General features: G+C 32.9%; 37 protein-coding genes and 2 CRISPR repeat arrays. Of the genes, 36 read left to right on the top strand and 1 reads right to left on the bottom strand.

Translation table 11 applies throughout. The features are described from left to right. Position 1: 1 nt before the first annotated feature. Positions 2 to 1,092: a CRISPR direct-repeat array (repeat unit 35 nt; unit sequence TTTTAGAGCTGTGCTGTTTTGAATGGTTATAAAAC). A 217-nt stretch (positions 1,093 to 1,309) separates the two neighbouring features. From GMA11_RS06120 to nth, 36 genes are all read left to right on the top strand, one after another. Next, positions 1,310 to 1,660, top strand: coding sequence for a DUF2200 domain-containing protein (locus GMA11_RS06120; RefSeq protein ID WP_163546346.1), 351 nt, complete (start codon positions 1,310 to 1,312; stop codon positions 1,658 to 1,660). Between the two features lie 18 nt (positions 1,661 to 1,678). Further along, positions 1,679 to 2,527: an ethanolamine utilization protein EutJ gene (eutJ, locus tag GMA11_RS06115; RefSeq protein WP_163546345.1), complete on the top strand. Its 849-nt coding sequence runs from the start codon at positions 1,679 to 1,681 to the stop codon at positions 2,525 to 2,527. A 215-nt stretch (positions 2,528 to 2,742) separates the two neighbouring features. Next, complete coding sequence (locus tag GMA11_RS06110) at positions 2,743 to 3,132, top strand: GntR family transcriptional regulator (RefSeq protein WP_163546344.1); 390 nt, start codon at positions 2,743 to 2,745, stop codon at positions 3,130 to 3,132. After that, on the top strand, positions 3,116 to 3,802 hold the full coding sequence (locus GMA11_RS06105; protein WP_163546343.1) for an ATP-binding cassette domain-containing protein: 687 nt from the start codon (positions 3,116 to 3,118) through the stop codon (positions 3,800 to 3,802). Before GMA11_RS06110 ends, GMA11_RS06105 begins: the two co-directional genes overlap by 17 nt. After that, complete coding sequence (locus GMA11_RS06100) at positions 3,799 to 4,614, top strand: hypothetical protein (protein ID WP_163546342.1); 816 nt, start codon at positions 3,799 to 3,801, stop codon at positions 4,612 to 4,614. Before GMA11_RS06105 ends, GMA11_RS06100 begins: the two co-directional genes overlap by 4 nt. A 5-nt stretch (positions 4,615 to 4,619) precedes the next feature. After that, positions 4,620 to 5,681 (top strand): hypothetical protein, encoded by a 1,062-nt coding sequence (locus GMA11_RS06095; RefSeq protein WP_163546341.1) that lies wholly within the window; start codon positions 4,620 to 4,622, stop codon positions 5,679 to 5,681. 258 nt (positions 5,682 to 5,939) lie between these two features. Further along, positions 5,940 to 6,551, top strand: coding sequence for a 30S ribosomal protein S4 (rpsD, locus tag GMA11_RS06090; protein WP_163546340.1), 612 nt, complete (start codon positions 5,940 to 5,942; stop codon positions 6,549 to 6,551). Between the two features lie 204 nt (positions 6,552 to 6,755). Then, positions 6,756 to 7,186: a CRISPR direct-repeat array (repeat unit 36 nt; unit sequence GTTTTAGAGCTGTGTTGTTTTGAATGGTTATAAAAC). An 864-nt stretch (positions 7,187 to 8,050) separates the two neighbouring features. After that, positions 8,051 to 8,578, top strand: a complete 528-nt coding sequence (locus GMA11_RS06085; protein WP_163546339.1) for a 5-formyltetrahydrofolate cyclo-ligase — start codon at positions 8,051 to 8,053, stop codon at positions 8,576 to 8,578. 51 nt (positions 8,579 to 8,629) lie between these two features. Then, positions 8,630 to 9,289, top strand: a complete 660-nt coding sequence (locus GMA11_RS06080; protein WP_163546338.1) for a rhomboid family intramembrane serine protease — start codon at positions 8,630 to 8,632, stop codon at positions 9,287 to 9,289. Between the two features lie 5 nt (positions 9,290 to 9,294). After that, positions 9,295 to 10,248: an ROK family glucokinase gene (locus tag GMA11_RS06075; protein ID WP_163546337.1), complete on the top strand. Its 954-nt coding sequence runs from the start codon at positions 9,295 to 9,297 to the stop codon at positions 10,246 to 10,248. A gap of 17 nt (positions 10,249 to 10,265) precedes the next feature. Beyond that, positions 10,266 to 10,664, top strand: a complete 399-nt coding sequence (locus tag GMA11_RS06070) for a rhodanese-like domain-containing protein (RefSeq protein ID WP_163546336.1) — start codon at positions 10,266 to 10,268, stop codon at positions 10,662 to 10,664. A 52-nt stretch (positions 10,665 to 10,716) separates the two neighbouring features. Beyond that, complete coding sequence (locus tag GMA11_RS06065) at positions 10,717 to 11,175, top strand: low molecular weight protein-tyrosine-phosphatase (protein WP_163546335.1); 459 nt, start codon at positions 10,717 to 10,719, stop codon at positions 11,173 to 11,175. 76 nt (positions 11,176 to 11,251) lie between these two features. Beyond that, positions 11,252 to 12,424: a hydroxymethylglutaryl-CoA synthase gene (locus GMA11_RS06060; protein ID WP_163546334.1), complete on the top strand. Its 1,173-nt coding sequence runs from the start codon at positions 11,252 to 11,254 to the stop codon at positions 12,422 to 12,424. 46 nt (positions 12,425 to 12,470) lie between these two features. Next, positions 12,471 to 12,803: a single-stranded DNA-binding protein gene (locus tag GMA11_RS06055; protein WP_163546333.1), complete on the top strand. Its 333-nt coding sequence runs from the start codon at positions 12,471 to 12,473 to the stop codon at positions 12,801 to 12,803. A gap of 110 nt (positions 12,804 to 12,913) precedes the next feature. Continuing rightward, complete coding sequence (rnc, locus tag GMA11_RS06050) at positions 12,914 to 13,603, top strand: ribonuclease III (RefSeq protein ID WP_163546332.1); 690 nt, start codon at positions 12,914 to 12,916, stop codon at positions 13,601 to 13,603. Positions 13,604 to 13,605: 2 nt separating this feature from the next. After that, positions 13,606 to 17,172, top strand: coding sequence for a chromosome segregation protein SMC (gene smc, locus GMA11_RS06045; RefSeq protein ID WP_163546331.1), 3,567 nt, complete (start codon positions 13,606 to 13,608; stop codon positions 17,170 to 17,172). Continuing rightward, positions 17,169 to 17,690 (top strand): DUF1307 domain-containing protein, encoded by a 522-nt coding sequence (locus tag GMA11_RS06040; RefSeq protein WP_163546330.1) that lies wholly within the window; start codon positions 17,169 to 17,171, stop codon positions 17,688 to 17,690. The genes smc and GMA11_RS06040 overlap by 4 nt, the downstream gene beginning before the upstream one ends. A gap of 178 nt (positions 17,691 to 17,868) precedes the next feature. After that, positions 17,869 to 19,908 (top strand): DNA topoisomerase IV subunit B, encoded by a 2,040-nt coding sequence (gene parE / locus GMA11_RS06035; RefSeq protein ID WP_163546329.1) that lies wholly within the window; start codon positions 17,869 to 17,871, stop codon positions 19,906 to 19,908. Further along, positions 19,908 to 22,352, top strand: coding sequence for a DNA topoisomerase IV subunit A (gene parC / locus GMA11_RS06030; RefSeq protein ID WP_163546328.1), 2,445 nt, complete (start codon positions 19,908 to 19,910; stop codon positions 22,350 to 22,352). The genes parE and parC overlap by 1 nt, the downstream gene beginning before the upstream one ends. 288 nt (positions 22,353 to 22,640) lie before the next feature. Then, positions 22,641 to 23,075, top strand: a complete 435-nt coding sequence (mraZ, locus tag GMA11_RS06025) for a division/cell wall cluster transcriptional repressor MraZ (protein WP_345940879.1) — start codon at positions 22,641 to 22,643, stop codon at positions 23,073 to 23,075. A 13-nt stretch (positions 23,076 to 23,088) separates the two neighbouring features. After that, positions 23,089 to 24,033 (top strand): 16S rRNA (cytosine(1402)-N(4))-methyltransferase RsmH, encoded by a 945-nt coding sequence (rsmH, locus tag GMA11_RS06020; RefSeq protein WP_163546326.1) that lies wholly within the window; start codon positions 23,089 to 23,091, stop codon positions 24,031 to 24,033. Between the two features lie 12 nt (positions 24,034 to 24,045). After that, positions 24,046 to 24,384 carry a cell division protein FtsL gene (gene ftsL, locus GMA11_RS06015; RefSeq protein WP_163546325.1) on the top strand — a complete coding sequence of 113 codons (339 nt, stop codon included), beginning with the start codon at positions 24,046 to 24,048 and terminating at the stop codon, positions 24,382 to 24,384. Between the two features lie 53 nt (positions 24,385 to 24,437). Then, the gene (locus GMA11_RS06010) at positions 24,438 to 26,597 is read left to right on the top strand and encodes a penicillin-binding transpeptidase domain-containing protein (protein ID WP_163546324.1); all 2,160 of its coding nucleotides are present in this window, start codon (positions 24,438 to 24,440) and stop codon (positions 26,595 to 26,597) included. 14 nt (positions 26,598 to 26,611) lie between these two features. Then, positions 26,612 to 27,574: a phospho-N-acetylmuramoyl-pentapeptide-transferase gene (gene mraY, locus GMA11_RS06005; protein WP_163546323.1), complete on the top strand. Its 963-nt coding sequence runs from the start codon at positions 26,612 to 26,614 to the stop codon at positions 27,572 to 27,574. Positions 27,575 to 27,721: 147 nt separating this feature from the next. Next, positions 27,722 to 29,080: a UDP-N-acetylmuramoyl-L-alanine--D-glutamate ligase gene (murD, locus tag GMA11_RS06000; protein ID WP_163546322.1), complete on the top strand. Its 1,359-nt coding sequence runs from the start codon at positions 27,722 to 27,724 to the stop codon at positions 29,078 to 29,080. A 12-nt stretch (positions 29,081 to 29,092) separates the two neighbouring features. Further along, the gene (murG, locus tag GMA11_RS05995) at positions 29,093 to 30,190 is read left to right on the top strand and encodes an undecaprenyldiphospho-muramoylpentapeptide beta-N-acetylglucosaminyltransferase (RefSeq protein WP_163546321.1); all 1,098 of its coding nucleotides are present in this window, start codon (positions 29,093 to 29,095) and stop codon (positions 30,188 to 30,190) included. Between the two features lie 12 nt (positions 30,191 to 30,202). Next, positions 30,203 to 30,925, top strand: coding sequence for a cell division protein FtsQ/DivIB (locus GMA11_RS05990; protein ID WP_163546320.1), 723 nt, complete (start codon positions 30,203 to 30,205; stop codon positions 30,923 to 30,925). Between the two features lie 150 nt (positions 30,926 to 31,075). After that, positions 31,076 to 32,446, top strand: a complete 1,371-nt coding sequence (gene ftsA, locus GMA11_RS05985) for a cell division protein FtsA (protein WP_163546319.1) — start codon at positions 31,076 to 31,078, stop codon at positions 32,444 to 32,446. Positions 32,447 to 32,492: 46 nt separating this feature from the next. Continuing rightward, positions 32,493 to 33,755: a cell division protein FtsZ gene (ftsZ, locus tag GMA11_RS05980; RefSeq protein WP_163546318.1), complete on the top strand. Its 1,263-nt coding sequence runs from the start codon at positions 32,493 to 32,495 to the stop codon at positions 33,753 to 33,755. Next, complete coding sequence (locus GMA11_RS05975; RefSeq protein WP_163546317.1) at positions 33,755 to 34,426, top strand: YggS family pyridoxal phosphate-dependent enzyme; 672 nt, start codon at positions 33,755 to 33,757, stop codon at positions 34,424 to 34,426. The genes ftsZ and GMA11_RS05975 overlap by 1 nt, the downstream gene beginning before the upstream one ends. A 13-nt stretch (positions 34,427 to 34,439) precedes the next feature. Continuing rightward, entirely contained in the window at positions 34,440 to 34,880 is a 441-nt protein-coding gene (locus GMA11_RS05970; protein WP_163546316.1) for a cell division protein SepF, read from the top strand. A gap of 4 nt (positions 34,881 to 34,884) precedes the next feature. Continuing rightward, positions 34,885 to 35,667 (top strand): RNA-binding protein, encoded by a 783-nt coding sequence (locus GMA11_RS05965; RefSeq protein WP_163546315.1) that lies wholly within the window; start codon positions 34,885 to 34,887, stop codon positions 35,665 to 35,667. 59 nt (positions 35,668 to 35,726) lie between these two features. After that, entirely contained in the window at positions 35,727 to 36,305 is a 579-nt protein-coding gene (locus tag GMA11_RS05960) for a DivIVA domain-containing protein (RefSeq protein ID WP_163546314.1), read from the top strand. 404 nt (positions 36,306 to 36,709) lie between these two features. Then, positions 36,710 to 39,478: an isoleucine--tRNA ligase gene (ileS, locus tag GMA11_RS05955; protein ID WP_163546313.1), complete on the top strand. Its 2,769-nt coding sequence runs from the start codon at positions 36,710 to 36,712 to the stop codon at positions 39,476 to 39,478. A gap of 118 nt (positions 39,479 to 39,596) precedes the next feature. Beyond that, complete coding sequence (locus GMA11_RS05950; protein WP_163546312.1) at positions 39,597 to 40,277, top strand: DnaD domain-containing protein; 681 nt, start codon at positions 39,597 to 39,599, stop codon at positions 40,275 to 40,277. Positions 40,278 to 40,279: 2 nt separating this feature from the next. Next, entirely contained in the window at positions 40,280 to 40,915 is a 636-nt protein-coding gene (gene nth, locus GMA11_RS05945) for an endonuclease III (protein WP_163546311.1), read from the top strand. Positions 40,916 to 41,065: 150 nt separating this feature from the next. Here the strand turns inward: nth and GMA11_RS05940 are convergent. Continuing rightward, positions 41,066 to 41,469 (bottom strand): transposase (locus GMA11_RS05940; RefSeq protein WP_163546310.1); only part of this gene is annotated, 404 nt, incomplete at its 5' end.

Below are 41,469 nucleotides of genomic sequence, written 5' to 3'. Positions count from 1 at the left end.
GTTTTAGAGCTGTGCTGTTTTGAATGGTTATAAAACTCTAATTTAGCTGATTGTTTCCACATCACTGTTTTAGAGCTGTGCTGTTTTGAATGGTTATAAAACGACAAATAACAAAAAGGCTCAAAATTTATTGTTTTAGAGCTGTGCTGTTTTGAATGGTTATAAAACATTGATGATGTTGATAATTATAGAGCTGTTGTTTTAGAGCTGTGCTGTTTTGAATGGTTATAAAACAAGATGTTTCACAAGAAAAACGGAGTGAATGTTTTAGAGCTGTGCTGTTTTGAATGGTTATAAAACGTGTGTATCCTCTCCTTTTTCAGTATAGTTGTTTTAGAGCTGTGCTGTTTTGAATGGTTATAAAACTATTGGCACACACTCCATGCGTAAAACGTTGTTTTAGAGCTGTGCTGTTTTGAATGGTTATAAAACAAAAGAAAAGCGTTATATTGTCAATTTAAAGTTTTAGAGCTGTGCTGTTTTGAATGGTTATAAAACGTTTAATTCTTCTTCAACTTGTTTTTTGTAGTTTTAGAGCTGTGCTGTTTTGAATGGTTATAAAACTCTAATTTAGCTGATTGTTTCCACATCACTGTTTTAGAGCTGTGCTGTTTTGAATGGTTATAAAACGACAAATAACAAAAAGGCTCAAAATTTATTGTTTTAGAGCTGTGCTGTTTTGAATGGTTATAAAACATTGATGATGTTGATAATTATAGAGCTGTTGTTTTAGAGCTGTGCTGTTTTGAATGGTTATAAAACAAGATGTTTCACAAGAAAAACGGAGTGAATGTTTTAGAGCTGTGCTGTTTTGAATGGTTATAAAACGTGTGTATCCTCTCCTTTTTCAGTATAGTTGTTTTAGAGCTGTGCTGTTTTGAATGGTTATAAAACTATTGGCACACACTCCATGCGTAAAACGTTGTTTTAGAGCTGTGCTGTTTTGAATGGTTATAAAACAAAAGAAAAGCGTTATATTGTCAATTTAAAGTTTTAGAGCTGTGCTGTTTTGAATGGTTATAAAACTTGCTGCTCAAGATGAACATGGGGAAGAGGGTTTTAGAGCTGTGCTGTTTTGAATAGTTCAAAAAGAAAAAAAGACACACTATAAACGTTAATTCGACAGCGTTTCAAAGGCGTGTCTTTTTTTGTACACAAATGATTTTATCGATAAATATGATTTATTACAGAATCTATATTTACCAACGATATTTTTGTTGTCTATTAGATATGTTTTACTACTCCCCATGTGATTATTTTTCTTAGATATGGTACAATAAATACAGATATACATAAAGGTCGTTATAAGATGAAAAAACCAAAAATATTTGATATGTGTTTTTCTGTCATTCATGATGCCTATGTTAAAAAGGCAGTGCGTAAACAGAGGACGAAAGAGGAAGTAGATACAATTATTTGTTGGTTAACGGGTTATTCTGTCGAGAATTTGCATATGCTGAGTAGGTCTGAACACATTACGTTAGAGCAGTTTTTTAATCAAGCACCACATATCAATGAGTATGCTGATTTAATTACAGGGACAATTTGTGGTGTGAGAATTGAAGAAATTGAAGATGATATGATGAAGAAAATTCGTTGGCTAGATAAATTGATTGATGAACTTGCTAAAGGAAAAGCAATAGATAAGATTTTAAAATAATAGTATAGAGGTGGATGTATGGCGAATAATCCAAAAGCGTTGGTAGAATGTAATAAAGAAATTAAAAAGTTTGAACAAGTAATGAAAGAACCAATTAAAAAAAGAAGTTCTGTTTACTATACAGGTGTCGATTTAGGAACAGCATGTATTGTGTTAGCTGTATTAGATGAAAATCATGAACCAATAGCAGGTGCTTATGAGTATGCAAAAGTGGTAAAAGATGGTATGGTTACTGATTATGTTGGTGCCGTGCGAATTGTAAAAAAATTAAAAGCACAGTTAGAGGATGAATTAGGTGTTGAGTTACTTTATGCAGCAGCAGCAATTCCTCCTGGAACACATGCTTTAGATTCAGGTGCGATTAAAAATGTTGTACAAGCAGCAGGTTTTGAATTGACGAATTTATTAGATGAACCTACTGCAGCCAATCAAGTCATGCATATTAAAGATGGAGCTATTGTAGACGTTGGGGGAGGTACAACAGGTATTTCTATTTTACAAAACGGACAAGTTGTGAGTGTTGCAGATGAACCGACGGGTGGGACGCATTTTTCTCTTGTGCTCGCAGGAGCTTATAAAATGTCATTTGATGAGGCGGAACTTTTTAAACGTAAAAAGAAAAACCATGTTGAAGTTTTAACAGTTGTGAAACCAGTTGTTGAAAAAGTGGCATCCATTATACAAGAATATATACAAGATTATAAAGTAGATGAGATATATTTAGTAGGTGGAACATGTTGTTTAACAGGCATTGAACAAATTGTTGAACAAAGAACAGGGATTAAAACGTATGTTCCTAAAAATCCAATGTTTGTCACACCATTAGGTATTGCCAAAAGTTGTACAAATAAGCCTTTAGATATTTAAATAAATAGTGTTTATATCGAATCGTGTTGGTGGATTACTCTCCCCCAACACGATTTATGATAGAAATTATATAAACTGAGTGAATGGGTCATATATCCATTCACTTTTTTTGTTGTGTCACAAATAATTGCTTGCTTTCTAAGTGTATTAACTATACAATACACTTAACAAATGTATTAAACGATTGATACACTAAATAAAAAGGAGGTGTTGGTATGGAACCTTTTGATAAGCGTATACCGGTTTATGAGCAAGTTATTAAGCGTATGAAAAAAGATATTATTACTGGAAAATATCATGCTGGAGAAGCGATACCGTCAAGAAGGGAGTTGGCTCAGATGTATCAAATCAATCCGAATACGGTGCAACGTGCATATAAAGAAATGGAAGAAATAGGACTTATTTATACAGATAAAAATGTATTAAGTCGAGTGACAAATGATGAACACTATTTAAAAAATTTAAAATCAACTATTTTAAATGAGGCATTAGATAAATTTTTTGATGATATTGCGTTTATGGGGTTGCACGAAAACCAGCTGATAGAATATATTCATCGCTATTATGAAAAGAAAGAGGGTGCTTTAGATGCTAGAAGTGAATAATGTGTACCAATCCTATGGAAGTAAAAAGATTTTAAAAGGTATGAGTTTTACGGTGAAAAAAGGAGAAGTAACTTGCTTAATTGGTATTAACGGTTCTGGTAAATCAACAACAATGAATGCGATTATGGGGTTAATACCAATAAAAAAAGGAACGATTACCATTGATCATGAACCAATCAAACATAAAATGTATGACCATATTATCTATATTCCAGATCAGTTAGCAATGTATCCCGAGTATACATTGAAACAAGCGATTGCCTTTATGCAAGATTTTTATGACTGGAATAAGGAAAAAGAAGATAAGTTACTGACATTGTTTAAATTGAAAAAAGAAGAGAAGTTAAATCGTTTGTCAAAAGGGAATAAAGCAAAAGCCAATTTATTATTAGGCTTATGTGTCGAATCAGATTATGTGTTATTAGATGAGCCTTTTTCAGGTATTGATATTTTTACGAAAGAACAAATCTTACGTGTTTTTTCAAGTGACTTGATTGAAGATAAGGGTATTTTATTAACCACACATGAGATTGGTGATGTAGAAACACTGGTAGATAAAGTTTTACTCATGGAAGACGGAAGAATTATTCGTGAGTTTTATGCAGAAGCGATGCGAGAACAAGAAGGCAAATCCATTATAGATGTCATGAGAGAGGTGTATATATCATGAAGATGTTTTTAAATCTATTGACAGTTGAATTGAAACGATTATCAAAATATGCCTTGTTTGGTGCATTTGGTTTGATTTTACTTCAAGGTATTAGCTTGAGTTTTGTTTTAAACGCTGAATTAAACAGACAGACGTTTATTAGTAATGCTGAAAAATTCCCGTATGAAACAATTATCAGTAGCGGTACATTGTATACGTGGAGTATTATGGTGTTCTCTATTGCTTTTTTCATTCTTGTACGACAAATATGGCATTGGGATTTTCATCGTAAAGGTAATATGGCCATTCGATTATTTACCTTGCCACAACACAGATTTGTGATTTATTTAGCCAAATTAGTTGCCATTTCATCTTTAGGTATTTTGTTTATAGGACTACAACTATGTTTAGATAATCTTTGGATTATTGTTGCTAATTTCTTTATTCCAAAAGTACAACAAGTAGAGATGAATGCTTTTTTAAATATGTATGCAAATTATAAAGATAGTATTACTAGTAGTCTTTATTATATCAATCCGTGGTATATTGGACGAACCTTATTTATACCTTTTGCTTTTATTATCCATATTTTCTTTTTGGAAATACTAGCTCAATCTATTTCTTATTTACATATTTTTATAAAATATACTGTTTTAGTCGGAGTTACAGTTGGTTTAATTGCCTTGTTTATCAGTAGTAGTATATATATTTATAAAAATTTAATAGGCTCTGAGTATTCGATTTTCCTTGTTGCATTAGGAATGATTATTGTCATCATCGAGATTTTATTATCGAATTATCTTTTATGTAAAAAAGTCATGATTAGGGGGTGAAAGTTGTGAAAAAATACAGTATCATTATTGTAGTTGTGATTTTAAATGTTTTATCACTTGTTTGTTTATTTGGAAACTATACTTTTTCTAAAAGTCTTTTACCAAGTGTTAAAATCGAAACAATCAAAAAAGAGGAAAGTCAAGTAAAAAAAGTTGAACTAGTTGGAAGTTTTATGACAAATTACAGAGGAATGCCTTTTCGGTTGAATGATAAAGATATATCACTCGATAATGAGGAAATAAATCCTCAAAAAAATATACTTGGTCAATATCAAAAAATCCCTGTTTTAAAAAGACCGAAGATTGATTTTGTATCACAAACAACAGAAATAGGTGATTGGATCATTTTTTTAGGAAATACAAATGATAATTTAAAAGGAAAACTTATTTCTAATTTATACGCCTATAATCAAAAGACAGAACAACTATTTGAAACGCCAATTAGTGACATTCCGATATTTGATGGTATTTTTGTCAAATCAAATGACAAGCTTTATTTTGTAGGTACTACAGCCAATAAAGAAGATTCTTCTATAAAAATTTTAGAGATTTTATTAGAAGATACACAAATGATTGTAAAAACGATTAAAGAAAATCTTAAAGGAGTAGACTATCAGGGATTTTCTGTTTTTCAATCTGATTCAACATTTAATGTTGTTTTTAGGAATAAAGGAAAGTTTTTTGTTTACCGTGCTCTAAAAGATGAATTAGTCGATTTGTCGAAAGAAATTTCTGATGACATATATGTTTCTGGTGATCCGTACTACTATATCTCAGATGTATCAGTAGTAGCAGACAAAGTTTATTATAAAACACAAACAGAACTCAAAACATTTGATTTGAATACTAAAGAATATCAAACGATAAAAAAACTAGATACAAAGCAAATCTTATTCGATGATGAGTATATGTTTGAAGAAAAAGATTTGACAATAACGATTACCAATTTAAAAACGAATCACATTATTTATGAAGGTAAAATAACAGGTGATTTTAAAGGGTATGAATTAAGCATAAATAATATATATTTAAATGATAAAAGAGTTTCGTTCTTTCCAATAAGATAGTACGACAAAAAATTATTCACATTTATCGTTGAAAACACATGGCTTTTCTTGACAGACTATTTCTTTATTTAGTATACTATTAGATGTGTAAAATAATGCAGCAAAATTAGAAGTACAGCGTCAACAGTTTTTCACGACTAAGTGTCATTGTGTAACCTGCGGCTGCTAAAGGTGAAGATGAAAAGAAAAACTGCACGTATACGGTCTAATTAACTATTATTTTACTCCAAAACAATTTATTATTGGAGGAATTTTATTATGTCACGTTATACAGGTCCATCATGGAAATTATCTCGTCGTTTAGGTATTTCTTTAACAGAAACTGGTAAAGAATTACAACGTCGTCCATACGCACCAGGTCAACACGGTCCAAACAACCGTAAAAAATTATCAGAATATGGTTTACAATTACAAGAAAAACAAAAATTACGCCATATGTACGGTATGAGCGAACGCCAATTCGCAACTTTATTTAAAAAAGCTGGTAAAATCAAAGAAGGTAAACACGGTGTTAACTTCATGATTTTATTAGAACAACGTTTAGATAATGTTGTATACCGTTTAGGTTTAGCAACTACTCGTCGTCAAGCACGTCAATTAGTAAACCACGGTCACATCACAGTTGACGGCAAACGTGTAGATATTCCATCATACAGCGTATCTGTTGGTCAAGTAATCTCTGTTCGTGAAAAATCAAGAAATGTTGAAGTTATCAAAGCTGCTGCTGAAGGTATCTTTGGTCGCCCAGACTACGTTTCATTTGATGTAGAAACATTAACAGGTTCTTTAACACGTTTACCACAACGTGAAGAATTATCAGAAAACATTGACGAAGCATTGATCGTTGAATACTACAATAAATTAGGTTAATTTTAATAGTATATCACACTCACAAATCCCTTGTATCAAGGTTTTTGTGAGTGTGTTTTTTGTCATCTATGTAAAGTTTAAGATGAATCGTTCTAGTTTATAATACAAGTATAAGATGTTATAATAAGTAAAATGAAACCATTCAAAGCTGAAGTTTTGCTAGAATGAGCAGTTTGAGGATAAACCGGTGAACAAAATTCTGAGGTTTTAGAGCTGTGTTGTTTTGAATGGTTATAAAACATTAAATAAATTAGAAGTACGATTTACAGCGTTTTAGAGCTGTGTTGTTTTGAATGGTTATAAAACGTCCGCGATAACAAGTCCAGTGTGCCCGTAGTTTTAGAGCTGTGTTGTTTTGAATGGTTATAAAACTATATTGGTGATACACCAACATTACAAACAGTTTTAGAGCTGTGTTGTTTTGAATGGTTATAAAACTAACAAAACGACCTAAACAAAAACAGTATAGTTTTAGAGCTGTGTTGTTTTGAATGGTTATAAAACTCATTTTGTGTTTAAAGAAACTAAAGCAAGTTTTAGAGCTGTGTTGTTTTGAATGGTTATAAAACTACCATTTTTTGAAACGTTTCTAAAAAAGTGTTTTAGAGCTGTGTTGTTTTGAATAGTTATAAAAGAGAAAAAGAGATATGTCATATCGGAAATCAGGTTTTTCAAATAACCCGTTAAAAGATAAAAAAAGAGCCTTGGTTAGATGGACCGAAAGCTCTTGTAATCTCAACTGCGATTACAGCGATTGTTGAGATAATCAAACACTTTTTAAAATAAAAAGTGACGGGGAGGGGCGAAAGCCCCAACCAGTATCTGATTATAACATATCTCTTTAGTACAAACAATGAAAAGAAAAAATGATAATTTTTATGTAGGTATTGGAGTTGTAGTTTTAATTCTTTGGTGGATAAAAATTTTAATTTTTGGATAGCAAAGAATTGAGTTATTTGTAAGTATATACAGTAAAGTAATGAAGAAATTTAAGAGGTTTTCAGCTTTTAAATCAGGAATTTTTTCAAAAACAATTAGTAATGATGAAAATGATGTGAAAAATGAGAAAAGTATCTTATGAAATTGTAGAGAAATTGGAAAGTGTGCTGGATATAAAAACGGTACAAATTTCTTTAAAATAAATTTCAGTTTTTCGTACAAACTTATTGTATATTACAGAGATATGCTCGCTTGTGTTTTAGGTGTTTGTACAACTTGCTTTTTATTCAGTCCTTTTGAAACGATTTTGTTCACTGTTAGTGTTTTTTTATTAAAATCAATAAATTACAAAAGATATTTTAGAAACGCAGTTAATTATTTGCTTAAAACGGTTTTTAGCATTAAAAGTTGTAGTCGATGTTTTAAACTCGTACTACTTTGACTTTTTCAATAAAGGATATATACTAAAAAATGTACATCGTAAGGTGTGCATCTTTTTTATGAGAAAATAAAGTAATGATTAGATACAATAATTTTTGATAATAGAACTGAGGAACTAGATGAATAAAAAAGATATGCGGAAACTTGTGTTACAAAGAATGAGCACTGTTTCTAAAGAAAGACGGGAATATATAGAACAAACACTTATGACAAAATTACTAGAAACATCTCTTTGGAAAGAAGCAAAAACCATTGGTATAACGCTATCTACGTTTCCAGAGTGGGAAACACGTCGTATCATTGAAGAAGCGTGGCGTCAATATAAAACAGTGGTTGTGCCAAAAGTAATTAAAAAAGGCGTTATGGTTTTTAACCACTATACGATTGATACACCATTGGAGATATCGGCATTTGGTATAGATGAGCCTGTAATGGTAGATGAAGTCACACAGATTGATTTACTAGTTGTACCGGGTGTGGCATTTCAAAAAAATGGTGCTCGTTTAGGTTTTGGTGGTGGTTTTTATGATAGATATTTACAAGATTTTGAAGGGAAAACAGTATCATTAGTTGCGATGGAACAAATGGTAGATATAGTGCCTTTAGAAAAACATGATATTTTTATCGCAACTATTTTGAATGCATGATAAAAATTGTGTATAATAAATACCATAGCATATTTTTAGTTGGAGGAGATTATGTTCAGAAATTTTAGAGGTATTCCTAGTCAGTTACAAGCGACATTTGTTCTTATTTGTATCAACATTATTGTCTTTATGGTAACAACGACAAAGGGTGGGACTGCAGAAGTTCTTGTTCAATATGGTGCATTATTTAAGCCGTTAGTTCTGTTTAGACATGAGTATTGGCGATTATTTACAGCGATGTTTTTACATGCAGATGTAATGCATTTATTGGTTAATATGTATTCCTTATTTATCGTTGGCTCTTTATTAGAACCTATTTTTGGGAAACATAGATTTTTATTTATTTATATGTTAAGTGGATTGATGGGTTCGGTTCTATCTTTTGCTTTAGGGAACATCTTCAGTATTTCCGTAGGTGCTAGTGGTGCTATTTTTGGTTTATTTATGAGTGTGGTGTTATTACATAGCTTTTTCCCATATCATACAGGTATTCGTTTACAGTCACAGTCGTTTTTATCGACTATTTTAATAAACTTGGTTTTTAGTTTTGCACCGGGTATTGATATGTGGGCACATATTGGTGGTTTATTAGGTGGTTTTTTAGCAACAATGACACTGAAGTTTCAATCAAGAGATAGAGTTAAACAAGGAATGATTCTTCTCTTGTATATTATAATCGTTGCGACATTGATTTTATTCGGAAGGAAGTAAGGGGAATGTCAAAAAAATTATTGGGTATTGATTTAGGTGGCACGAGTGTTAAAATGGCGATTTTGACACTTGATGGTGACATTCAGCAAAAATGGACTATTCCAACAAATATATTGGATAATGGATGTCATATTGTGCCGGATATTATTGCATCTATTCAACATCATTTGCATTTATATCAGCTGACAAGTGATGAGTTTTTAGGTATTGGGATGGGTAGTCCAGGTCAAATTGATGAAAATTTAGGGACAGTCATTGGTGCCTATAATTTAGGTTGGTCTACGACACAATATGTAAAAAAAGATTTAGAAACAGCTTTAAATATGCCTGTTTTTATTGATAATGATGCGAATGTAGCTGCTCTTGGAGAACGGTGGGTAGGTGCAGGAAATAATGCTAGTGATGTTGTGTTTATCACACTTGGGACAGGTGTTGGTGGTGGTATTATTGCCAATGAAAAATTAGTACATGGTGTGAAAGGCAGTGCTGGAGAGATTGGGCATTTAATTGTTGAAAAAAACGGATTTGCATGTACATGTGGCAAAAAAGGGTGTCTAGAAACGGTGGCAAGTGCTACGGGTATTGTCAATTTAGCCAGAGCTTTTGCTGAGAAATATGCAGGAAGTTCATCTTTAAAAGAGCTAGTTGATGACGGTTCTGCAACAGCAAAAGATGTTTTTGACTTAGCAAAACAATCAGATGTGCTTGCTGAACAAGTTGTTGAGGCGTTTGCCAAATATTTAGGAGTAGCATGCAGTCATTTAGCTAATATTTTAAATCCTGCCTATATCGTCATTGGCGGAGGTGTGTCCGCAGCAGGAGAGTATTTACTTGAAAAAGTTGATACATATTTTAAAGAAGATACATTTATTACAGCAAGACAATCAACGCAGTTGAGATTAGCAACATTGGGAAATGATGCGGGTGTGATTGGTGCAGCGAGTTTAGTATTACAGTAGGATGAAAGGATGAGTTTATGGAATTTTGGAGTATATTTCAATTACTAGTTATGATTTTTGTGGGAGGATATTTTATTTATCAAGTGTATTTGTTTATAGAGCGTCGTTCATCAGCAAAATACATCACACAAGAAGAATTTAGAGAAAATATGCGTAAAGCACAAGTTATTGATGTGCGCGAAAAAGCAGAATTTGATGTGAAGCATATTTTAGGTGCTAGAAATATACCTTATACACAATTTAAACAACGTATGGGTGAAATTAGAAAAGATCAACCGATTTATTTATGTGATGATTTTGCTTTGGTTGCAGGAAAAGCAGCAGGAAAATTAAAAAGAAAAGGTTATACAGACATCTATATTTTAAGAGGTGGTATGGAAAGATGGTCTGGAAAAATAAAATCAAATAGAAAATAGAATAAACAACAGGTGAGTATCCTGTTGTTTATTCTTACATAAGGAGAGAAATATGGTTAAGGTATTATTTGTATGTTTAGGAAATATTTGTCGTTCGCCAATGGCAGAAGCTGTTTTTAAAGATATGGTAACTAGAGAGGGATTAAGCGATAAGATATACGTTGATTCAGCAGCAACAAGTTCGTGGGAACAAGGTAATCCTATTCATCAAGGAACACGACAAAAATTAAAAGAAGTAGGTACTCGTACAGAGGGAATGTATTCCAGACAGTTACAAGACGATGATTTGAATGCTGATTATATTATTGGTATGGATAACAGTAATATAAAAAACATTCATACATTTATTCAAAATAGAGCATCTGGTACAGTTTGTAAACTTTTAGAATTTGCTGGAGAAAATAGGGAGATTGATGATCCTTGGTATACGGGAGATTTTGAGAAAACCTATCAAGATGTTTTGAAAGGATGCCAAGGATTATTGGCGTTTATTAAAGCACGTAATCTTTAAAATATTTTAAAGATAGTTGTACTTTTAAAAAATAATCGTTACAATCATGTCAGATTAAACAAAAAGGAAGTTCATCATGAAAATAGGTATTGATAAGATTGGTTTTTATGCACCTAGTATGTATTTAGATATGGTTGATTTAGCGAATGCAAGAGGAGTAGAACCTGAAAAATTTACAATAGGATTAGGTCAGGAAGAAATGGCAGTGCCTCCTTTGTATGAAGATGCGGTGACAATGGCAGCTAATGCAGCATTATCTATTTTAGAAGATATTGATAAAGAGAAAATTGATTTGATTTTAGTAGGGACAGAATCAGGGATTGATAATTCTAAGTCTATTGCTGTTTATATGCATTCTCTTGTAGGCCTATCATCTCGTGTTCGTGCTGTTGAATTAAAGCAGGCTTGCTATGGTGCAACAATGGCACTTCAATTAGCGAAAGGGCACATTCTACAAAATCCAGAAAGTAAAGTACTTGTTATCGCAACAGATATTGCTAAATATGGGTTAAATACACCTGGAGAAGCTACACAAGGTGCTGGTGCCGTAGCGATGTTAGTATCGAAAAATCCTAGAATTGCTATTTTAAATCAAGAAAATACATATTTAACAGAAGATATTATGGATTTTTGGCGACCAGTTTATTCGAGTACCGCCTTTGCAGACGGAAAATTTTCCACTGAAAAATATTTATATTTCTTTGAAACGGTTTTTAAAGAGTATTGTGAAAAAACAAAAGAAACAGTGGCAGATTTCAAAGCAATTTGTTTTCATCAACCATTTACTAAATTAGGGTTAAAAGCATTGAAATTAGTTCTTGACGGTATAGAGGAAGATAAAAAAGAAGCATTATTAGCGTTATATAACAGTAGTAAAACATATAATAAACGTATTGGAAATATTTATACCGGTTCGTTATATTTAGGATTATTATCGTTGTTAGAACAAAATAATACACTGTCTGCGGGCGATAAAATCGGTTTGTTTAGCTACGGGTCAGGTGCTGTTGGAGAGTTTTTCACAATCACATTAGTAAAAGATTTTGAGAATTATTTGTACACAGACAAACATAGTGCGTTATTAGAAAATCGTCAACGATTGACAATCAACGAATATGAAGCGATATTCTCAACAAGTTTACCAGAAGAAAAAGCAACGTATTATATTGAAAATGTGCCAAATGATAGAGTTGTTTTATGTGGAAAGCAAGATCATAAAAGAATATATAAAAAGAATGAGGTTCGATAAAAGAATCTTATTCTTTTTGCATATATTAAAAATAGGAGGTGATAAGATGAATGATGTATCTGTTATTGGGCGTATCGTAAAGCCTGTTCATGTAAAAGAGATTGGAACAGATAAGTATGTGATCAACAATATTTTGGCGATTTCCAAAAAGAAAAAAGAAGGGAGTGAACAAACAGCTGATTTTATTCCTATTGTTGTGTGGGGAAAACCGGCTCAAATTATTGAACAATATTGTGAGAAAGGTAATTTAATTGGTGTGACAGGTCGGTTGTCGTCAAGACAATATATGGCACAAGACGGCAAGTATCACTTTATTGTAGAGATTATCGTCTCTAAAATACATTTAATTGAGGGGAAACGTTATGTAAACGAGCGTTAAGATGATGAAAACTGTTGTTTTATTTAGGAAATGACAGTTTTTTTGATGGTTTGAATGTGATAATTATAGTATAATAATGGAGTTCCAAAAAAAGAAAGTGAGGTGTCAATATGGATATAGAAACAATCGTACAGAAAAAATTAGGAATGCGATTTTCAGATGTAACACTATTAAAACAAGCATTTACGCATGCTTCGTATGCGAATGAAAAAAAATATCAAAAAATTGATAATAATGAGCGACTAGAGTTTTTAGGTGATGCCGTTTTAGAATTAGTGGTATCTGATTATTTATTTCACAATTTTTTGCAATGGCCAGAAGGGAAATTAACACGATTTCGTGCACAATTAGTTTGTGAGCAAACACTTTCTACTCTTGCAAAGGAATGTGGATTTGATGAACTTGTTTTATTAGGAAAAGGCGAAGATGCCGGTGGTGGTCGAAAAAGAGATGCTTTATTATGTGATGTATTTGAAGCATTTATTGGAGCACTTTATTTAGATAAAGGATTAGATGTTGCGAAAGCTTTTATTTTAAGTCAACTCATGCCAAAAATTCATGAACAAGAGTCAAATTTGTTTATGGATTATAAAACACTTCTACAAGAAAGATTGCAAAAAAATGGTAGTATCACTATTCAATATACCATTGTAAAAGAAGAAGGTTTAGCGCATGATAAAGAATTTGAAGCAGTTGTTTCTGCACAAGGTAAAATTTTAGGTAGAGGTATTGGAAAAAATAAAAAAGCTGCTGAACAGGCTGCTGCCAAACAAGCGTATGAAGAAAAAACAGGTGAATAAAGGTGTATTTAGATAGAATTGAAATAACAGGATTTAAGTCATTTGCCGATAAAACATTGATTGAATTTGATAAAGGTGTCACAGCTATTGTAGGGCCAAATGGTAGTGGTAAAAGTAATTTATCCGAGGCGATAAAGTGGGTGCTTGGTGAGCAATCTGCGAAAAGTTTACGTGGGAAAAAAATGGATGATATTATCTTTTCAGGTTCTCAAACACGTAAGCCTGTCAATATAGCAGAAGTTACATTGGTGTTAAATAATGATGATGCATTTTTACCATTTGAGGCTTCGGAAATTCATTTAACACGACGTATCAATCGTAATGGTGAGAGTGATTGTTTTATCAATAAAAAACCGTGTCGCTTAAAAGATATTGTGAATTTGTTAATGGATTCGGGTTTAGGGAAAGATTCATTTTCTATCATTTCTCAAGGGAAAGTAGAAACGATTTTCCAAAACAAACCAGAAGAACGTCGTGCGATGTTTGAAGAAGTAGCAGGTGTTTTGAAATATAAAACACGTAAAACGGAAGCAAGCAGAAAATTAGATAAAACTCAAGAGCATTTAGATCGTGTCGATGATATTTTACATGAAATTCATGGGCAATTAGATCCGTTGGCAAAGCAAAAAGAAAAAGCACTTATATATCAAACGAAAAAAGAAACATTAAGTCATATTGATATTGCGTTAATGGTTGCTGAAATTGAAACATTAAATGAACAGTGGCAAGTAGCGAAAAAGGAACTGGCTTTTTTTGAAAAGCAAATTGAAGATAAACAAATTCAAGAAGAAGAAGTAACGTCAAAAATTAAAGAATTAAAAGAAGCACTAACGACTTTAGAGCATGTTTTATTAGAACAGCAAAATGAATACGTGGAATGTGTTAAAAAAGTTGAGAAAGCTGTTGGTGAACAAAATGTTTTAATACAAAAATTAGAGTTTTCAAAACAAAATAAAGAGCAACAACAAGATGCACGTTTCCAAAAAGAGCACAGCATAAAAACTATTTCTGAACAAATGACTAAGACAAAAGAAGAAATAGAAGAAAAAGAGCAGACTGTAAAACAAACACACTTAGCGCTTGATGAATTAAAGCAAGAGGAATTGTTTTTAACAGATATAAGTCAAAGTCATTTAGAAAATGAACGTCAACGCTATATTGATACGCTTCAAGAAGAAACACGTATGAAAAATGAGCTTGTGCATTTGGAAAAAGAGTTATTAGTGTTGACGAATCAACAAAAACGTTTTGTAGAACAAGAGAGTGATTTGCAAAAGCAACAAGAAATTGTTAAAAATACATTATTGGATAAGGAAAATGAATTATCCAGCGTTCAAGAGCAGATTGATTTATTGATGAGTGACTATCAAGAACAAATGGATTCTTTAGACAAAGAAAGACAGCGTACTCAAGAGTTAACACAAACGTATGAACAGATGCAACAAGTTAAAAATCGTTTAGAAGCTAGAAAAGCAAGTTTACAAGACTTGAATGATGACTATGCTGGATTTTATCAAGGTGTTAAAGAAATATTAAAACAAAGACATCAATTTGACGGTGTACATGGTGCTCTGGCAGAATTGATAAAAGTACCAAAAGAGTATACAGTTGCGATTGATATTGCTCTAGGTGCAAGTATGCAACATATTGTCGTATCCAATGAACAATCGGCTATGCAAACTATTCAATATTTAAAACAGAAACGGCTAGGTCGTGCAACATTTTTGCCATTAACTGTTATTAAAGGAAGATATTGCTCGCAAGATATTTTATCTCAAGTTGAGCATATGGACGGTTTTATTGGTGTTGCAAGTGATTTGGTTCAAACACAAGTGACATATAAAACGATTGTTGAAAACTTTTTGGGTCAAACACTTGTTGCTAAAACATTGGAACAAGGGACAAAAATTGCTAAAAAAATAGGATATCGTGTGCGTGTTGTATCTCTTGATGGAGAAGTCATCCATTCAGGCGGGTCTATGACTGGTGGAGCAACGAAACAGCAAACGGGTTCTATTTTATCAAGAAATCAGCAGCTAGAGGACGTAACAAAAGAGTTACATACGTTAAAAGACAAGCTAAATGAAACAAAAACTTTGTATCAAACACAAAAAGAAAAAGTATTAGCGTTAGAAGTATCTTTACAAAATGTACAGCAAGAAGGAACGAAAAAGCGTCTTGAAGAAAGAGATTTACAAGCTGTAGTGTTTCAATTACAAGAGAAAGTTTCTCAAGTAGAGATGCAGTATGATGTGTTAGTAAAAGATAAAAACCGCCAACAAGTTGTTTTGAATGAGTTAAAAGAACAATATGATACTATTAAAGTGTCTGAAAAAGAAATTAGTCAGCGTGTTGAAAAAGCAAAACAACATATCGATACATTGAGTGTTTCTCAAGAAGAACGCACAAAACAATTACAAGCATTACAGCCTCGAATACAAAATATTTCAGCGCAATGTGCAAGAGAAACAGAGCAGTTAACACATTTGAAGTACCGTTTACAAGAATTGCAAAAACAATTAAAAACGGAACAGATGAGTTTACAAGTTTTATTCACGCAACAAGAAGAGCATCTGCAATCTCAAGAAGAAATTGAGGGTATGATAGATAACATCAAACAAGAATTAAATACCTATCAACAAGAAAAAATAGCGTTAGAAGAAAGCATTAAACAAAAACAAGAAGAGAAAAAAGATGTGGATACAGTGTTATTTGTTGAAGAAACACAAGAAAAAGATCTTCAACAAGATATTCAAAAATTATTGCGTGATAAAGGGGCAATGGATGCTAAAATTAGTCGTTATGATGTAACGATTGATACGCACTTGTCTAGATTGAATGAAGAATATAGTCTAACTTTTGAAGCGGCAAAAGAGTTGGGTGTGTTAGAGATAACTATTCAAGAAGCGAGCAAGCAAGTATCACAATTAAAAAGAGAAATTGAGCAGTTGGGGCCTGTGAATTTAACAGCTATTGAAGAGTATGATGTGGTGTATGAACGTTTTACATCTATGACAGAGCAACAGCAAGATTTAATTCAGGCAAAAGATAGTTTAATGGCGACTATTCAGGAAATGGATAAGGAAATGATGCAACGTTTTGGCGAAACATTTTATGCGATTAAACATCAATTTGAAAAAACATTCCCTAAATTATTTGGTGGAGGACGTGCGACCTTAGAGTTAACAAATCCAGATGATTTATTGGAAACAGGGATTGATATTGTGGCACAACCACCTGGTAAAAGATTACAAAATCTAAGCTTGTTATCTGGTGGAGAGCGTGCTTTTACAGCGATTGCTTTGTTATTTGCTATTTTAGAAGTGAAACCTGTACCGTTTTGTTTACTTGACGAAGTAGAGGCTGCACTTGATGAAGCCAATGTTAGCCGATATGGACGTTATTTGAAAGAGTTTATTGATAAAACACAATTTATTGTCATTACACATCGTAAAGGAACGATGGAGGAAGCAGATGTTTTATATGGTGTGACGATGCAAGAATCAGGAGTATCTAAATTAGCTTCTGTGCGATTTGAAGATTATGAAAAAATAGGAGAAACAGTATGAAGAAAAAAATAAGTCTTGTCTTATTGAGTATGTTATTAGTTGGATGTGCTACTCAAAAAGAAGAGGTGAAAGTGACACAAACGAGTATGCAAGAAACAACAACGATGAAAGAGGTTGTGGAAACGAAAGTTTATGAAAATATCGAAGATGATGTAACGACAACTTTATCTGTTACATATAAAAATGATATTGTGACACATGTTGATATAAAAGCAACAAAACCATTTCCCGAAGATGTTCGTTTAGATACACAAGAACAAAAAGAGATGTTAAAACGTGAGTTAGAACAATCACCAGAGTATCAAGAAGAAAAAGAAAGAGATGGATTCAAAAAAAATCTTGAAATTGATGAAACAGGATTTGTTGTATCTTTTTCTTATGATGTTTCAAAAATAAATGCAAAAGATTTTGAACATTACAAAACGTATGAACAATTTGGCCATGTTCTATCTCAAGGTGTCACAAAAACCGAAACAGAAAAAGAATTGGCGGAAATTGGTTTCAAACTAAAAAACTAATGTATTAGGGTTTAGTAGTGACTAATTATATAAAGAATTAAAGCAGAAATCATCATGGTTTCTGCTTTAATCGTTCCATGTTAATGTGTTAAATAGAAAGAGTGAACATGTTTTTTGTTGACCAATCTTGTGAAAACAATGTATGATTGGGAAGAATATAGCAAGGAAGGAGAACAATATGGCAAAAAAAGTGACAGCACAATATGGGGATGACGCCATTCAAGTTTTAGAAGGATTAGATGCCGTTAGAAAAAGACCGGGAATGTATATCGGTTCAACAGATAGCCGTGGTATGCATCATTTAGTTTATGAAATTGTTGATAATGCTGTTGATGAGGCGTTGGCAGGTTATGCGACTAAAATAGATGTCACTATTCATCAAGATAATAGTATTACTGTAAAAGATAATGGTAGAGGATTACCAACTGGTATGCATAAGTCAGGCATACCAACCATTCAAGTTATTTTTACGGTCTTACATGCTGGTGGCAAATTTGGACAAGGAAGTTATAAAACTTCTGGTGGACTGCATGGAGTAGGTGCCTCAGTAGTGAATGCTTTATCTGAATGGTTAGATGTGACCGTCATACGTGATGGAAAACAATACTATCAACGCTTTGAAAAAGGCGGTGTACCAATCGGTAAAATTAAAGAAACTTCTGCACCAAAAAATTTAGTTGGTACAACAGTACATTTTAAACCAGATGCGACCATTTTTGGTAGAGCGGAATATGTTTACGACACACTAAGTGAACGTTTAAGAGAATCTGCTTTCTTGTTAAAAGGGTTAACAATGTCAATTACAGATGAACGGACACAGCAAACAGAAACATTTCATTATGAAACAGGCATTAAAGAATTTGTTCATTATTTAAATGAAGAAAAAGATACTCTTGGAGAAATTGCTTATTTTGAAGGAGAACAAGACGGTGTTGAAGTAGAGTGTTCTTTACAATACAATGACGGTTATTCTGAAACGATTTTATCTTTTGTAAACAATGTTCGTACAAAAGATGGTGGGAGTCATGAAGTTGGTTTTAAAACAGCTTTAACAAAATCCTTTAATGAATATGCAAGAAAAGTGAATTTACTAAAAGATAAAGATAAAAATCTTGAAGGTAGTGATGTGAGAGAAGGCTTAGCAGCTGTTTTGTCTATACGTGTCCCTGAAGAGATTTTACAATTTGAAGGTCAAACAAAAGATAAATTAGGAACACCTGCTGCAAGAGGAATTGTAGAAGCGATTGTGAGTGAACAATTAGGGTTTTATTTGATTGAAAATGGTGAATTAGCACAACAACTTGTTAGAAAAGCAATTAAAGCAAGAGATGCAAGAGATGCGGCACGAAAAGCTAGAGAAGAATCAAGAAATGGTAAAAAACGTCAAGCAAAAGAAACACTTCTTTCTGGGAAATTAACACCGGCACAAAGTAAAAATGCTAAAAAGAATGAACTGTTTTTAGTAGAGGGAGATTCTGCTGGAGGTTCTGCAAAACAAGGGCGGGACAGAAAATTCCAAGCGATTTTACCTTTAAGAGGAAAAGTCATTAACACTGAAAAAGCCAATATGTCCGATATTTTAAAAAATGAAGAAATCAATACCATCATTTATACCATTGGTGCAGGTGTTGGATCTGATTTTACAATAGAAGATTGCCAATACGATAAAATTATCATTATGACCGATGCAGATACGGACGGTGCACATATTCAAGTGTTATTATTAACATTCTTTTACCGTTATATGCGTCCACTCGTTGAAGCAGGAAAAGTTTATTTGGCAATGCCACCTCTGTTTAAAGTGTCCAAAGGACGTGGTAAAACAGAAGTTGTCGAATATTGCTGGCGTGAAGAAGAAGTGGAACGAGCAACAAAAAAAGTAGGTAGAGGATATATTCTTCAACGCTATAAAGGGCTTGGAGAAATGAATGCCGATCAATTATGGGAAACAACAATGAACCCAGATACACGGACGCTCATTCGTGTAACTATTGATGACTTATCGCAAGCAGAACGACGTGTGACAACACTTATGGGAAATAAAGTAGAGCCTCGTCGCAAATGGATAGAAAGTCATGTTGAATTTACAATGGATGAAAGCGATAATTTATTAGAAACAGCTCAAAAAGGGACTACTGCTGTGGAACACAAAAAAGAAGTACGATTAGAAAGTACAGACACATTCGAGCAGTTAGATTTATTTGGAGGTGAGTTTTAATGTCTGAAGCAATGCCAAATATTCAAGAGTTATCTTTAGAAGATGTTATGGGAGATAGATTTGGGCGATACTCTAAATATATTATTCAAGATCGTGCCTTACCAGATATACGTGATGGATTAAAACCTGTACAACGACGTATTTTATATGCGATGTACATGGATAATAATACAGCCGATAAAAATTTTAGAAAATCAGCAAAAACAGTTGGAAATGTTATTGCTAATTATCATCCTCACGGAGATACAAGTGTCTATGATGCCATGGTGCGTCTAAGCCAAGACTGGAAAATGCGTGATATTTTAGTTGAAATGCACGGAAATAACGGAAGTATGGACGGCGATTCAGCTGCTGCGATGCGTTATACAGAAGCGAGATTATCTCAACTATCTGATGAACTATTAAGAGATATTGATAAAGAAACCGTTGATTTTATTTTAAACTTCGATGATACAACTGAAGAACCAACGGTATTGCCTGCACGTTTTCCTAATTTATTAGTAAATGGATCAACAGGTATTTCAGCTGGGTATGCAACGGATATTCCCCCTCACAATTTAGGTGAAGTGATTGATGCTACTGTGCATTATTTAGGTCATCCTAAAGCAACTACTGAAGACTTAATGCAATTTGTGAAAGGTCCTGATTTCCCAACAGGTGCGATTGTTCAAGGAATTGAGGGTTTAAAAGAAGCCTATGAAACAGGTAAAGGAAAGGTGATTGTTCGTTCTAAAACAAGTATCGAAGATATTCGAGGCGGTAAACAGCAAATTGTCATTCATGAAATTCCATTTGATGTGAATAAAGCTGTTTTAGTTAAACGTATGGACGAAATTCGCATTAACAAAAAAATTGAAGGTATCGCAGAAGTTCGTGATGAGTCTGATAGAAATGGTTTGCAAATTGTTGTGGAATTAAAAAAAGAAGCGAATGCGGACGGTATTTTAAATTATTTATTAAAAAATACCGATTTACAAATTGCTTATAATTTTAATATGGTTGCTATAAATGAAAGACGCCCACAACAAGTAGGGTTAAAGGCTATTTTAGCTGCATATATCAATCACCAAAAAGACGTCATATTAAGACGAACACGATTTAATTTACAAAAAGCACAAGATAGATTACATATTGTAGACGGCTTGATGAAAGCATTGTCTGTGTTAGACGAAGTTATTCGTATTATCCGAAATAGTGCTGATAAAAAAGATGCCAAAGAGAATTTAAAACAAGAATTTCAGTTTAGTGAGCGTCAAGCAGAAGCGATTGTTTCTTTACAATTATACCGATTGACGAATACAGATATTACAGCATTACAAAATGAAAAACTTGATTTAAACGAGGAAATTGCTTCTTTAGAATTGATTTTAAAACAAGAAAAAGTTTTATTAACAGTGATGAAAAAAGAATTATTGGATATGAAAAAACAATATGCAAAACCACGTTTAAGTATCATTGAAGATAAAATAAAAGAAATTAAAATTGAAACGGAAGTACTTATTCCAGAAGAAGATGTCTATGTTGTGGTAACAAAGGGTGGTTATTATAAACGTGTAAGCCCTCGTTCAGTGAATGCTTCAAATGGCGAAAAAACAGGACTACGTGAAAAAGATGAGATTGTTTACCAAGGTGCTGCAACGACATTGCAACATTTGGTCGTATTTACTTCTAAAGGAAATTATATTCACTTCCCAATTCACGAAGTACCCGAATATAAGTGGAAAGACTTAGGAGAGCATTTTTCACAACGTGTATCCTTGGATACACAAGAGCAAATCATTGGCGTTGTCGTGATGACTGGATTAGAAAAAGCGGATGCAACCATTACATTCGTAACAAGTGACGGTATGATTAAGCGTACACTACTAAAAGACTTTACGACATTTAGAAGCTATAAAACTAAAACAGCGGTTGCCATGAATTTAAAAGAAAAAGATGCCACTGTTGTGTATATGAGTTGTCAGTCAGAAGAAAATAAAGATGACGAAGTATTGCTTGTGACACACTTAGGTTTTGGATTACGCTATAAATTAGATGAAGTACCAGTTGTCGGTACAAAAGCAAGTGGTGTAAAATCTATCAATTTAAAACAAGATGATTTTGTTGTTGGTGCAATTACCTTTAATCCAACGAATATGTCCAAAGTACAAGTACTTCTTGTAACCCAAAGAGGTTCTGTAAAACGATTGAATATTTTTGATGTCAATATATTAGGACGTGCAAAACGTGGATTGATGTTATTGAAAGAATTAAAAAATAAACCACACCGTTTTGTATTTGTATCGAATATTGTCACATCTAATATGGCATTTGATATTGTGACATCAACGAATAAACAAATGAGTATTCAAGCAATGCAAATTTCTTTATATGACAGATATTCAAATGGAACATCTGTGATTGATGATGGCGAGGTTGTTTCTGTCATTCAAACGACTATATAAGGTAACCCGAAGTGAACCGACTATCTATGCGATTCACTTCGGGTTTTATACTAAGATGTTAGTTTTATCATTAAAAATAAAAAGAAGAATTACTCATGCACAAGTAATTCTTCTTTTTATATATTTGTTATCAATCTGTTGGTTGTTTTTAACATATTTGATAAATAAAAAAATATAATAGAGAATGAGAGGTACTGTTTTTTAAGAGAAATACAAAAAACAAGTGGTAGAAAGTGGGGAATTGTGGTAAAATATGGTGAATGATTTCTACGTAAGGAGGTTTTTGCCGTGTTAATGGGAGAATATAAACATAATATGGATTCAAAAGGTCGTATTATTGTACCGTCAAAATTGCGTGATGAACTAGGCGATAAGTTTATTTTAACGCGCGGATTAGACGGGTGTTTATTTGGCTACCCATTGAATAGTTGGCAATCTTTAAGCGAGAAATTATTGCATAATTTACCACTCGGTAAAAAAGATGCACGTGCGATTACACGTTTCTTTTATTCAGCAGCAAGTGATGTTGAATTTGATAAACAAGGTCGTATTATGATTCCGGCAACTTTACGTGAGTATGCAGGTTTGGACAAAACATGCCGTATTATTGGTGTATCAGATCGCTTAGAAATATGGGATGATGAAAAATGGCAAGTATATGTCAAAGAAACAGAAGAAAATGTTCAAACATTAACGGAAAATATATCAGAATTTGAATTTTAAAAGTGGAGGCAATATGTTTCATCATATAACAGTTTTACGAAACGAAACAGTCGATGCATTACATATAAAACCCAATGGTATCTATGTAGATTGTACATTAGGTGGTGCGGGGCATAGTGCCTATTTATTAAGTCAATTATCACAAGAAGGTCACTTGTATGCATTTGATAGAGATACAATGGCTTTAGAAAATGCTCAAATCGTTTTAAAACCATATATTGAAAAAGGTATGGTAACATTTATTAAAAGTAATTTTTCGCACTTAAAAGAAAAACTAGAAGAGCATGGTGTCACACAAGTTGACGGTATTCTATATGATTTAGGTGTGTCTTCTCCACAATTAGATAAAATTGAAAGAGGATTTAGTTACAGTCAAGAAGCACCATTAGATATGCGTATGGATACAGAACAATTTTTAACGGCAGAAATTATTGTGAATGAATGGGATTACCATGATTTAGTAAAAATTTTTTATCGTTATGGTGAAGAAAAATTTTCAAAGCAAATTGCAAGACAAATTGAAAAAGTAAGACAAAGTAAACGTATTACAACAACGACAGAATTGGTGGATATTATTAGACAAACAATTCCTGCATCTGCACGACGTAAAGGAGGACATCCTGCTAAAAGAATTTTTCAAGCAATTCGTATTGCTGTGAATGATGAATTATCATCTGTAGAAGAATCACTAGAACAAGGTTTGTCTTTATTATCTCAAAACGGGCGTATGAGTGTTATTTCATTCCATTCCTTAGAAGATAGAATTGTCAAAACAATATTCAAAGAGTATAGTAGTGTTGAAGATATTCCAAGCAAATTACCTGTTTTACCGGAATATTTGGAACCAGATTACCAATTAGTTGTGAAAAAACCTATTTTACCAAGTCAAGAAGAAATCGAAGAAAATGGGCGTGCCAAAAGTGCGAAATTAAGAGTTATTGAACGTGTGAAAGTATAGGAGGAACAGTATATGTTTGAAACATTACTGACGAAAGCAGAAAGTTTTGTGAAACGCGATACGAAAAGAAAATACGTATTGTCAATGACACGATTTGAAAAAGTAACGGTTGTTATTATTGCGATTAGTTTTTTAATTTTAATGACAGCAGTTGTATTTACAAAGAGTAAAGTTTCTGAAACGAATGCACAAATTGAAGAAACACGACGTGAAATTGCGACAATTAATGCAGAAAGTCAAATTTTACAACAAAAAGTGGATGATTTAACAACTTATGAAAGAATTTCATCTATTGCAAATGAATATGGATTAACGAAAGCAAATGCGGTAGTAAGGACTGTTAATAAATGAAACGGATAAAAAACTTGATAAAAACGGACTCTATTAAAATGGTGCATATTTACATGGCTTTTTTATGTGTTGTATTTATTGTATTTTTAGTTCGTTTTACGCAATTGATGGTTTTTAAAACAGCAAATGGGGAAGATTTAACGAAATTAGTACATCAAATGTATAATGGTGATGAAGTTATTCCTGCTCGACGAGGCACTATTTATGATGCATCGGGAGAAACATTAGCAACAGATGTCAAAACGTATGCCATTTATGCTGTTTTAACGGATAAGTATAAAGGTGTTGAATATGTAGAAGATAAACTAGCGACCGCAAGAGCATTGGCTAAGCATATCAATATGAGTGAAGATAATATTTTGAAATTACTCAACCAAGATAATGTTAACCAAACCGCTTTTGGAAATGCAGGTGTTAATTTAACATATCTTCAAAAAGAAAATATCGAAAAAGAATCTTTAAAAGGTATTTATTTTACTGAAAAAATTTCACGGGATTATCCAAAGGGATATTATGCCAATAACGTGATTGGATTGGCAAAAGACATACGAGAAGATACGAGTGTCGAAGCTCAGGGAAATCCTTTACAAGGTGTCATGGGATTAGAAGCACAATATAATGTGCAATTACGTGGTATTGACGGACTTGTGAATTACGATAAAGATTTTTATGGATATTCTGTTCCAGGAACACAAAAAGTGATAGAAGAAGTTCAAAATGGGAACAATATTTATACCACATTTGACAGTCGTTTAACAGAATACTTAGAAGAACAAATGTCAAAAATTTATGAGAAATATAAACCAAAATCTATGACAGCAATTGTTGTAAGACCTAAAACAGGAGATGTCGTTGCGGTTTCTCAAAGACCAACTTTTAATCCGAAACAACAAGAATATCCAGAAAATGGTTGGATTAACCAAATTGTTGAACGTGCTTTTGAGCCGGGATCAACTATGAAAACACTTGTTCTAGCGGCAGCTATAAATGAAGGTGTATTCAGCCCTATGGAATTATACGATTCTGGAAAAATCAAAGTTGGGAGTATTGTTGTCAATGACTGGAATAGAACTGGTTGGGGTAGAATTTCTTATTTGCAGGGTTTGATTTATTCGAGTAACGTGGCATTTGTTAATATTGTATCTCAAATTGGCTATGATAAGTGGAAAGAATATATGGACGCTTTTGGTATTGGTCGCTCTACGGAAAGTGGTTTCCCAAATGAAAATGTGGGATTAAACAGTTATGCTTCAGAAGAAGGACGAGCGAGTACAGGTTTTGGGCAAGGTGTTTCTGTGACTAGCTTACAATTAGTTCAAGCCTTTACAGCGATTGCAAATGAAGGGAAAATGCAAAAATTAAGATTTGTTGATCGCATTGAAAATACAACAACTGGAGAAGTGACATATACAAAAGTACAAACATTAAGTAATCCTATTAAGCCAGAAACAGCAAAATGGGTTTTAAAATACTTAGAAGAAGTTATTTATGCAGAAAATGCGACTGGGGAAAATTATAAAGTAGACGGTGTACGTTTGGCAGGTAAAACAGGTACAGCTGAAATATATGATGAAGAAAAGAAAACGTACTTAACAGACGGTAACTATTTACATTCTATTGTTGCTTTTGTGCCAAGTGAAAAACCTGAATATGTTATTTACTTTACATATGATAGACCTGAATCATCTAGAACAAGTAGTTTAGGTTTGTCTGAATGGTTTACAACCTTTACTAGCTATGCAATGAAATATTTAGGGAAAGATGAAGCTCCAGAATCACAAAAAGCGGAAGTTGTACCGTCTGCAACAGGAGCAGATGTTGAAACAGCAAAAGAAGCATTAAAGAATATTGGATTTACAGATATTATTGTATTAGGTAACGGTACAATTATTGAGAAACAAGCACCATTGGATAATCAATTATATACGCTTGATACGAAATTGATTTTATATACAGGTGGTATTGTGACACTTCCTGATATGACAGGCTGGTCTAAATTAGATGTTATGAAAGTCATGAATTTACTCAATATTCCTGTCAACTTTGAGGGAGAAGGATTTGTAAGTGAACAGAGTATTCCGTCTGGCGTAGATGTATCTACGATTACAGATACTGTAAATATCACATTAACATCACCAACTGTTAAATCAACTGCTATAAAAAATACATCGGATAAGACAGAAACGACAAGTACAACAAAAGAAACAGAATAAAGAGAGAGAAAATTATGAATATTTGGATTGAATTATTTATCATTTATTGTGCGAGCCTTGCGCTAACAACAATGATGATGCCCTTTTTTATCATGTATTTCACACAAAAAAAATTAGGGCAAGTAACAAGAGAAGAAGGACCTACATGGCATGAAGTGAAAACTGGGACACCAACAATGGGTGGCGTGGCATTTGTTATTGCAAGTATCATTTCATTTGGTGTAATGGCACTTTATAAAGGATATCTTAATTTTTCAACTGGATCACTTATTTTTGTTTTAGTTGCATTTGGTATTATCGGTTTTCTTGACGATTACTTAAAATTGATTCGACAACATAATACAGGACTAACATCAAAACAAAAATTTTTATGTCAAATTATCTTTAGTATCATTTATGTTTTGTTTTATTTGTTATCCGGAAAAAGTATTTTACTATTTGCATCATTTGGTGGTGTTTTTAGTCTTATTTGTTACTTTGTATTTTCAATTATTTGGATAACTGGATTTTCAAATGCAGTTAATTTAACAGATGGTTTAGACGGATTAGTAGCCGGAACGGCAAGTATTGCTCTAGTATCGTATAGTGTGATTGCGTATCAGCAACAACAGTATGATATTTTAGCATTTTGTACAGCTCTTCTTGGTGGACTGTTAGGATTTTTTATCTTTAATAAAAAACCAGCAAAAATTTTTATGGGGGACGTTGGTGCGTTAGCTTTAGGTGCGGTGTTTGCAGTGTTGTCCATGTTGTTACACGTTGAATTTAGCTTGTTGTTTATTGGTATTATCTTTGTTTTAGAAACAGCCAGCGTGATGTTACAAGTTGCCTCTTTCAAATTGTTAGGCAAAAGAATTTTCAAAATGACACCTATACACCACCATTTTGAAATGTTAGGATGGAGTGAATGGAGAGTTGTTTTAACCTTTTGGTTTATAGGTTTGTTAGGTTCTCTTGTCTATTTTATAATTGTTTAGTATTGATAAAAATAGGATAGTGGATAGAGATAGTATATCTCTATCCCTCTTATCGTGTTAGACGACCTATTTTTGTATGTTAGTACATGTATTGATATACAAAAGTTGGTAGTCATTATTGAAATTAACAGAAATTGAGGAAGAAAAATGAAACAAATTGATGATTTTAAAGGAAAACATGTTCTTGTTTTAGGATTGGCTAAAAGTGGGTATCATGCAGCACTACTTTTACATGAGTTAGGAGCACATGTCATTGTAAATGATGGTAAAATACCAGAGGATTTAACAGATGTTCATACATTACAAGATTTAAACATTCATGTTGTATTAGGAGAACATCCATTAGATTTAGTGCATGAAAAACTTGATTATATGGTGAAAAATCCAGGTATTTCTTATGAAAATAGTTTAGTAAAAAAAGCAATAGACTTAGATATTCCTGTTTTAACAGATGTTGAATTAGCTTTTCGTGTATCCAAAGCAGCTATTATTGGCGTGACAGGTTCAAATGGAAAGACAACAACAACAACATTGATTGGCAATATGTTAGAAAAAAATGTAAAAGGCCATACGTATATTGCAGGTAATATAGGCATACCGTCTACAACAGTTGCCAAACAAACAACTGAAAATGATGTTATCGTAATGGAATTATCAAGTTTTCAATTAATGGGTGTGACAACGTTTAGACCTAAAATTGCTATCATAACCAATATTTATGAAGCGCATTTAGACTATCATGGTAGTAGAGAAGCCTATAAAGAAGCAAAATTACATTTGATAAAGCAACAAACAATAGATGATTATCTCATTTTAAATGGTGATTTAGCTGAAATGAAAGACATCGCATCAACATCGAATGCACAAGTTTTATATTTTTCTAAAACAGATGATACAGCAGATGCTTATGTGAAAAACGGTAATATTTTTGTATTAGGAGAACCAATTATGTCTGTATCTGATATTCAAGTTCCAGGTACACATAATATTGAGAATGTTTTAGCTGCAAGTTTAGCTGCACGTTTGTATGGTCAGTCTAAAGAACTTATTCAACAAGCGGTTCAACAATTTCATGGTGTAAAACATCGTACTCAATTTATTGGTAATGTTAATGGGCGTCAATTTTATAATGATTCAAAAGCAACAAATATTTTAGCTACTAAAATGGCATTACAAGGTTTTAATGATAAAGTAATTTTAATTGCAGGTGGATTAGATAGAGGTAATGGCTTTGAAACATTGGAGCCTTCTTTAGAAAAAGTAAAAACACTCGTATTATATGGTGAAACAAAAGAAAAACTAAAATTAGCGGGTGAACATAAAAAAGTTGAAAAAATTATTTTAGTGGATACTTTAGAACAAGCCGTTAATACATCTTATGCATTAAGTCAAGTAGGAGATATTATCTTATTTTCTCCAGCTTGTGCAAGTTGGGATCAATTTCCAAGCTTTGAAGTACGTGGTGATGTCTTTATAGATTGTGTTTCACGATTAAATCAACAATAAGGGAGAATACGCATGAAGATAGTTTTATCAGGTGGCGGAACAGGTGGTCATATTTATCCGGCACTCGCTTTAAAAAATTATATTTTAACACAGTATCCTGAAACAGAGTTTTTATATATTGGAAGTGAAAGAGGACTTGAAAGAGAGATTGTTTCTAAAGAAAATATTCCTTTTCAGTCGATTAAAATACAAGGTATTAAACGTTCTTTATCACTAGAAAACATAAAAACAGCATGGTATATGCTAAGAAGTACATCACATGCTAAAAAGATATTAACAGATTTTCAGCCAGATATTGTTATTGGGACAGGTGGCTATGTCTGTGCCCCAGTATTGTATGCAGCAGCCAAGTTACATATTCCAAGTATTATTCATGAACAAAATAGTGTTGCAGGTATTACGAATAAATTTTTAAGTCGATATGTCACAAAAATTTGTACATGTTTTGATACAGCTAAACACGATTTTCAAAAATATGCTAATAAAGTTGTTTTAACAGGAAATCCAAGAGGACAAGAACTTGTATCCTTGGAGTATCAACAAAATGTTTTAGAACAAATTGGTTTAAAAAAAGACAAATCAACTGTTTTAATTTTCGGTGGTAGTCGTGGTGCTATGAATTTAAACAAACATTTTATATCGTATATAAACGACTATACAACAAATGATTATCAAGTTATCTTGGTAACAGGAAATGCTCACTATCAATCTGTTATAGATAGTCTTGAAACAATTCCGGATAATATTAAAGTTTTAGCATATATTGACAATATGCCAGATATTCTCCGTGCTGTTGATTTAGTTGTTTGTCGTAGTGGTGCAACGACTTTAGCAGAGTTAACCGCTCTAGGTGTAGCCAGTATTTTAATTCCAAGTCCTTATGTTACGAATAATCATCAAGAAAAAAATGCACAAACTTTAGTCGATAAAGGTGCAGCATTTATGGTTTTGGAAAAAGAATTAGCAGAAAATAAACTAGCTATACTAGTGAATGATGTGATGCAACATGAAGAGAAACAAAAAGAAATGGCACACCATGCTAAAGAACTAGGTATTACAAATGCCTCAGAACGTTTATTAACAATTATCAAGGAATGTGTTCAATCATAGATTGGAGGCTTTATGAGTAAACAAAAGAGAAAAAAACGTCGCTTTTTACATAGAGATATGACAGTCTATGAAAAAAGAATAGGATTTATTTTGTTTATCTTATTATGCATTTTTGCTTATTTTGTTGTCCCGTTTTCACGTATTTCAACTATTTCTGTAATTGGAAATAAAGATACAGACGCACAAAGCATTGAAGCTAGTGCAAATGTGGTGCCAAACGACTTGATTTTAAGTTTATGGCTTAGACAAAATAGTATTAAAGAAAACATAAAAAAACAACAAGCGAGAGTGGCGGATGTAGCCATTCGTTTAGAGGCAGGAAATGTCTTTCAAATTCAAGTAACCGAATATGACACGATTGCCTACGTTGAACAAAATGAAGATTATTATACTATTCTATCTAGCGGTATCGTTTTAAAAGAAGAGAGTAAAAAGTATTTAGGAACAGTTCCAATCGTGAAATGGGAAGGTACTATTCAAACTTTAGAAATTATGGCTAAAGAATTAGCGAAATTAACATCGGATATTCGAGATAGTATTTCTGACATCAATTATAAAGAAAGTGATAAGTTAGCCTTAACTATTTTTATGAATGATGGGAACCAAATAAAAGCAAATTATACAAATTTCGCATCTAAATTAGAATATTATAAAGGAATGAAGTCTGTTTTAGAAGGAAAAAAAGGTATTATTGACTTAACAGTAGGTGCTTACTTTGTACCATATAAAGAATAAATAAAGTATATAAAAGTCATTTATTTAGTGTAAAATACTACTGTTTTTCACGTTTTTATGGTAAAATGTATGGGTGATAGTTTATCAAAAACTATCTTTAAATGAATTTAAGAGATAAATAGCTGAAAAATCCAAAGAGGAGGAACTTGTATGATAGAAAAGTCTATTCATGTTAGTTTAGACATAGGAACGAGTTCAATTAAAGTTGTTGTATGCGAATTTGCAAGACAGCAATTAAATGTGATAGGCGTCGGAGTAGAACGTTCAACCGGTGTGAGTAGAGGCATTATTGTTGATATTGACGCAACAGTTGAAGCGATTAAACGAGCAGTAAAAAAAGCAGAACAAAGAGCAAATGTGACAATAAAAAATGTTATTGTTGGTGTACCAAGTAATCAAATCAGTATTGAACACTGTCAAGGAATGATTGCTGTTTCTAGTGAAAATAGAGAAATTACAAATAAAGATGTCGACAATGTTATTTCCGCAGCTAAAGTAAGATCTGTTCCACCAGAAAGAGAAATTATTTCTATTTTACCTCAAGAATTTATTGTAGATGGATTTGACGGTATTCGTGATCCACGAGGTATGATAGGCGTACGTTTAGAATTACACGCTCACTTAGTGACAGGTCCAAAAACAATCGTACATAATATTAGACGCTGTGTGGAAAAAGCAGGTTTACATATTTCTGAATTGGTTTTACAACCATTGGCAACAAGTAAAGTTGCTTTAACACCAGGAGAAAGAAGTTTTGGAACTGTTTTAATTGATATGGGTGGTGGACAAACAAGTGTTTCTGCTATTCATGAAGATCAAGTCAAATTCGTCTTTATCGACCAAGAAGGTGGCGAATATGTCACAAGAGATATTTCTACCGTATTAAATACAACTTTAGATAATGCGGAATTATTAAAGCGTGAGTTTGGTTATGCTATTCCATCAGAATTAGCCCAAGACAGATATATTCCAGTAGAAATTGTAGGGCATAAAGATCCTGTTAGAATTGAAGAACAATATTTATCTGAAATTATTGAAGCAAGATTAGTACAAACATTTGAAAATGTGAAAAGAGCATTAAATAGTGTCGATGCTCTATCTTTACCAGGAGGCATTGTGTTGACTGGTGGAGCATCTATGTTACCAGGTGTTGTTGAGCTAGCTGAAGATATTTTCGGTGTTCCAGTAAAACTTTATATGCCAGAACAAATGGGATTAAGACATCCAAGTTTTTCACAAGCAGTCGGTTTATTGCATTACACAGTTGATTTAGATGATATTCATCATTTTGCACAAGCAGATGTAAACACACAAAAAGTGGGATCAACGCAACAAAGTAAATCACTAGAAAAAGCTAAAAATTTAGGACAAACTTTCAAGGAAACTATTCAACAAGATGTTCGTGAATCTGAGGAAAAACGTGTCGATAAAGAAAGCGAGAATACACCTAAAAAAGAAGGAATATTTAGCAATATAGGATCTAAATTTAAAGGATTTTTTGATGCATTAGGTGAAGACTAGTTAAAACAAGTGATGTTATTCTAACAGACATATCAGGAGGTAAAATATGAGTTTTGAGTTTGATACATTAAATAATAAAGCCATTATTAAAGTAATTGGTGTTGGTGGCGGTGGTGGAAATGCCGTTAACCGAATGATTGAAGAAGGCGTTCAAGGCGTTGAATTTATTGTTGCAAATACAGACGTACAAGCATTGAGTGCATCTCGTGCTGAAACAAAAATTCAATTAGGACCAAAATTAACAAAAGGTTTAGGTGCAGGCTCTATTCCAGATGTTGGTCAAAAAGCCGCTGAAGAAAGTCAAGAACAATTAACGGCAGCATTACAAGGTGCAGACATGATTTTTGTTACTGCTGGAATGGGTGGCGGAACAGGAACAGGTGCAGCTCCAGTTGTTGCAAGAATTGCTAAAGAAGTAGGTGCTTTAACAGTTGGTGTGGTAACAAGACCATTCACATTTGAAGGACCAAAAAGAGCAAGAGGTGCCGCTGAAGGTATCGCAGAAATGAAACAATATGTAGATACATTAGTTGTCATTTCAAATAACAGATTATTAGAAATCGTTGATAAGAAAACACCTATGTTAGAAGCATTTCGTGAAGCAGATAATGTATTACGTCAAGGGGTACAAGGTATCTCTGATTTAATTACAGCACCAGGATATGTTAACTTAGACTTTGCCGATGTACAAACAGTTATGAAAGATCAAGGTGCTGCTTTAATGGGTATTGGTGTAGCAAGTGGCGAAAATAGAATTGTTGAAGCAACAAAACGTGCTATTTCATCTCCTTTATTAGAAGTATCTATCGACGGAGCAGAAAATGTCTTACTAAATATTACAGGTGGACGTGATTTAACATTATTTGAAGCACAAGATGCTAGTGAAATTGTTGCGAATGCTTCAACAACAGATGTCAATATTATCTTTGGTACATCTATCAATGAAAATTTAGGTGATGATGTTGTTGTTACAGTTATTGCAACAGGTATTGATTCAGAACGTAATAGAAAATCAGCACCAAGAACAAGTGCTTCTTCTTATCAAGCAGGAGCATCATTAGTGACTGAGTTTGGTGGAACATCAGGATATTCATTCCAAGAAAAACCAAAATTTGTTGAAGCAGCAAAACCAAAAACAGAAGAACGTAATTTGTTTGGTGATTGGGATATTCGCCGTGAAACAAATATGCGTGATGTATTAGATGACAACAGAAACACGTCATATCCAGAAGTGTCTTATGTTGAAACAGATGTAGAAAGTGAAGATGGTTTAGATACACCGCCATTCTTTAGAAAACGTCGTAAATAATGACTATTTTAGATAATGTTGAAAGTATTCGTGAAACCATTCAACAAGCTAAAAGAACAAGTCGGTATATAGAAAATCCTCAAATACTTGTTGTTACTAAGCAACAAGTATTTGAGGATATTTCCCAATTATATACACTAGGTTTTCGTTCTTTTGCTGAAAATAGAGTAGATGCTATATTGAAACGGCAAGAGGAATTTCCACAAGAGGATATTGAATGGCATTTGATAGGTACATTGCAGACACGCAAAGTAAAAGATATTATTGATAAAATTGATTATTTTCATGCGTTAGATAGACAATCGCTAATAGATGAGATAGACAAAAGAGCTACTAAATGTGTCAAATGTTTTCTGCAAGTAAATGCTTTTCATGAAGCGTCTAAACAGGGGTTTTATTTAGATGAGATAGAAAATATTTTAGATTATTTACATGATAAAAAGCATATTCTCGTTGTTGGTTTAATGGTCATGGCACCATTTGATGCCGACTGTGCTGTTATCAAAAGAGTGTTTCAACAAGTAAAAGAATTACAATTAAGCATAAAAAATAGATGTATCCCGTATGCTCCGTGCGCTTTCTTAAGTATGGGTATGAGTAATGATTATAAAGAAGCAGTGGAAATGGGAGCAACGCACTTGAGAATAGGAAGTGCATTTTTTAAAAACTAATGGTGGTGATATAATGGGAATAAAAGATACTTTTTCAAAATGGTTTAAAGTAGCCGATGATGATTTAGATTACGATAATTACGGCGAAAATTACGAAGTGGAAACAGCGACTGAAGTATTACCAGCTGTGCAAAAGAAATTTGTTCAAAAAAAATACGAAGGAAAAGATATGGCTAAAATAAATATTGTTGAACCTAGAGTTTATTCAGAAGTAGAAACAATTGCTGCTTTATTATTAGAAAAACAAGCAGTACTTTTAAACTTACGTCGAGTAGATGAAGCACAAGCAAGACGTATTATTGATTATATGGCAGGGATTGCTTATGCCATTGGTGGAGATGTTCAAAAATTAAGTGGTGATATTTTCTTATGTGCACCGTCTAATATTGAAATCGAAGGTATGTTGAGTGAAGAATCTGAAGCAAATCATATTAACTTTCTAGATTCTATTTAATCCTATGAAGCATGTTTATCAACACTTTAAAAAAGATGAATATACTTTTATTGAAAAAGTAAATGATTGGAAAATGTATGTTCAAGATACCGGATTGGCGTACTTGACTCCTTTTTTAAATCCTAGAGAACAATGGATTATTGATAAATTAATTTCAAAAAGTGATGATATACATTATTTGTTTTTTGGTGGATTTGAAGAAAGTGAGCAAAAGCGATGCCTTTTATCTTATGATACAACATTTCAGTCTGATGATTTTGAGATAACGGTATGTCAAATAGAGTATCCTAAAAAATTTGCAACATTAAAACATAGCAGTATTTTAGGTAGTTTATTAGGATTAGGGATAAAACGTGAGCAAATAGGCGATATTATAACAAATGGTACAGATTGGCAATTTATTGTATCTAGTCATGTTGTGTCATACATTTTGTTGCATTTAACAAAAATTGGCGCAACAAAAGTGAGTGTGAAAACCATTGATTTAAAACAGGTTATTCAACCAACATTTGATTTTATGACTTTATATGATACAGTTTCTTCTTTAAGATTAGATAGTATCATATCGAGCGCGTATCATTTATCCAGACAAAAAGCAAAAACGTTGATTGAGCAAGGTGCTGTTAAATTGAATTGGGTCGAAGAAATAAAATCAATGACAGAAGTACAAGAATTTGATACAATTTCTGTACGGGGTTATGGACGAATACGTTTCATAGCAACAAATGGTATTTCAAAATCAGGAAAATACCGTGTTCATTTAGATATTTTGAAAAATAAAAAGTAATTGTTTATTTTAAATGATATGTTATATAATATTTATATAGAACGAGAAGGAGGGTCAATATGTCGATTACACCAATTGATATTAGTAGTAAAGAGTTTAGTAAGAAATTTAAAGGCTACAATCCTGATGAGGTAGATGATTTCTTAGATAGAATCATGCTTGAAATGGAATCTTTAATTAAAGAAAAACGTGAATTAGAGAAAAAAATTAAATTTATGGGTGAGCAAGTAGAACACTACATGAGCTTACAAGATACATTAAATAAATCCATCGTTGTAGCACAAGATGCTGCTGACCGAGTAAAAGAAAATGCTGAAAAAGAAGCAGAAATTATTGTATCAGAAGCACAAAGAACAGCGGATGATTTAGTAAATGTAGCTGTTGAGAAAGCAACACGTATTGCCAATGAAACAGATACATTACGCAAAACAGCTATTGTATTCCGTAAAAAATTCCAATTATTAGTTGAATCTCAATTAGATTTAATTCAAAACGAAGAGTGGGATCACTTATTGGAAACTCAACCAAATCCAGTAGATACACCAACTGTTGATGAATTTTTAGACGGACAGTTACAACAACCAGTAACGGTTAATACATCAGAAATAGACTTGTCTGATGTATTGCCAATTCAATAAATATTAACACACGTGTATTGTGTATACTTAAAAGCGAGCTAATAGACGGTGAAAGATTAGTATGTCCCTATACAATATATATCAGTTAATGAATCATTTATTTTGAAGTATAGTAAAGATAAACGTGTTGCGACGTTATACGCAATAGAGTATAAAATAGGGTGGTACCACGTTTATCAACGTCCCTTTTGACGAACTAGTCAAAAGGGACGTTTTTTATATTATTAACTCTGCATCAAAGTATGCTAGTAAAGAGAAAGATAAAATGTTTTGCTACTGAGAATGATGTGAATTAAATAAACATTATTCAAATGATATCAATATTTTTTCATACTAGCACGATTTATGATAAAGTCTACTATTTTAAAAATGTAATGAAACAATTTTTTAGGAGATAAAAAAACATGGAAATGAAAGAAACACTATTATTAGGAAAAACAGAGTTTCCTATGAGAGGTAATTTACCTGTTCGCGAAGCTGAATGGCAAAAAGAATGGGAAGAAGACCATTTATATCAAAAAGTACAAGAAAAAAATGAAGGAAAACCAAGTTATATTTTACATGACGGTCCACCGTATGCCAATGGACCAATTCATATGGGACACGCTTTGAATAAAATTTCCAAAGACTTTATTGTACGTTCTAAATCAATGTCTGGTTTTAGAGCGCCATTTGTGCCTGGCTGGGACACACACGGTTTACCAATTGAACAAGCCTTATCAAATAATGAAGGTGTTGACCGTAAAAAATTATCAGTAGCTGAGTTTAGAAAATTATGTGAAGAATACGCTTGGAAGCAAATTAATAATCAACGTGAAGTGATGAAACGTTTAGGTGGGCAAGCGGATTGGGATAATCCATATGTGACATTAGATCCAAAGTTTGAAGAAGCCCAAATTCGTTTGTTTGGTAAAATGGCAGAAAAAGACTATATTTATAAAGGACTAAAACCAATTTATTGGTCTACTTCAAGTGAGTCCTCACTAGCTGAAGCAGAAATCGAATATAAAGATGTAGAATCTCCGTCTATTTATGTGGCTTTCCCTGTCAAAGACGGGAAAGATGTTGTTGATAATGACGCATTCTTTGTAATTTGGACAACAACACCATGGACATTACCCGCAAACTTAGGAATTTTTGTACACCCTGATTTTGATTATGTTCAAGTATTGGCAAATGGTAAGAAATATATTGTTGCTAAAGAGTTACTTGAGTCTGTATCTAAAGCAGCAAAATGGGAAACAGTTGATATTTTAAAAGAGTTTAAAGGACAATCTTTAGAATATGCTATTGCTAAACATCCATTCTATGATAGAGATTCATTAGTAATGGTTGGAGATTATGTTACATTAGATGCTGGTACTGGACTTGTGCATACAGCACCAGGACACGGGGAAGATGACTATCACTATTCACGAAAATATCAGCTAGATGTTCTATCCCCAGTTGATAATCAAGGGCATTATACAGATGAGGCACCAGGCTTTGAAGGTATGTACTATGCAAATGCGAATAAAGCAATTTGTGAATTATTACAAGAAAAAGGTTTATTATTAGATTTAAGTTTCTTTACACATAGTTATCCGCATGACTGGAGAACAAAAAAACCGGTTATTTTCCGTGCAACACCACAATGGTTTGCGTCTATTGATAAATTCCGTGATGAGATTTTAAATGAAATTGAAAATAATGTAACATGGTATCATCCATCAGGGAAAGTTCGTATTTACAATATGGTACGTGATAGAGGAGATTGGGTTATTTCAAGACAACGTGTATGGGGTGTCCCACTACCAATTTTCTATGCAGAAAATGGAGAACCAATTATTACACCTGAAACAGTTGATCATGTAGCTAATTTAATTGGAGAACATGGTTCAACCGTTTGGTTTGAACGAGAAGCTAAAGATTTATTACCTGAAGGATTTACACATGAAGGTAGTCCAAACGGAGTCTTTACAAAAGAAATGGATATTATGGATGTTTGGTTTGACTCAGGTTCTTCTCATGCTGGTGTTTTACGCCAAAGACCAGAGTTATCATTCCCAGCTGATATATACCTAGAAGGTTCTGACCAATACCGTGGATGGTTTAATTCAAGTTTAACAACGAGTGTCGCTGTGAATGGATGTGCACCTTATAAGAGTGTTTTATCTCAAGGTTTTGTGAATGACGGTGAAGGACGTAAAATGAGTAAGTCACTAGGAAACACGATTGATCCTGCAAAAGAAATGAAAACAAAAGGTGCCGATATTATTCGTTTGTGGGTTGCTAGCGTAGACTATGAGTCTGATGTACGTGTAAGTGACGATATTTTAAAACAAGTATCTGAAGTTTACCGTAAAATCCGTAATACAATGAGATTTATGCTAGCTAATACATCTGATTTCAACCCAGAAACAGATCGTGTATCTTATCAAGATTTACGACCAGTCGATCAATATTTAGCAATTAAATTAAATGACTTAGTCAAATCAACACTAGATCACTACAACAACTTTAAATTCTCAGCTATTTATCGAGATGTGATTAACTTCTGTACAGTTGAATTATCAAGTTTTTATTTAGATTTTGCAAAAGATATTGTTTATATTGAAACAGCAGATCATCATGATCGTCGTTGTATGCAAACAGTGATGTACGATGTACTTGTTAAATTAACTAAATTATTAACACCATTTATTCCACATACAACAGAAGAAGTGTGGTCACATTTATCTGAAAAAGAAGAATATGTACAATTAGCTGATTTCCCAGTTGTAGATGTATATGAAAACCAAGAAGACGTTTTACGCTACTGGCAAGCATTCTTAACCGTTCGAGATAGTGTCTTAAAAGCATTAGAAGATGCACGTAATGAAAAAGTTATCGGAAAATCATTTGATGCCTTTGTTACAATTTATGCGAATGAAGAGTACCAAGCTATTTTAAACGCAGAAAATGTCAATGTCGCACAAATTTTAATCGTATCTGGACTAGACGTTAAAGATATTTCAGAAAGTCCAATAGATAATGCCAATGGATTGAGTGTCGTTGTGTCCCATGCAGATGGGCAAGTATGCGAAAGATGTCGTGCTATTCGATTGGAAGTTGGACAAATAGAAGACGCACCAACATTATGTCAACGTTGTGCTGATATTGTCAAAATACATTTTCCAGAAGCGTTACAATAAAAATAATAGGGTGAACTAACACTTAAATGTGTTGGTTCACCCTATTATAGTATAACATTGGTTGAAAATGATGCTAATTCCGATATAATAGAAATGAATAGACAATGGAGATGAATATATGAGAGAAAAATTATTAGCATCATTACAAGCAAAACCGGTGACAGTATCTAGTACGCTATTAACATACTATACACAATTAGGTATGACTAATGATGAATTAGCTCTATTTTTACAGTTTGAGTATGTGGCTAATCAAGACCTTACAATCGTTGCAAAAAATATGGGAATTTCTGAGCAGATTGTTTTAAAAATTTTACAAAATTTAATGACAAAACAACTTGTCGTGATGCAGCAAATCGTATTAGGTGACGGAAAAATTGATTTACAATATTCGTTTGAACCTATGTATCAAAAATTGGTCACTTTGTTAATGCAAGCACCACAAAACAAAAAAGAAACAGTAAATGCCAGTGATATTGTTAGTATTTTTGAACAAGAAATAGGCAAACCTTTAACACCGATGGAATTAGAAATGTTACAAGGGTGGTTATTTGAAGACCACTATGAGCCAGATTTAATTAAGTTGGCATTAAAAGAGGCGAGTTTAAATCAAGTGACGAGTTTGAAATATATTGATAAAATTTTGTTGAGTTGGGAACGTAAAAATATTAAAACAGTTGCACAGGCACAAAAGCAGAGTGAACAATTTAGAGAGCAACAAAAGGATAGTCAACCAATTATCAATATATCTGAAAATATGACGGATATTTTAATGCAAAATTGGTTGCATGAGGAATAAAAATGACGACAAAAAAAGAAATGAATGCTATTTTAGACATTATGGAACAAACATTTCCTAATGCAGAATGTGAATTAACTTATACAAATATTTTTGAATTATTGATTGCTGTCATGTTGAGTGCGAGAACAACAGATAAATCAGTCAATAAAATCACACCGGCTTTATTTAAAAAATATCCTACACCACAAGATTTTTTAACGGTGACGGTAGAAGAGTTGATGCAAGACATCAATAAAATAGGATTGTATAAAAGCAAAGCAAGACATATTCAGCAATGTTGCCAACAATTATTAGAAAATCATAATGGGCAAGTGCCAAATACTTTTGAAGCATTAACCGCATTGGCTGGTGTTGGTAGAAAGACAGCTAATGTCGTTTTGAGTGTAGGATTTAATGTACCGGCCATTGCTGTAGACACACATGTGGAGCGTGTCAGCAAATGTTTAGGGATTGTAAAAAAAGACGCTACACCTTTAGAGGTAGAAGAAACATTGAAGAAAAAAGTACCTAAGGAACGTTGGTCAAGAGCGCATCATCTATTTATTTTTTGGGGACGATATAGATGTACACGATCAGCAAGAAATCATATATGTCCAGCATGTAATAGTATTAAATCAGCAATTAAAGGTTCTTGATTAAATCGTGTTGAAGGAGAGATATAAACATTTTAGAGTAAACAGGGTTATATGGTTATATCTATTACTTATTTGAATAAGACATAAAAAGGCTCTTCGTCAAATTGTGTTGGTGGAGAGAAATAGTGAGTATGTTGGTAGTGAATGGCATTAACCATTCACTACCTTTTTCACATTCTTTTTCTGCCACTGAGAATGGTGTTGTATGATTAAAATACGCAATCTAAAATAAGAAAAACGTCTGTAGCCATAGGCAATCCGTTTGATAACTTTAATATGATTGTTGATAGCTTCTGTGATACCGTTTGAATAAGGTGTGGTAAAAGCTTGATAAATACCATTCTGATAGGTTTTAAAAATATCAAATTTCTTTCTAAACCACTCTGGTAATGACGGGTCAATATGATGAATAACCTCCATAAATAAATCAAAATCTCGCTGTCTATAAGCATATCTCAACTCTTGTACAAACTCATATGCTTGTTTTAAAACAGGACTATAGTCTAATAATCTATCAAGGATTTGTGCGTGTGTCAGATATGTTTTAAAGGATT

The sequence above is a fragment of the Granulicatella sp. zg-ZJ genome (assembly GCF_010892355.1).
Classification (GTDB): domain Bacteria; phylum Bacillota; class Bacilli; order Lactobacillales; family Aerococcaceae; genus WM01.
The sequence above is the reverse complement of the archived record's forward strand: the minus strand, read 5'-3'. Positions and strand labels throughout refer to the sequence as shown.

Excerpts from the sequence above, each read along its gene's own strand:
- GMA11_RS06120 (WP_163546346.1), top strand. The coding sequence starts at position 1,310 with ATGAAAAAACCAAAAATATTTGATATGTGTTTTTCTGTCATTCATGAT.
- eutJ (WP_163546345.1), top strand. The coding sequence starts at position 1,679 with ATGGCGAATAATCCAAAAGCGTTGGTAGAATGTAATAAAGAAATTAAA.
- GMA11_RS06110 (WP_163546344.1), top strand. The coding sequence starts at position 2,743 with ATGGAACCTTTTGATAAGCGTATACCGGTTTATGAGCAAGTTATTAAG.
- GMA11_RS06105 (WP_163546343.1), top strand. The coding sequence starts at position 3,116 with ATGCTAGAAGTGAATAATGTGTACCAATCCTATGGAAGTAAAAAGATT.
- GMA11_RS06100 (WP_163546342.1), top strand. The coding sequence starts at position 3,799 with ATGAAGATGTTTTTAAATCTATTGACAGTTGAATTGAAACGATTATCA.
- rpsD (WP_163546340.1), top strand. The coding sequence starts at position 5,940 with ATGTCACGTTATACAGGTCCATCATGGAAATTATCTCGTCGTTTAGGT.
- GMA11_RS06085 (WP_163546339.1), top strand. The coding sequence starts at position 8,051 with ATGAATAAAAAAGATATGCGGAAACTTGTGTTACAAAGAATGAGCACT.
- GMA11_RS06080 (WP_163546338.1), top strand. The coding sequence starts at position 8,630 with ATGTTCAGAAATTTTAGAGGTATTCCTAGTCAGTTACAAGCGACATTT.
- GMA11_RS06075 (WP_163546337.1), top strand. The coding sequence starts at position 9,295 with ATGTCAAAAAAATTATTGGGTATTGATTTAGGTGGCACGAGTGTTAAA.
- GMA11_RS06070 (WP_163546336.1), top strand. The coding sequence starts at position 10,266 with ATGGAATTTTGGAGTATATTTCAATTACTAGTTATGATTTTTGTGGGA.
- GMA11_RS06065 (WP_163546335.1), top strand. The coding sequence starts at position 10,717 with ATGGTTAAGGTATTATTTGTATGTTTAGGAAATATTTGTCGTTCGCCA.
- GMA11_RS06060 (WP_163546334.1), top strand. The coding sequence starts at position 11,252 with ATGAAAATAGGTATTGATAAGATTGGTTTTTATGCACCTAGTATGTAT.
- GMA11_RS06055 (WP_163546333.1), top strand. The coding sequence starts at position 12,471 with ATGAATGATGTATCTGTTATTGGGCGTATCGTAAAGCCTGTTCATGTA.
- rnc (WP_163546332.1), top strand. The coding sequence starts at position 12,914 with ATGGATATAGAAACAATCGTACAGAAAAAATTAGGAATGCGATTTTCA.
- GMA11_RS06040 (WP_163546330.1), top strand. The coding sequence starts at position 17,169 with ATGAAGAAAAAAATAAGTCTTGTCTTATTGAGTATGTTATTAGTTGGA.
- parE (WP_163546329.1), top strand. The coding sequence starts at position 17,869 with ATGGCAAAAAAAGTGACAGCACAATATGGGGATGACGCCATTCAAGTT.
- parC (WP_163546328.1), top strand. The coding sequence starts at position 19,908 with ATGTCTGAAGCAATGCCAAATATTCAAGAGTTATCTTTAGAAGATGTT.
- rsmH (WP_163546326.1), top strand. The coding sequence starts at position 23,089 with ATGTTTCATCATATAACAGTTTTACGAAACGAAACAGTCGATGCATTA.
- ftsL (WP_163546325.1), top strand. The coding sequence starts at position 24,046 with ATGTTTGAAACATTACTGACGAAAGCAGAAAGTTTTGTGAAACGCGAT.
- GMA11_RS06010 (WP_163546324.1), top strand. The coding sequence starts at position 24,438 with ATGGCTTTTTTATGTGTTGTATTTATTGTATTTTTAGTTCGTTTTACG.
- mraY (WP_163546323.1), top strand. The coding sequence starts at position 26,612 with ATGAATATTTGGATTGAATTATTTATCATTTATTGTGCGAGCCTTGCG.
- murD (WP_163546322.1), top strand. The coding sequence starts at position 27,722 with ATGAAACAAATTGATGATTTTAAAGGAAAACATGTTCTTGTTTTAGGA.
- murG (WP_163546321.1), top strand. The coding sequence starts at position 29,093 with ATGAAGATAGTTTTATCAGGTGGCGGAACAGGTGGTCATATTTATCCG.
- GMA11_RS05990 (WP_163546320.1), top strand. The coding sequence starts at position 30,203 with ATGAGTAAACAAAAGAGAAAAAAACGTCGCTTTTTACATAGAGATATG.
- ftsA (WP_163546319.1), top strand. The coding sequence starts at position 31,076 with ATGATAGAAAAGTCTATTCATGTTAGTTTAGACATAGGAACGAGTTCA.
- ftsZ (WP_163546318.1), top strand. The coding sequence starts at position 32,493 with ATGAGTTTTGAGTTTGATACATTAAATAATAAAGCCATTATTAAAGTA.
- GMA11_RS05975 (WP_163546317.1), top strand. The coding sequence starts at position 33,755 with ATGACTATTTTAGATAATGTTGAAAGTATTCGTGAAACCATTCAACAA.
- GMA11_RS05970 (WP_163546316.1), top strand. The coding sequence starts at position 34,440 with ATGGGAATAAAAGATACTTTTTCAAAATGGTTTAAAGTAGCCGATGAT.
- GMA11_RS05965 (WP_163546315.1), top strand. The coding sequence starts at position 34,885 with ATGAAGCATGTTTATCAACACTTTAAAAAAGATGAATATACTTTTATT.
- GMA11_RS05960 (WP_163546314.1), top strand. The coding sequence starts at position 35,727 with ATGTCGATTACACCAATTGATATTAGTAGTAAAGAGTTTAGTAAGAAA.
- ileS (WP_163546313.1), top strand. The coding sequence starts at position 36,710 with ATGGAAATGAAAGAAACACTATTATTAGGAAAAACAGAGTTTCCTATG.
- GMA11_RS05950 (WP_163546312.1), top strand. The coding sequence starts at position 39,597 with ATGAGAGAAAAATTATTAGCATCATTACAAGCAAAACCGGTGACAGTA.
- nth (WP_163546311.1), top strand. The coding sequence starts at position 40,280 with ATGACGACAAAAAAAGAAATGAATGCTATTTTAGACATTATGGAACAA.